This is a genomic window from Flavobacterium sp. FG19 (genome assembly GCF_057809475.1).
In genome coordinates this window covers 1-57671 of the sequence record NZ_JBMDKA010000019.1, presented here as the reverse complement: position 1 = coordinate 57671, position 57671 = coordinate 1, and the positions used below count along the sequence as shown (strand labels likewise).

Genomic DNA, 57671 nt, shown 5'->3' with positions numbered 1-57671 from the left:
AAAACAATGGGGACACTGGCTTACAATACTGTAACGGTATCGAGAACACAGGAAGGTCTTCCAATAGGTTCATTTGTGGGGTATGAAGCGACAGGTATTTACAGAACGGATGAAGATTTATTGACTTATGGGCATGAAACTGCGTCTGGGACACGTGTAATTCTGAAAAACGGAACGAACTCATTACTGCCAAACTTCCAGAAAGGAGATGTGATTTATAAAGATCAGAATAACGACGGTATTATTGATACTAAAGATTTAGTGCCAATTGGAAATCCAAACCCTAAGTTTACTTACGGATTTACCAATAATTTCAGATATAAAAATGTTGATTTATCTATTTTCCTTCAGGGAACTGCCGGAAATAAACTGATGAACTTAACCCGTATGTCAGGTACATTAAACAGTAATTTAGGAACCAATTATTTAACAGATGCTGCCGATTTTTATTCAGCAGATAATTTAGATGCATCATTACCAAGACCTTCTGCTTATAATGATATTAACAATGCGGTTTCGTCACGTATAATAGAGGACGGTTCCTACTTAAGAATTCAGAACGTAACTTTAGGATACTCTCTGCCTTCTGATATCATTTCAAAAATGAGATTGTCAAGATTAAGAATTTATGCTTCCGGACAAAACTTATACACTTTTACAAAGTATAAAGGATATGATCCTGAGGTGGGAGCTTATAATCAGGATGCATTATTGTCAGGGGTTGATAACGGACGTTATCCGGTACCAAGACAAATAACTTTTGGGTTTAATGTTGAATTTTAATACGAAATTAATATGAAAAATATAATAAAGAGAAGTGGTGCTGTTGCTTTAACACTGCTGATGTTAATGTCTTCTTCCTGCTCTCAGGAATTTTTAGATGTGCCTGCAGAGGGAGTTCCAACGATTGGTAACTATTACGATTCAGATGTGAAACTGGATAATGCCAGTAACGGACTTTATGGAATCGTATGGTTTAATATGAACAAAGAAGGTTTTTATGGTATTACCGATGTTATTTCTGGTAATATGTACGCAGGGCCTTATAATGAGTTCGGAAAATTCACAGACTTAAGTTTTACGAATTCGCAGTCTTTTATCGGAGATTCATGGAGATCCTGCTTTGGGGCAGTTGCCAATTGTAATTCTTATATCAATTTACTGCCGCAGAGTGTTGGGCCTGAAGTAAGTAAAGAAGCCTTGAATAATGCTTTGGGAGAAATGCATTTTATCAGAGCGTTCTCTTATTTCTTTCTGGTAAGATTATGGGGAAATGTGCCAATTATCGAAAACAATGCCGATTACTCTAAAAACTTTGTGATTCCAAGTAATCCGGTTTCAGATGTATACACTTTTATAGAGAATGACTTGAAATTTGCGATTGGCAATTTAAGATCTAAAAACAGAGGTTCTGATTATGCTGCTAATGCACACGTGTCAAGCGGTTCTGCGAAAGCACTTTTGGCAAAAGTATACTTGTATCAGAAAAAATATGATCTGGCCAGAGCAATGGCTCAGGAAGTAATTAACAGTGGTGAGTTTAAATTACTGGGAGGAGAAGAATTACCAACGAAATCTTTTGCCGATTTATGGCTTCAGAAAAATAATAATAATGAAGAATCTATCTTTTCATGGCAATGGACAGGTGCCGGAACTTATTTTGAAGGAAACTTTTCCAATACTTTATTTGCTCCTGAAAACAGACTGGTAGAAACGTCTTATTCCGGACAGATTGCTCCGTCTCAGGATTTAATTCATAATGTGTATGAGCCTGGAGATAAAAGAAGATCCGAAACTTTCATGCTTCCGGGAGATTATTATCCAAACCTGACCTATGCACAAACACTGGCGGTAGATTCTCCAAAACTTTTGGGATATACATTTGAAGAAGAAAATGAAGCTCAAAATTCAGGTGCTGGCCTGAAAAAATATGTAATTGGAAAAGAAAATCTTCCTATTACAGGACCTTTTAATGCGCCATTTAACGGAGAAAGCAGTATGAACAGTTATATGATGCGTTATGCCGAATTGCTTTTAATTCATGCCGAAGCTATATTAGGATCGCAAACCGGAAGTACTTCTGATCCGGCTGCTTTAAAATCATTTAATGCTGTTCGCAAAAGAGCTGGGCTGCCAATAAAAGCCTCTATTTCGTTTGATGATATCTTTAAAGAAAGACGTGCTGAATTAGCCTGCGAAGGAGATTATTATTTTGATTTAGGCCGTCTGCCGTTTGATAAAGCCAAAGCTATTTTAGAAGCTCAGAACAGAGGAGATAAAAATACGCCAAAGTACATTACGATTTCGGCTTCGAACCTTTTACTGCCTTATCCTGCAGATGATTTAATCAAAAATCCAAAATTAACAGAAGTAGCACCGTATACTTTTAAATAATTTTTAAAAATAAAAAGATGAAAAATATAAAAATTGTTTCGTTAGCAGCATGCATGGCATGGATGTTAGCTCTGACGCTTTTTACTTCTTGTTCAAGTGATGACAATGGAGGAGATGTTTATACCGGTGCTCCTGTAATAGAATCTGTTATGCCGTCAGGATATAATGAAGACGGAAGTCTTAAGCCTTTAACCCCGGTTACGCTGGTAGATCCGAAAAATTATTATGTAATTCACGGAAAAGGACTGCTTACTACGAAAAAAGTTTATTTTAATGATTTTGAAACGTATTTCAGACCAACATTTGTAACTGATACAGATATTATTATACTGGTTGATGAGGATACGCCTTATGCCAATGCTTCTAATCAGTTAAAAGTGGTTACAGAGAGAGGAACCGTTGTTTACGATATAACAGTTGCGCCTCCGGTACCTACCTTCAGCGGTTTCAATTTTATAAATTGTTCCGAAGGAGATCAGGTAACTATTAAAGGTAAATATTTCCTGGATCCTGTCGTTACGCTCGCCGAAACATCAACACAGCCTGCAGTTCCTGTTACGGTATTGTCTTCTACTTTAGAGCAGATAGTAGTGAAAATACCGGCAAATGCTAATCATAGATACCTTTCTGTAGCTAATATATCGGGATCTGCCGTATCAAAAGAAGCAATCGGAACAGCATTGTATGATGATGTATTGTATGGTGTGCAGTGGGGAGGTCCATGGGCCGGAAAAGGAGTAGATTTTGATTATACCGTAGATAAATATCAGGGTGAAAAAGCTTGGAAATGGGAATTTGGACAATGGGATGGAGGAAACTGGGGTTTCAATGTTGATTTAACTCCGTACAAAGCATTACGTATTGCTATTAAAGGTTCCAAAACCGGACGTGTTAATTTCAGTGTAAACGGTGGTGTAAACTATGTGTTGCCGGTTACGACATCCTGGGTGTACCTGGAAATTCCTTTTAGTGAATTAGGAAATCCAACGAGTTTAACAATGCTTACTTTCCAGGAATCAAATAATGATGGCGGTAATACGGTATTATTTGATGATATTGGATTTGTATTAAAATAAAAGAATTGCTTTTTTGAGTTAGTTTGAGATATTCCCTGATTGAAAAATTAGGGAATATCTTTTTTATAGTATGTTTTTAATTAGAATAAAATGAAGAAAATAGTTTTAGGAATACTGCTGAGTGTTTCAGTTTTAGGCTTTGGTCAGGGGAACACGCATACACAAACAGCCGGAAAATTTGAAGGACTTGCCATGACACCGCCTATGGGATGGAATTCATGGAATACCTTTGCAACTAATATTGATGAAAAGCTCGTAAAAGAAACTGCCGATATTATGGTTTCGTCCGGAATGGCCGCTGCAGGTTATACCTATATAGTATTAGACGACGGCTGGATGACAAAAGAACGGGATGTTAATGGTGATCTGGTTCCGGATCCGGTTAAATTTCCTAATGGAATGAAAACGGTTATCGATTATGTACACAGTAAGGGATTGAAGTTTGGTTTGTACAATTGTGCCGGAACGCAGACTTGTGCCGGTTATCCGGGAACAAGAGGATATGAATACCAGGATGCCCGCTTTTATGCCAGATTAGGAATTGATTTTTTAAAATATGACTGGTGTAATACAAAAGGCATTACCGCACCCGAAGCCTATACTACAATGAGTAACGCACTTAAAACAGCCGGAAGGCCAATCGTTTTCAGTCTTTGCGAATGGGGAGACAACCAGCCCTGGGAGTGGGGGAAACCGGTTGGAAATCTTTGGAGGATTTCCGGAGATATTTATCCTTGCTTTGACTGTGAATTCAAACATCCCGAAAACTGGTCTTCCTGGGGTTTTATGAAAATTGCCGAAATGCGCAAAGACATTCGTAAATATTCAGGCCCCGATCACTGGAATGATTTTGATATGATGGAAGTAGGGAACGAAATGAATGATACTGAAGATAAATCGCATTTTGCGATGTGGTGTATGTTGTCGTCTCCGCTTATTGCCGGAAATGATTTCAGAAAAATGTCTAAAGAGACTTTAGCGATTTTAACCAATAAAGAGTTGATTGCTGTAAATCAGGATAAACTGGGGGTTCAGGGATTTAAGCATTCTGCAGAAGAAGGTCTGGAAGTTTGGGTGAAACCCCTGTCTGACGGGAATTGGGCGGTTACTTTCCTAAATAGAAGTGATGTTGTTAAAAAAATCAATTTTGACTGGAAAAAGAATCCAATAAAAGACGTAGATTTCGGCTATGAAGCTGATTTTGATAAAACTACGTTCAAAATTAAAAACCTTTGGACCAATAAGGAGGCCGGAACTACTAAAAAGAATTTCACGGCTCAATTGGCTTCTCATGATTGCATAACATTGAAATTGTCTCTTTAAAATTAAATAGTATGATGAAGTTTAAAAGGTTAATTACAATTGTATTGATACTAATGTGCAGTTTTCTGAAAGCACAGTTTGTTAAAAAACACGGTCAGCTGGGGCTTTTGGGAACGCAGCTGGTCGATCAGAACAATGAACCCATAGTTTTGCGGGGATTAAGTTTTGGATGGCACAGCATGTGGCCGAGGTTTTATAACGAAAAAGCAGTCAGCTGGCTTAAAAAGGATTTTAACTGCAATGTAGTGCGGGCTGCGATGGGAATAGAACTGGGGGACTACTCCTATAATAATGATCCGCAATTTTCAAAAGAAAAGATTGAAGCTGTTATAAATGGAGCAATTAAGTCAGATATATATGTAATTATCGATTGGCACAGTCATAATGTGAATTTAAAAGAAGCCAAAGCTTTTTTTGCAGAGATGTCAAAAAAGTATGGAAAATACCCTAATATCATTTATGAAATATTTAATGAGCCGGATTACGAAACCTGGTGGGAGGTAAAAAACTATGCCGAAGAAGTGATTGCTGCTATCAGGGAAAATGATCCGAATAATATTATTTTAGTGGGAAGTCCGCATTGGGACCAGGATGTGGACCTTGCGGCTGAGGATCCTGTTTCGGGATACCGTAATATAATGTATACCATGCATTTTTATGCAGCAACACATGGTAAAGAATTACGTGACAGAACTGATAACGCCATAAAGAAAGGACTGCCCGTATTTATATCAGAATCTGCCGGAATGGAAGCTTCCGGTGATGGTCCTTTAAATATAAAAGCATGGCAGGAATATATTGACTGGATGGAAGCTAAAAAACTAAGCTGGATCACCTGGTCTGTCTCAGATAAAGACGAAACCTGCTCCATTTTAAAGAAATCAGCAAAATCAGAAGGGAAATGGAAAGACGAAGATTTAAAAGAGTCAGGGATTAAGGTTCGTGAGTTTTTAAGAAAATATAATAATCAGGAATAAAAAAGTCCTCCTGAAAGCAAAAGCCTGTTCCTGTTCCGGACAGGCTTTTTTTGTTTAAACAGTTTCAATAAGCAGATAGGTCAGGGATTTACTAAGTAATTTCAGCTGTCTTGTTTTTGTAGGAATTTTTATTGAGTATGGTTTGGTTTTTCTTTCTTTATTTTGAAGCAGTATTTTTTTATTTAAATTTTTATTTTTGGAAACACCCCTGTTTTTTATAGGGGTGTTTGTTTTTTAATGATTCTTTTTGAAAGTTTTTGTCTTTATTTTGTATGTTAAAATTGTTTTAGCCCTTTGTTTTGGAGAAAAACTCTTAAAATTTTGTTGTTAAATTTTCAAAAACAAAACGCTATAAATATCAAATAACGATTATTGAGAGTTTAATTTTTGTAATCCGTAATTCTTCGTTCAAAACGTCAAAAAAGTACTTTCTGATTATTCTACTCATACAAAAGTTAATAAATTCGCTAATGAAAATGAAGGGGTTTTAGCAGGAGATTCAGGGTTTTAAAAATGACTTATACTATTAAACTAGATATATAAACGATTAACTAACCAAAATCAATTAATAACTAAAAACCAATTAACACATGAAAAAAGTTTTTTACGTTTTAGCTGCCACGTTAACGAGTTCTTTTGCTTTTGCGCAGGAGGATGAAACAGCAACTCCGCCAGCAACCACATGGGGAGGGTCTGCAGATGCCTATTACAAATATGATTTTTCTAAACAAATGAACGGATTAACGAGCTTTACCAACTCGCAGGATTCATTTGAATTAGGGATGGCTTCGATTGAAGCAGCTCATACTTTTGGAAAAGGTTCTGTTTTTGTAGACTTAGGTTTCGGGAAAAGAGCAGGAGAGTTTTCATATAATGAGACAACAGATAAAGATATAAACGCTAAATTTTTAATTAAACAATTATTTTTCACCTACCAGATTACAGACGAATTTAAAGTTGTTGCGGGTAGTTTTGGTACACACATCGGATATGAGGTGCTGGATGCAGTCGATAACAAAAACTACAGTATGTCTTATGCTTTTTCTTACGGTCCGTTCTTTAATACCGGGGTTAAAGCGCAGTATACTTCAGGAAAATTCACTGCTATGCTGGGTATAACAAATCCAACTGATTTTAAATCGGCGATGGATGCAGGTTCTACTCAAAAAACCTATATCGGACAAGTGGGCTATATTGGAGAAACAGGAAGTGCTTATCTTAATTTTACTTCCGGAAGCAGCAACCCTGCATCTGAAGATAATAAAACACAGTTTGACCTGACTGCTTCTAAAACTATTACAGATAGTTTCGGACTTGGATTAAATGCAACTTATGCTAAAACTAAAAATGATTTTGATAGTACTTTAGACGGAGAATGGTTCTCGGTAGTAGGGTATGCTAACTATTCATTCAATCCGTCATTGCTTTTAGCTTACAGAATGGAGTACTTCGATGCTAAAGATGCTGCTCCGCTAAGTTTAGGATCATTAACAGGATCTAGTGTATTTGCCAATACTATTTCTTTAAACTATAAAGTAGGGAAACTGACTATAATTCCCGAGTTAAGATATGACGCTGCTTCTGAAGATATCTTTTTGGACAAAGATGCTGCTCCGACAGGAGGATCTTTCTTCGGATTAATTGCTACAACATACTCATTCTAGAGATAAAGATTGATATTTTTTTTTTTTTTTTGGAGCTGTCGAAACATACTAATGTTTTGGCAGCTTTTTTAATTTAAAAGAATTTGAGGGTTTGAGGTTTTTGTACAGGAGTTCTTTTTATAAGAGAATAAAAGTAAAAAGGAAGTATTGATCATGAAGGGTATAGTTTTAAAAAAAGGACAACTTCTTACATGACATAAAGATGAAAACAGATCTATAGCAGAGTCATGAATAGCTAAAGATTTTTATGTATTGATCTAAAATAACACTACAGGTATGTTATTTACAATGAATGAAAATGTTGAAGGCAGGTCAGTCTTAAAAAGTGAAATTCGAGAGAAATTTGAAGAATAAAAAAACGCATTTCAGGAATTAAGAAATGCGTTTGATGTTATGGTTTTCAGACTTTTGTTTATTGTGTCTGTTTTTTATAAATCGAATAAATAGTATCGATTGTTTTTCGATCTAAAGTTGAGGTTGCATCAGTCTGAATATAATGTAATTTAAAAGCCTGAATCGCTGCTGAAAGGTTTTTGGTGTTATAGCCAATAATTCGTAAAGCCGGTTCGATTTTGAAATCAAAAGGAGCTTCTTCGAGAACAGCATCCGGCCAGATTCCAAAACCTTTTTCAGCTAAGGTTTTCCAAGGAAACAAAGCGCTTGGGTCCTGTTTTCTTCCCGGTGCTATATCGGCATGGCCTAAAAAGTTTTGGGTCGGGATATTGTAATCTTTTTTCAGTTTGGTCAACAAGGCCACTAAACTGCTGATTTGTGCTTCTGTAAAAGGTTTGAAACCATTGTTGTCCAGTTCAATTCCTATTGAAGAAGAATTCAGGTCTGTGTTTTTTCCCCAGGTTGAATTTCCAGCATGCCAGGCGCGTAAGTAATCATTTAACATCTGAACCACTTTCCCATTCTCCGAAATAATATAGTGAGAGCTAACCTGTGTTCTGGTTTTGGTAAAAGTATTTATAGTCTGCTGCAGCGAGTCCTGGGCGGTATGGTGGATAATGACAAAGCTTGGCTTTCTTAAGTTAAAATTGACAGTTCCAATCCATTCCGTACTGATTCCGTTTAATAAAGAAGTAGACCCCGTTTTTGATAAAGTATCTTTTACGATACCCAGTTGCGAGGCGTAAGTAGTATCAATAATTACAGGGCTTATTGCCGGAATCGCCTGCGCTTCTTTACTTGTGATTTGATTTTCTAAAGTCTTTAGCTGCTGGTCGTATGCCTTTTCAGTAGTTTTATAAGGATTTGTAGAGCAAGAAGTAATAATAATTGCTAAAACCAAATAACAAAAATGTTTTTTTACCATGATGAGTTGTATTTTACAATAAAATCAGGAATACTTATTCCTGAATATTTTCAACTGGTTTTTCTTCCTCTTTATTGTCCTTGTCCTTATCTTTTTTCTTTTTTGACTTCGTTTTTTTGATTTCTTTAAAATTATCCATGAAACTGGTGTATTTTTCAACCTGATTCGGATTCAGAAAGGCTGTCACTTTTTTATTGGTACTCTCTCTTAAAGCTTTGATCTGCTCGATTTTTTGATCCTGACTGCTGCTTTCGTTTTTTAGAAGTATTCCCTGCTCTCTTAAGCTGTCAGCAAAAACATTAGTTATGGCAATGGTTTGAAGTTCATCAAGACCAACCACCGGTTTCATCTGTTCTACGATTTTAGCAGCTGTTTCTTCTACAGGTATTTCTTTAGGTTTGCTTGGAGTACTTTGAGGTCCCTGCATCATGCTTCTGTCCATACCCATTCCGCTGCCTCGGCCGTATCCGTTTCCATAACCATTGTTGTAGTATCCGTTTCCGTATTGTGCTGAAACCGTGTTGAAACAGAACAGTATAAAAACCAGAATAATTAAGTTTTGAGTTGGTTTCATAAAAGTATTTTTGTCTTAGTTAACAATTGATTACGGTAAATTTAAGCAGGTTCTCCGTATAAATCAAATTCTGTTGCTTCAATTATCTTGATATTAACAAATTCACCGGTTTTTACATAATGTTTAGAAGCGTCAATTAATACTTCGTTGTCAACATCCGGGCTGTCAAACTCCGTTCTGCCTACAAAATGTGCACCTTCTTTTCGGTCAATAATACATTTAAATACTTTCCCAACTTTTTCCTGATTCAGATCCCAGGAGATTTGAGATTGTAATTCCATGATTTCATTAGCTCTGGCTTGTTTTACATCATCCGGTACATCGTCTTCCAGTAAATAAGCATGAGTGTTTTCTTCGTGCGAATAAGCAAAACATCCCATTCGGTCGAATTTCATTTCCTGAACAAAATCTTTTAAAATTTCAAAATCTTCCTGAGTTTCTCCCGGATATCCAACAATTAAAGTGGTTCTGATAGCCATTCCCGGAACTGCTGCACGGAAATCTTTCAAAAGCTGTGTTGTTTTAGCCTGAGTTGTACCGCGGCGCATCGATTTTAAGATCGAATCTGAAATGTGCTGTAACGGAATGTCGATATAATTACAGATTTTAGGTTCGCGTTTCATGATTTCCAGTACGTCCATCGGGAAACCTGTAGGGAATGCATAATGCAGGCGGATCCATTCAATACCTTCTACTTTTACTAAAGCTTCCAGCAATTCTCCAAGATTCCTTTTTTTGTACAGGTCTAATCCGTAATAGGTTAAGTCCTGAGCGATCAGGATTAGTTCTTTAACACCGTTTTTGGCAAGACCTTCTGCTTCTTTAACCAATTTTTCAATTGGCTGTGAAACGTGAGAACCTCTCATTAACGGAATGGCGCAAAAACTGCACGGTCTGTCGCAGCCCTCTGCAATTTTTAAATAAGCGTAATTTTTAGGAGTTGTCGTTAATCTTTCTCCTAATAATTCGTGTTTATAATCGGCTCCTAAAGCTTTTAAGAGTTGTGGTAATTCAGTGGTTCCAAAATACTGGTCTACATTCGGAATTTCTTTTTCTAAATCCGGTCTGTAACGTTCAGACAAACATCCGGTAACAAAAACTTTATCAACTAAACCTTTATCTTTTTTATCAGCATATTCCAATATCATGTTTACTGATTCTGCTTTGGCATTATCAATAAAGCCACAAGTGTTTATTACAATAATGTTTCCTTCGTCTTTTGCTTTGGCTTCATGGGTAACTTCTTTACCGTTTGCACGAAGCTGTCCCATAAGCACTTCACTGTCATATACATTTTTTGAACACCCAAGAGTGATTACATTAATTTTGTTCTTTTTTAAAGACTTGGTTCTCATACTTTTATAAATTGGAGTGCAAAATTACACTTTTTTATTCAAACACCATTAGTTTCGGGTTCTTTTAGATGTTTTTTATGAAGCTGATCCTGCTGTGCGCTTGTATCTTTTTCCCGCTAAAGAAGCGGGAAAAAGGATACCGCTTCCATCAGGGCTAAAAAAAATCCGCCAGATAACACCTGACGGAAATTTTCATTCATCTATTTAGATTTAATTACAATTCGAATAATACGGTCAATGAAACATTATTTAGACTTGAATTTATATTGGCTCCGTCTGTAAAACCTCTGTTGAAGAAAGGCTGATTTGATTTTCTTTCCAGATAAGAATAAGCTAAGTCTAATTTAGTAGAGCCAAAACTGTACCCAAGACCTCCTGAATAACTGGTTAAGTCTCCAATTGTAGTTCCGTTTTTATAAGGGCTGCCTTCAAATCGGTAACCGCCTCTTAAGCTCAGTCTTTTTATTTTGTATTCTGCTCCAACCCGTAATTCACCATTACTGGTCAACTGATTGCTTATGGTGCTGTTGGTTTCTCTGAAATCAGGGTCGCTGGTTGGTTTAAATTTTGTATTCCCGTAATCTTTTATAGCATAATCGATACTTAGTAAACCCGATTTTCCAAAAACATAAGCGGCACTAAAGGTGAATTTTCCCGGAGTTTGTAAGGTATAACGATCATATGCATTGATGATGTTAGGATTGTTGTCGTAATGATTAAGTACTCCTCCTGTGGCTTCTGTTGTGGTGTATAAACTTTGTGAAAGTTCGTCGTAAAGTTCGTACCATGTATTGGATTCGTAAGCTAATCCAAGTCTGAAAGCTTCGGTTACTTTGGCAATTGCTCCTAATTGAAAAGAGAAGCCGTTCCCATAGGTATACAATTCGTTGTTGAATCTTATATCAGAAATAGTTTCTTCTCCGGTAAGTGGAGCATTGTTGAATTCGTAAAAACTGCTTGATCTTCGGTAGTCTGTAACATGCACATTTAAGTTAGCTCCCAGATAAATACGATCTTTGTATGAGGTAGCTATATTGAAGCTTATTTTGCTGTTGTATCCTCTGGCGTAAACTTCGTTTTCCTGATAATAACCTGCTCCTGAAGGGACATTTGTAATGTATTGCGTGTTTTCGCTGTCATTAGGATTTACAGGTAATATAACTTTTCCGAAATAACCAAAAGCTGCCTGCTGCTCATAATAGAACTGATCGCGATACGGAATCTGTGCGATGTCGCCCAGCGGAACTCCGTCTGCATAAGCCAGAAAATAATTGCCTATAGAGTTGTTTGGATTTCTTCCTGTAGAAAAAGTATTGCTGTTAAAGTTATTAGTGTTTTCGTAACTTGCTCCAATAGCAATTTTGTTCCATCCGTTATTAGGATTGCGGTCTTTAAAAACAAAAATACCTCCTGCCTGGTTCAGAATAAAAGAGTTGTCGTTTTTGCTGGTGCTGCCGCCGTTTAAATATTGTGACTGATTAGAGATATCCTGATTGCTCAACGTAATGCCGACCTGATTGTTGTTGAAGACGGCAGATCCGGCGGGATTGACTGTGATGGCTGATAAATCTCCTCCTACTGCTCCAAAAGCACCACCCATCGCTCTGAAACGGGCTGTTCCGGTAATGTTGTCCTGTGCATAACGTACAGCGTCAGAAATATCCTGAGAATAAGACATGCTGATAGTTAGTCCTGTGATAAATAGGAAATATATTTTTTTCATTTGGTAAGTATTTAATGTAATATTAGATTAACAAAAGAAGGAAAATGTTACCTTCTTCCGCCACCGCCGCCGTAAGATCTTCCACCACCTCCGCCGCCGCCAGAGGATCTCATGCTTCCTCCGCCGCTGTTCATAGAACGAGAAGGGCTTGGAGAGTAGGTTCTCGACGGAGCACTATTGCTGCTGTTGTTGTAGCTTCTGTTTGTGGTGGTACCAGATGATGATCTTCTGGAGTAGTCATAAGTACTGTTTTGACCCTGTGAATAACTTCTTCTGTTGGTGAAAGTAGGACTTGTACTATTGTAAGTTCTGCCATTTATTGAAGAACTTCTTCTGTAGTCAGAATAGCCATTTGATCTGTTGGTGTAATTTCTGTTTGTCGTGTAGCTGTTTCTGTTGGAAGAATAGCTTCGGTTTGACATGTAGTTTCTGTTATTGTAGGAGTAATTTCTGTTGTAAGCATAATTTCTTCCTCCGTAATAAGCAGCAGAACCTCTTCTGCCGTAGCTGTAAGAATAGTTTCCGTAATAACCGGATCCCCAGTATCCCGGATATCCCCATCCAGGTCCCCAGTATCCCGGATAACCCCAGGCGTAACCAGGATATCCCCATCCGGCTCCCCAATAACCTCCCCAGTATCCGCCATATCCCCATCCGTATCCGTAGTAAGGATATCCCCATCCAAAGCCTAATGACCATGTTGGGTTTGTATAAACGTTTACTGAGACGTCAGAATTGCTGCTTCCCCACGCAGGATAGGCAGCTGAAGCAGTCTGTGTGCTGTCGCTTTCAGAATAATTACCATAATTATCTACATCGGTGAAAATTTCAGTTGGCTGATCTTCATCTTGTAATGATCTGAAATAGTCTTTATATTGATTATTTGCGCTGGTGGTGTTTGTTTGAGCATATCTGTTGGTAGAATTACCGTAAACACCATCACTGTCGTAATAAGAGGTGTTTTGGTAAGAACCACATGATGCTAGCAGAAAACTCAGTAATCCAATTAAGTAAAAACGACTTGAGTTTTGGCGGAGAGTAGTATAAGTTTTCATATCTGTGGTGTTTTTTATTGTTGCACATTACAAAAATAGTTAGTTTTGTCAAACTATTTAGTTAAAATTATTTAAAACAAAATTTGTGCCAAACTATATAATATGAGTAAGAACCTTACTACACGATCAGAAGACTATTCCAAGTGGTATAATGAGCTGGTTGTTAAAGCAGATTTAGCTGAAAATTCAGGAGTTAGAGGGTGTATGGTGATCAAACCATACGGCTATGCTATTTGGGAAAAAATGCAGGCAGAATTAGACAGAATGTTTAAGGAAACCGGGCATCAAAATGCCTATTTCCCTTTGTTTGTTCCTAAGAGCATGTTTGAGGCTGAAGAGAAAAATGCAGAAGGATTTGCAAAAGAATGCGCTGTTGTAACACATTACAGATTAAAAAACGATGAGGAAAGACCGGGAAAACTAATGGTGGATCCTAATGCGAAATTAGAAGAAGAACTTATCGTGCGTCCAACAAGTGAGGCAATTATCTGGTCTACCTATAAAGGATGGGTTCAGTCTTACAGGGATTTACCTTTGTTGATTAATCAATGGGCCAATGTGGTTCGCTGGGAAATGCGTACGCGCTTGTTTTTGAGAACTGCTGAGTTTTTATGGCAGGAAGGACATACGGCTCACGCTACAAAAGCAGAAGCTTTGGAAGAGTCTGAAAAAATGATGAATGTCTATGCTGATTTTGCTGAAAATTTCATGGCGATTCCGGTTGTAAAAGGTTTTAAAACAGAAAGCGAGCGTTTTGCGGGTGCGGATGAAACGTATTGTATTGAAGCGTTAATGCAGGATGGAAAAGCGTTACAGGCCGGAACATCTCACTTTTTAGGTCAGAACTTTGCTAAAGCATTTGATGTGAAGTTTGCTAATGCAGAAGGAAAACAGGAGCATGTTTGGGGGACTTCATGGGGCGTGTCTACACGTTTGATGGGTGCTTTAATTATGACGCATTCTGATGATCAGGGGCTGGTGCTGCCTCCAAATTTAGCGCCAATTCAGGTGGTTGTCGTTCCTATTCATAAAACAGAAGAACAATTAGCTGAGATTACGGCTGCGGTTAATGAACTGACTGCGAAACTGCGAAAACTGAAAATTTCGGTGAAGTATGACGACAGGACTACTCAGAAACCAGGATTTAAATTTGCAGAATGGGAATTAAAAGGAGTTCCTGTTCGAATTGCAGTTGGTCCAAAGGATTTAGAAAACGGAACTTTTGAGGTGGCCAGACGTGATAATTTGACAAAAGAAGTTGTTGCAAGCGAAAATATTGTTAATCATATCAATGATCTTTTGGAGCAGATTCAAAAGGATTTATTTGACAGAGCTTTGACTTATCGTAATACGCATATTACAGAAGTGAATAACTTTGAGGAGTTTAAGGAAGTTTTAGAAGGTAAAGGAGGATTTATTTCTGCTCATTGGGACGGAACTGCTGAAACCGAAGAAAAGATAAAAGATTTGACAAAAGCAACGATTCGCTGCATACCTTTAGATGCTGTTGAAGAGGCGGGAACCTGTGTGTTTACTGGGAATCCATCTTCTAAAAGAGTGCTTTTTGCTAAGGCTTATTAAAAAAAGATAAAAAAAATAGCATCTGCTATTGTGCAGCTAAAAAATAGATGTATCTTTGCATCCGCATTAGAGAAGCACGGTCCGTTCGTCTATCGGTTAGGACGCCAGGTTTTCATCCTGGTAAGGGGGGTTCGATTCCCCCACGGACTACAAGTTATATTACATATTGAAAGTTTCCAACTTAGGAGAATCAGGTCCGTTCGTCTAGGGGTTAGGACGCCAGGTTTTCATCCTGGTAACAGGGGTTCGATTCCCCTACGGACTACAAAATTAGTTGTAAATAAGTTTTGTAAAATAAAAATTGGTGTCTCGGTTTTTATTTTATTAGTTAAAACCAAAGTGATTGTTTTGCAATTGTGGGAGGTTTTTCTTTTTTAACTAGTATTTATAATAATTATTACATCTAAAATTAAAAGAAAATGGCAAATCATAAGTCAGCATTAAAAAGAATCAGAAGTAACGAAAAGAGAAGAGTTCTTAACAGATATCAGCATAAAACTACTCGTAATGCTATCAAAGCATTAAGATTAGCTACTGATAAATCTGATGCTGCTGCTAAATTATCTACTGTAATCTCTATGATTGATAAATTAGCTAAAAAGAACATCATTCATGATAATAAAGCTTCTAACCTGAAGTCTAAATTAACTAAACATGTTGCTAAATTGTAGTAAGTACAATTTGTAGATATATAAAAGTCCTCTTTAAGAGGATTTTTTTTTGTTTATACTCATAGGTTAAAATTCCAAATCCCAAATTCCAAATCCCAAATTCCAAATCCCAAATTCCAAATCCCAAATTCCAAACTCCAAATCCCAAACTCCATTCAAACTCCAAATTTTAAAAAATAGTAAATACAGGTGATTAAGCACCTGCAGCTGTGTGTCAGTGGAATTTAAAATTTGGAATTTAATTTTTTCTAAATTATTCCTATTTTCTTTTTAAGATATTCCAGCATTGCCTGTGTGATTGGTTTGGACAGGAAATCAATTATTATAGGATATTTTTTGGCTTTAGCTAAATCTTCAGGATCAATTGTTGAAGACAATACAATGACTTTGGCAGTGTTAAATTCGGCGTAATCTTCAGATGTAAAATGATCTAAAAATTCCCATCCGCCCATAATCGGCATGTTCAGGTCAAGAAAAATAAGTTCCGGCTTTTTGTTGTCCTTGTTTTTGCTGTTGGTGTATTTTAAAGTATTGAAATGCTGTAATGCCTCTTCGCCGTTTTGAGCGGTAATGATTTCATGGGCAAATGAAGATTTTGAAATTACTTTCTTGCATAACATTAAGGTAATAGGATCGTCGTCAATGCATAAAATCTGCTCAAGCATATAGGTTAATTTTTAAATGTTATGGTAAATGTGGTGCCTTTGTTAACTTCACTTTCAATACTGATAGTTCCTCCCATGGTCTCTACCTGAGATTTTACAAGATACAAACCTAGTCCTTTGCTGTCCGGGTAATTGTGAAATCGTTGATAGAGTCCGAAAACTTTATCTTTATTCCTTTCCAGATCAATTCCAATACCGTTGTCTTTAAACGTAAGCACTGCCAGATTGTCTACTTGTTCAGCTGTAATTGATATTTTTAATTTTCTGTCTTCTGATTTGTATTTAATAGAATTAGTCAGTAAATTAAGTAAAATACTTTCAATATAAGCTTTGTTTGTGTTTAAAAGCGGAACTTTATCAAATTTTAGTTTGATTATAGGTTTGTGCAGTTCTATTTGAAAAGACAGCTGGCTGAAAACATTTTCAAAAACTTCTTTCAGTGAAACCTCTTCTTTCTGCATCGAAGGGTTGTCCTTAATAATGATAACCTTTACAAGGTCATTGATCGTTTCGTTTAGTAAATGGGTAGATTTAGTAAAACCGGTCAGAATTTCTTCGAGTTCTTCGTTTTCAATTGGAATATCCTCAATAAGATTTAAAAGTCCGATTAAATTGGATAACGGAGCACGAAGATTGTGTGAGGTTATATAGGAGAATTGTTTTAAATCTTTATTGTTCTGCGTCAGTTCCCTGATTAAATGTTCTTTTTCGGTTTCCAGTTTCTTTTCGTCAGTAATGTCTCTTTGAATCGAAATCCAGTGGGTAATGACACCTTCGTTATTAAAAATGGGAATCATGGCAAAGCGAACCCAGTATTCCTCTTTTGTTTTGGTATACGTAATGGTTTCAATGACACATTCTTCTTCATTTTTGATAGCCCGTAACAGTTTTTTCAACTCTTCAGAATCGGAGTTAGGACCTTTAAAGATATTGGTAGACTTTCCGATTATTTCATTCGACTGATATCCTGACATTTGGGAAAATGCCGGGTTTACATATACAATTCGGGGTATTTTACGGTCTTCAGAATTGGCTTCGGTAATTAAAATAGAATCTTTAGACTGTGTAATCACGGTTTCCAGAAGTTTTAATCGCTGTTCTTCTTCTTTTTGTTTAGTGATGTCCTGAATGGCTCCAATCATTCTGATGGCTCTTCCTTTTTCATCTTTTAATAAAAATCCGCGGTCAAGAACATATTTGTAGGTTCCATCAGCACATCTAAAACGGTATTGATCCTGCCATTTTTCTGTTTTTTGCTCTATAAAAGAGTAGAGTTTAATAGACATTCTTATACTGTCTTCAGGATGGATTTTGTCAAACCACCATTTTGAAGTTTTGCCCACTTCCTGTGGGTCATAACCAAAAACACCCTCAATTCCCTTATTCCAGTTTATTTTATCTTCCTGGATTTTCCAGTCCCAGATAGTGTCGCTGGTTGCTTTTGCAACGATATCATACTTTTCATTTGACTCTTTTATTTCTTCGTTTGTCTTTTTTAATTTTTTAAAAACAGAAGAATTTTTGCTTTCATTTGTTGTTAAGATATATCTGAAAATAACGGCACTTATGATGATGAATAATACGTCTTTGAGGAAGAATAAATACGAGTACTGAGGTTGAAAAAAGCGGCTGGTGAGTAAATTATAGCATACTATAGCCATAATTAGCGATATGATAACGTAAACGAGAGTAATTTTGAGAGTTTTACTTTTCATCAATCAAATATAGTTAAATTAACTATAACTAAACAATAAGAAAAGTCCAATTTGGAGGCTAAATTAACGCTGGAATAATGAACTAATTGATTGTATATACGCAAACTATGGAAGAAACATTTTTTTTTACAAAATAAAGTGTACTTTTGCACCCATTAAAAATCACAAATGGAATCTATTAGAAATATTGCAATTATTGCCCACGTCGATCACGGTAAGACCACTTTGGTTGATAAAATTATGTATCACTGTCAATTATTTCGTGAAAACGAAAACACAGGTGATTTAATTCTTGATAATAACGATTTAGAGCGTGAGAGAGGTATTACTATTACTTCAAAAAACGTTTCAGTTCAGTACAAAGGAACTAAAATCAATATTATCGACACTCCTGGCCACGCCGATTTTGGAGGTGAAGTAGAACGTGTATTGAACATGGCCGATGGTGTATGTTTACTAGTGGATGCTTTTGAAGGACCAATGCCGCAAACGCGTTTCGTATTACAAAAAGCGATTGACTTAGGTCTTAAGCCTTGTGTAGTTATTAATAAGGTGGATAAAGAAAACTGTACTCCTGAAGAAGTTCACGAAAAAGTTTTTGACTTAATGTTTGAATTAGGTGCTACTGAAGAGCAGTTAGATTTCCCGGCTGTTTATGGTTCTGCTAAAAACAACTGGATGTCTGATGACTGGAAAAACCAAACAGAAAACATCGAGCCTTTATTAGACATGGTTATTGCTAACGTTCCGGCTCCTAAAGTTTCTGAAGGAACTCCTCAAATGTTGATTACATCTTTGGATTTCTCTTCTTTTACAGGCCGTATCGCTATCGGACGTCTTGAAAGAGGTACTTTGAAAGAAGGGATGCCAATTTCTTTAGTAAAAAGAGATGGTAAAATCATTAAATCCAGAATTAAAGAATTACACACTTTTGAAGGTTTAGGCCGTAGAAAAGTGGAAGAAGTTGTTGCAGGAGATATTTGTGCTGTTGTAGGTATTGAAGGTTTCGAAATTGGTGATACTATTGCTGACTTCGAAAATCCGGAAGCTTTACAAACTATTGCGATTGATGAGCCAACAATGTCTATGTTGTTTACCATTAACGATTCTCCTTTCTTTGGTAAAGAAGGTAAATTCGTTACTTCTCGTCATATCCGTGAAAGATTAACAAAAGAGCTGGAGAAAAACTTGGCGATGAAAGTGGGAGAAACAGATTCTGCTGATAAATTCATGGTTTTTGGTCGTGGTGTATTGCACTTATCTGTTCTTATCGAAACCATGAGAAGAGAAGGGTACGAGCTTCAAATTGGTCAGCCGCAAGTTATCATCAAAGAAGTTGATGGTGTTAAATGTGAGCCAATTGAAGAATTAACGATTGATTTACCAGAAAATCTTTCAGGTAGAGCGGTTGAATTCGTAACGATCCGTAAAGGAGAAATGCTTTCTATGGAAGGTAAAGGGGAGCGTATGATCATTAAATTCAACATTCCATCCCGTGGAATTATCGGATTAAGAAATCAATTGCTTACAGCTACTGCTGGTGAGGCTATCATGGCACACCGTTTTATTGGATACGAACCATACAAAGGAGAAATTCCTGGACGTAACAATGGTTCGTTAATTTCTATGGAAAACGGAAAAGCTATTCCTTACTCTATCGATAAATTACAGGATCGTGGTAAATTCTTCGTTGATCCTAACGAGGATATCTACGAAGGACAAGTTATTGGAGAAAATACTCGCAGCGACGATATGACGGTTAACGTTACTAAAACGAAAAAACTTTCTAACGTACGTTCTTCAGGAGCTGATGATAAAGCCAGAATTATTCCGGCTATCAAATTCTCATTAGAAGAAGCTTTAGAGTACATTCAAAAAGATGAATACGTTGAAGTTACTCCAAAATCTTTACGTTTAAGAAAAATCTACTTAAGCGAAACAGATAGAAAAAGATTTAAAATCTAATACATTTTAAATTTCAATATAAAAAATCCCAAATTCCCCCGAAGTCTCGGGACTGGAGTTTGGGATTCTTTTTTTTGATTAAGACTGGTTTTGCTGTATTTGTTTTGAAAGCATTATTATTCTGAATACAGCTTAATAAGTTGTTTATACTTTTACTCTTAATGAGAATCGTTCATTTTGATACTTATTTTAGAATCAGGAGAAGTAATAGAGAATTTGGCATCTTCATATTTAGGAGGTCCCATAAATCCTTTTGCGTTATTAGAGCAGGCTACCGCTTCTTTAGGCATTCCTATGAAATACTTGTCCAGTTTACCATTACTGTTTTTATCATGATATACTAAAACCGTGTATTCTCCTGTTGGAAGTCCTGTAAAAGTAACCGAAGCAGTGTTTGATTTTATAACAGATGAACCCGTTTTGTAAGCTTTTTTTAGATAGTTTTCTTTAGAATTGTATATTTCGGCTATTAATACTCCCGTGTTGTCTTTTAAATGTGAAACGTTTATAGTGAGATTCGAGTTTTGCGTAAAGCCTAAACTGCTGAAAGACAGTAAGGCTGCAATGAAAAATTTTACCATGATTATTAAGTTTGATTGTTTTAATGAGTAGGTTAAATGTAAAAAAAGAAATTCGGATGAGACACAAACAGATCAAAAGATATAGTAGCTGAGGATATACTTTATATCTTTTTTTTATCTTTTTAAACTAAAGTGTCCTTTTACATTTTTACCGTCTGCAAAAATCAACGTAAACCAGTAATCATCAGAAGGCAGCTGCTGGCCGTTAAAAATTCCGTTCCAGCCCGGGCTGTTTTGAGTCATTTGTTTTAAGAGTTTTCCATAGCGGTCAAAAATACTCACGGTATAATTAGGGAGCTGGCCGCTCGTGTCCTGAATGGTCCATAAATCAGTATGGCCGTCTCCGTTTGGAGTGAAAAATCTGGGGTAATCTAATACATATACCAAAAACGTATTCGAAAAACCGCACTCATTTTTATCCTTGGCTATTGCATTATACATTCCGGTGGCGACTCTGGTAAATAAAGGCTCGTCCTGAAATGTCCGGCCGTCTAATGAAAATTCATAATTGCCGGAACCGGTATACTGCAGTAAAACAGAATTGTCATTTCCGGAAAAGTCTTTAATAAGAGCATTTGTTATTACAGCAGGTTCGGATAAAAGGACTTTAAAGTTTTTTGTTTTGTCACATCCGTTTGCATCTTTTACTGTTACCGAATAATCGCCCGGAGTTGTAATTAATGTAGTGTTAGTCGTATCTCCGTTGCTCCATTGATAATCACTGAAACCGGCAGCAACAGTTAAAGTAATTTCATCATTGAGGCATAAATACGTGGTTTCGTCTTCAAAATTAGGAGGGTCAAAAGTATGTACAACCAGTTCAACAGGAACAATGTCATAACAATCAGGACCATTTACGATTCTTCCGTAAATAGTTTGGCTGTACGCTGTTGTATTATTGAAAAGATTAGGGAGCTGATTAGTTTCGGTTACAGCATCAGTGGCAGTATTGTAATAAGTAACAATCAGTCCGGCAGGAAGTCCTGAAAGTAACTGTAGCGTTACCTCTTCAAGGTTGAACTGGGAAAAACCATCCTGATTTTCATCTTCATCACAAGTATTTACAGGAGCCGGATTTGTAATGGAGGTGTTTGCGATCTGCAATGTTACTTCGGCAATTTTATAACAGCCAAATCCATTTTCCAGACGGCTGTATACAATCTGATCTGCTGATTTATTGGTATAATGTTCAGGATCTGCAATCTTATTGGTTTTATTTTGGGCATTGGCTCTTGTTTCATAATAGCCTTCATTCACAATAAAAGTGTTATTGTTTTTTACGATGTTATTGGCTTTGTTTAAGTTAAAAATAGTGAACCCGTCCGTATTGTCATCACATTGTACCAAAGTGCTGTTAGTAGAAAGGATCTCCGGAGCATATTCGATTTTTATTTCGCCCGATAATATACAGGTTGTGCCTGTAAGAGTGGCTTCAACCCTGTAATTTCCGGAATTTAGAACCTGATAAATAGAATTTGTACCCAGAATAACCGAAGGATCTTCTTTTTTAAACCATTTAAAAGTATAAGCGGCAGGATCAAGATTTGTGTCAAGGTCAATTTTTTCCCCAAAACAGGCAGGATTGTCTGTGGCCGCCGTACGGTCTTCACCCAAAAGGATTTTGGAAGCAAAACTTCCGGCATCCAAAAATATAGCCGATTCCAGGTGTGTGTTCTGATCGTCTGCGATTACCAGTTTTACATGATAGGTTTTTCCTGCGGTTACATCTGTGCGGGCAGTCATTACTACCGTTTGTCCGGCATAGTTTACGGCACTTGTATTGGAATTTATTCCGTTAAAATATACCGTGTTGGAAGCGTCGCATCCTGGATAAGTAATACCGCCGGGTCTGGTTCCCGGGTCAATTTTAGGACGAATGTTAATAGAAGAGACCGGTGCCGTGGTATTGGGTAAAACCGCCAGATTTTTATAGGGATCAGCGGTTCCGGCTTCTTTGATTAAAAAAGCAAACCCGTCTGAATAATGACAGGGATAGTCATACTGGTATTCATTGGAAGCAAAAATATAATCAAAACTCAGTGCATTGGCCGAAGCTGTAAAATCAAATTCAAGTACTGTTGCATTGACAGAACGAATGCCTAAGATCTGGTCCAGATCGCTGTCGCCCCGCCAGTTTTGACTGTCACTGCTGGTAAGCTGACTAACAAAAGGCCCAATGGCGCTCTGAGCCGTTGAAGAAGCGAGAACAATACCTTCTTCAAAAGGAAAATTACTTCCGTTTCGGTTAAAATAGGCAAAGCTTTGCCTGCCTGGTCTAAAAGTGTCTCCCGTTCCGGTTGAATTGGAAGCAGCAGCGCATGAACTATTAACTAAAATATCTTCTATGAGCTGCTGTGGTGTTTTCTGATCGTCGATACTAATAACCTGAGCCTCCATTTTAAAAAATGAAAAGCCTGAAAGGAGGAGGATTAAAAAAACTTTTGTCTGATTCATAGTATAACAAATATACTATAAATCCCGATTTTTTAATAGTTTGTAAGAAAAGTATATGAATAAAAATGTCCAGACCAAAACAATGAAAATAGACAAATAGTGTACATCGTAATCTTTAGTATTCTGAACCCCTATCTGATTTCCGATATTTCGTATAACTGATAAACGGGTAAAAGGCTCAATAATTAGATTAGACATGGCTTCTAATGGAAAAAATTGTATAATGGTATCACCAGTTTTGCTGTCAGGAAAAACTTTGAATACCAAAAAAGCTTTTGCGATACCTTCCAGGATACTCCAGACCAGTAAAAAACCCAAGGCAAAAGCAGAACGTTTAACTAAAATTCCAAGGAACAAACAGAACGAAAAGAATCCCATAAGTTTTACAAAAAAGGCCAGCAAATAATCCAGATCCATAACAATTACATCCAGTTCTGTATAAGATGAAAAACTTAAACCCAGAAGAAGACTCATTACAAAAATGAAAAGAGTAGAACATAAAGCAAAAAGCACAACCGTTAAAAATTTAGATAAAACGAATTCTTTTTTACTTAAACCATCAATCAGATTTTGTTTTAAAGTCCCGTAACTGTATTCATTGGCCATCATGGAAACAATGACAATTGCCAGAAAAAATTTAAGCAGTGCCGCAATATAAGTATTGAAATGCCAGATAAACGGAAAATTAAAAATTCCTATTTCGGCCAGATGGAATTTAAAAACACCCAGATCAAATTTAATAGACGCTATAAGGGCAATAAAGGAAAGCAATACAAAATAGGTAATGGTCAGAATTCGGCTGGCTTTATTTTTCCAGATTTTCTGCAATTCTATAGAGATAAGTCGGTTCATGATTTCGTTAGATTTTTGGATTGGCGTTTCGGGTTAATTCTAAAAACTGGGCTTCCAGACTGGTTTTACGTTTTAATAAATGGTTTAGAACAATGTTTCTGGAAAATAAAAAGCGGTTTAGTTCTGCGGCGGCTAAATCTGTTTTCAGATATACCAGAACTTTTCCTTCTTCGTCTTTACATTCGCGAACAGCCGGATGTTCACTTAATACTGATTTTAGCAGGGTATTATCATCAGAAGAAATTTCGAAGTATCCTTCATTAGACGACATACCGTCTACAGAACCCGAATATAAAACTTCTCCTTTTCGTAAAACGACGACATGGCTGCAAACTTTTTCAACTTCATCGAGTAAATGAGAAGCCAGAAGAATGGTGGTTCCGTGTGAGGCAATTTCTTTGATAATATCCCTGATCTGGTGAATTCCCTGCGGATCCAGTCCGTTTGTGGGTTCATCGAGAATTAATATTTCAGGATCGTTTAAAAGTGCTGATGCTATGGCTAGACGCTGTTTCATTCCCAATGAAAAGGTACTGAATTTGGAATTTTTCCTTTCTAATAATCCCACAAGCTCCAGTTTTTCCTGGATTTTAGAATAATCGATGCTTTTAATTTTACAGACTAATTTCAGGTTTTCTTCGGCCGTCATATACGGGTAAAAGTTCGGGCGTTCGATAATGGCACCTACTTTTTTTAGAGCCTCATGGGTTTGTACGTTACCGTCAAACCATTTGTAATCGCCGGATGTTTTATTGACTACATTGAGAACAATTCCCAGTGTGGTTGATTTTCCGCTTCCGTTTGGGCCCAGTATTCCGTAAACATGGCCTTTTTGTATGCTGAAAGATACATTTTTGAGTGCCTGAATACGGCCGTATCTTTTGCTTAGGTTTTCAATAGTAAGTATGGTTTCCAAATTTATTTAGGTTTTAGTTTTTTAGTAAGACGATGCAGTCTGTATATTGTTACGTCAAATTTATTTTTATCCTTATATTCCTGTAAATTTGTAATAAAGATATTCAAAATGAGCGAACCTTTAATGGTTTTAAAAAAACCGTCGTATCCTTTAACACAGCCGCTTCTAAGTTACCTGGACCGATTTGAACGTATTTCGAAAGTTTCGATATTTTACGATGATTTACTGCGTTTTTCGGGTTCGGTCAATGTGTATGATAAAAATGATACGGATACTTTATGGATCAGGGTATATTACAGTGAGTTCGAAAGAAGTGAAATCGACCTGAACCTCAAAAAAATATATTCACTGCTGCATTCTGACGGAAACAGTGAAATTATCCAGTATCTTAATGTGGATGCTATCGATTACTGTACTTTTGGTAATTCAAAACCTTTCCGGATTAAAGTAAGAAATATTCTAAATGACAATTATGTTCATTTTTATATTAAAAAAGCAGATGCTTCCCGAATTTACGGCCTTGAATTAGAAGATATACTGTCACCGGACAAAATTAATTTTCTGGTGTATAATGATACTCTGATTGAAGAACACATTATCGGGATTCCGGGCGATGTTTTTATGGATACTTTACTGGATAAATGTACCGAAATGGAAAAAGCCCAGATTGCCAAAGAGTTTGTCAAATTTAACGAACGCTGCATGATTAGGCTTTTGGGGGATATGAGGGCTTATAATTATGTCATTGTGCCTATTCATGATTTCGATCAGGTGGTTTATAAAATACGCCCGATCGATTTTGATCAGCAGTGTTATGAAGGGAATTTTAAGGTATACCGCCCGCAGTTTTTCAAAGAAAATTTTCCTATGATTCAGCTCATTAAAGAAAAACTCGAAGAACGTTCGATTATTCAGTATAAAGATGAAGAACGGGCGATTCTGGCCAAACGGATACATTCAGCCGAAACCCGAATCAGAAAACTGCTGAACATTATGTGTCATGATACTATTTCAACAGAAGAACATCTCAATCAGTTAAAAATGGAATTGTACCGGTATACCAATGATATGAAGTTTAAAAATGCCCGTTCGATGGGACATATCATGCATGCCGCATTTGAATTTATTACCCGTAATTTTAAAAACACTAACTTAGTTTAAAAGTTAAACCATATAAGTAATATAAGTTTATAAAGCTAAAGCATGAGTTTTCTGGTGTTTCTTGTTTTTGATAAATACAGAATTAGTTTAAAAGTTAAACCATATAAGTAATATAAGTTCATAAAGCAGAACTTAAATTTCTTTATATGGTAAAAAAAAATAATCTTATGAAAAAACCTTTTCTAATAGCCGTTTCTATTGTTTTATTGGCCTGCCAGCAGCAGTCCGGCACGCAGTTAAAAACATTGTATTCACTTCCCAAAAAATTGAAGGAAGTTTCGGGAATTACGTATTTTCCGGAAACGAAAACACTTTATACGCTTGAAGACAGCGGAAATAAAAATGCCATTTATGCCCTTAATTCCAAAGGAAAACTAGAAAAGACTATTACTATTTCGAATGCATCAAATATAGACTGGGAAGATATTACCAAAGATAAAGCAGGAAATATCTATATTGGGGATTTTGGTAATAACGATAACGAACGCAGGGATTTGTGTATTTACAAAGTAGCCAAAAATCAGTTAAACAGGGAGTCAGCTTCTGCAGAATATAAAATTTCTTTTTCCTATCCGGAACAGACTGAGTTTCCACCAAAGAAAAAGGAAATGTTTTATGATGTAGAAGGTTTTTTTGAACACGGAGGTTACTTTTATCTATTTACCAAAAACCGAAGTAAAGGTTTTGACGGAACGGCCTTTATTTATAAAATTAAAAATGCTGCAGGAAAACAGAAAGCGGTAAGAATAGGGGAGTTTAAAACCTGCGATAATTATAATCATTGTGTTTTAACCAGTGCTGCTATCAGTCCTGACGGAAAAAAAGTAGTACTGCTGAGCCATGATAAACTTGTTTTGTTTAAAGATTTTAAAGGAGATGCTTTCCATAAAGGAACACAAACCGAAATAAACCTGAATCACTTCTCTCAAAAAGAAGCCGTAGTTTTTAAAGACAACAATACGGTACTGATAGCCGATGAAAAAGCCAATAAAACCGGAGGAAATGTATATGAATTTAAGCTGCTAAGCCACTAAGATTCCAAGACACAAGGAAAAAGAAGTCGTAAACTCACTAATTATTTAGTGAGTTTACGACTTCTTTTTGTCAAAATTGGAAAAAACCTTAGAACCTTAGCCTTTTAAAAGCTGTAGGCAGCTCCAAAAATTACCCTTCCTATTTCGTCAGGCGATTTAAAATACGATATTCTGGCTGTTAACACGTTAATAGCATTTAACCAGAGTCCGCCGCCGTAATCCTGATGCCATTTTTTAGAATTTTCACCGTCAAGCCAAACCCTTCCGTAATCAAAACCGCCCAGGATTCCGTACGTAAATGGAGCAATGGTTTTTCTGATACGGCCCAGGCTTAAACGTAAATCTGAACTTTGAGAGAAATACGAATTTCCTAAAAAGCGTTCGTTTCTAAATCCGCGTAGATCCGTATCACCTCCCAAAGAAGCTCCCTGATAAAATTCATAATTATTGTTCAAAATCGCTTTTCCTTTCAGATAAGTCGCTAAAACCAGTTTTCCGTCTTTGTCAATTCGGTGTGTAAAACCTAAAATACTTTCCAGAGTTGGGAAATTTTTCTTCGTTTCATCCAGATTGGCGGTCCAGGTTCCGGCAATCATAAAATACATTCCTAATGTAGGTTTAGCAGCAAAATCAGAGTTTTTGAAAAGGTATTTTACTTTCAGGCTTCCATAATTCTGACTGTTAAATACTTCCGGATTTACAATATTTGGAAGGTCAATAAAACGATTGTCTGTTTCTTCAACCGTCATTCTCTGGAAGATAGGTGAAATACTGAATTCACTTCCGTAACGTCCCACATGTCTGATGGCTCCGGAGGCATTAAATTTTCGGATTCGGACACGGTTGTAATCCATTCCCAGATCATCATCATACTGAGCCTCATTTCCGTAACCAAAATAGTTCATGGCAAAATTTGGCGTAGTGTATAACGATTCAACATCAATAACCCATTTTCCTAATAAACCCGGGAAATGTGCCGCATAGTTAAATTCGAGACCGCCTGTGGCAAAGTAATAGAAAGCATTTACTACATGTCTTTGGGTATACGGATTTTGTTTAAAATTATTTACAGTATAATTAAGGTTAACGCCCACTTTTACACCATCATCAGGGTTGAATCCAATATTAGGCAGACCCGAAACCACATTGTACTTTGGTTTTTCATAATTGTACAGGTTAACATCATAATCGTCTGTTAACTGTTTCTGGGTTTTCGAATCTAAATTATAAGTGTTCTCTTTTGATTTGAAATCGTAAACAATAACCTTTCGTCCGTTTTCGATGTTATACGTATCATTGTTCTGACCGCCTATCAGACGAATTTTAATTTTAGATTTAGAAGTTCCTTTTACTTCAAAAATATCATTATCATCTAAACCGTAAATCCATAAATTTTTGGTGCGGGCATCGCTGACTGTTTTGGTATATTGTAATTCATCGCCTTCTTTTTTAACTCTATAAACCTGAATTTCGATGGTTTTATCAGCATTATGATTCAGAACAAATTTGTCTTTTTTATCCGTTCCGGCCATCATAACCGTTCTGCTTAAAACATCGGAATAACGTACGGCCGCTTTTTGAAGCTCTTTTTTTCTGTTTTTCAGCTTGCGGATAATTTCATCAACGGTTTCGTCCTGAACTTCTTTCGGCATATTTTTAAAAGCATTTTCAATGTCCTGGTCCGATAAATTGTCCTGAATATATTTGGCCTGTTCTACCCAGTCTTTTTGGTCAGCCGTTTTCAGGAAAGCCAGATCCATAGGATAAGGTTCACGGCTCAGCCATTTTACGTTACCAATTTTGTCCTTAAAAGTTCTCATGTGGCGTAAGGCCGGGATATTCATTAAAATAGAAAGTAAAGCTCCGTCATATTTTACAAAGGCCTGATCACGGTCCCGCGGAATAGGTTTGTAAATCACTTTTCCGTCCTTTTTAAATTCAGCCCAGCGCCACTGGTCACTGTGGCGGTCCCAGTCACCAATTAAAATATCAAACAAACGGGCTTTTATGTATTCTTTTTCATCTACGGCATATTTTTCATCTTTATGCAGATTCATCATCAGATCATCGGTGCCGATTATATTGTCCGGATTTCCAAAGTTTTTGCCGTCTAAATGATTGTCCGCCGGTCTTTCTTCAACCATGTATAACTGATCTCCAAACCCGGCATTAAATTCTCCTAAACCATTTTGTCTCGGAATATAATACAGGATCGGATTGGTATGAAGCAGTCCAATTTTATCTGACATACCGCCAATGGCATAGGGCGCATAGGGATGCGAAGTGGTATAAAAATCAAATAAAAAACTTTCGGTATACGTATCTTCAAAATCATTAACAACATACTGGTCTTTAAAAGCGACGGACTGTAAAAATACAGTAGCGCTTTTTTTCATACCGCGCATTACATATTCACGACCTTTTGGATCAGACATTCTTAAGGAAACAGACTGATGTCCGCCGCCTTCACGAATTGGTTTCAGACCGCCTTTTAAAGTATCTACTGCTGCTACTTTTGCTTCAATAGGCATACTGTAATATTTACGATAATGCTGTCCGAATAAAAATTGATGGAACCAGCTTTTATCCGTCATTTTTGGTGAATAAATAGAAGTGGTGATTTTGGAAGGAAAGTTATTCGGAATATCAGCAGCCCAGTTAATTTCTTTGGCTTTTATGATTTCACGCTCAAAAAGCAGTTTCTCTTTGTTGTTTTCATTTCCGTAAAAAGAAACCTTGGCATCGCCGCTTTTAAATAAAGTTAGTGTGGCATACCCGTTCCCGCCATAAGAAAAATCATTTTCGTTTATTGCCCTTGCCGCTTCAGATTTTGAACCGGCACCGCTGATAATCTGCTGAATGTTTTCTTTGCTTATGTACTGCAGGTTATGATCATGACCCGAAACGACAATTACATTTTTTTGTTTTTGAAGCAGTGTTTTAATTCGTTTGGCGTAAATTGTATATTGTTTGTTTTGAAGGTCCTGCGGACTTACTCCTGAGGTTTTACGCAATAAATTAATAAAAGAGCCAATTACCGGAAGCGGGATTTTTTTCTCTAACGGGAATAATTGTTTCTCTAATGAAAATTGTCCGCCATGAGTTCCGTTGCTCAGCAGCGGATGATGAATAGCCAGAACCACTGTTTTCTCCTGGTTTTTATTTAAAATACTTTCCAGTTCATCAAAAAAGGCTTCTCTTGTTTTAATATCGCAGTTATCATTAATAGTCGGGTGATCGTCCCAGTCTTCCAGGAACCATTCGCTGTCTATAGTTACTAACGTTGTGATACTATCAATTTTAACATCTTCGATGGGACAGGTTTTCCTCGGCAGAAATGCTTTTTTGTCGTCTAAATGTTTGGTTACAAAATCAGCCTGGCGTTCCAGTCCTTTAATTCCGCTGTACCAGTCATGATTGCCGGGAATAAAAATGGTTTTTCCCTTATAACCTTTAGCAAGTTTCAACTGATTTTTGAGTTTGGTTTCTGCGAGCGATCTGTCTTCCGCATTTTTATCAGCCGGAAAACCTTTCGGGTAGATGTTATCTCCCAGAAAAAGAAGGGTCGACTTTTTATTTGCTTTTTTCAGCCTCTGGTGCAGTAATTCGAGTGTCTGCTGTGCCTGCTCTTCATCAGCATTTCCGGCATCTCCGACAAGATAAAAAGTGTGGGCAATTTTTATAGTATCTGTTGCGTTTTCTGTTTCGTTGGCACTCACATTTTTTCCGTACTGCGCCTGATGTGTGGCACAGGAATACATGATAAGCAGTGTTATGATTGCTATTGAAAAGTTTTTAATCTTAGCAATAAAATGATTATCCAAAAACAATTTCATAATTTAGTGGTATAAAAATTTTCTTTATGAATTTAATAGAACAATCCGAGGATTTCGTCAGTAATTTACTCAAAGATAAACTTTCTAATTTATATTCTTACCATAATTTTAACCATACTTTCACAGTGGTTACAGCGGTAAAAGAGCTTTGTAAAAAAGAAGATGTCGAAGATGATGATAAAGAGGCACTTCTGGTTGCAGCCTGGTTTCATGATACAGGATATATTCACGGTTACGAAGACCACGAAGGTAAGAGTGTAAAAATTGCAGCTGATTTTTTGAAAGAAAAAGGGAAGTCAGAAAAATTCATCGGACTTGTTTCCAGTCTGATTTTGGCTACAGCCAAAGAATATCAGCCTAAAACGCTTCTGGAAAAGATTATTAAAGATGCCGACTATGCGCATTTGATGGGAACAGAATATGTGACAACCTGCGAATTACTGCGTTTAGAGCTTAAGAATACCGGAATTGTTAGTTTTACTAATGCGGAATGGACCAAAGAAAATCTGAATTTTTTATTAAACAAACATCGTTTTTATACGGATTATGCTTTAAGAAAATGGCAGCCCCTTAAAGAGAAAAACCTGCTGTTGATTCAGAAAAAAATTAACAAACAGGAACTGAAAGCAGCGGAAACTCTGGAGAAAGAAAGTAAGAAGAATGAGAAAATCGAAAAACCGGACCGGGGAGTTGATACTTTATTTCGTGTGACTCTGGGAAATCATACCCGTTTAAGCGGTATTGCCGATAGTAAAGCGAATATTCTGCTGTCTGTAAATGCTATTATTATTTCGATTGCTCTTTCGACTATTATTCCAAAATTAGACAGTCCGAAAAATGCGCACCTGGTTGTGCCTACTTTTATTATGCTGATGTCGAGTGTAATTACGATCATTTTTGCCATTCTCTCGACAAGACCTAAAGTAACTTCGGGAGTTTTTACAAGGGAAGATATCGAAAACAAAAAAATCAATTTGCTGTTTTTTGGAAATTTCTATAAAATGCCTTTGGAAGAATACGACTGGGCGATGAATGAAATGATGAAAGACCGTGATTATTTGTATTCGAACATGATCAAAGACTTGTATTATCTGGGACTGGTTCTGCAGCGAAAGTATAATTTGCTTAGAATTGCGTATAACCTTTTTATGTTTGGGATTATTATAACCGTAATTGCCTTTGTGATCGCTTTTAAATCTATTTAGAAAATATCTTAAACTCAACACGAATTTTACGGATTCGCTTTGCGAAGATGCAGATTTGAACGGATTTTATATATAAAGTTTTTATTGAAACACATAGAAACATAGGATTTTTAGTTTGCTGAATAAGATTGTCTAAAGAAACTAGTTTCTAACACATAGCAGTCTATGTTTGTTTAAATAAGTAAAACGCCTTTTTTTAAGTTTCTGTATCTATGTTTCTATGTGTTTAGAAAAAAGCGTCATTGTTTAGGTGAAAAGTTTGGGATCATTATTACGACAATTGCTTTTAAAATTATTTAGAAAATACCTTAAATTGTACGCGGATTGAAACTGATTTTACATTTATAAAGTTTTTTATTGAAACACATAGAAACATAGGCTTCTAGTTTACTGAATAAGAATATATAAAAAAACTAGTTTCTAACACATAGCAGTCTATGTTTGTTTAAATAAGTAAAACGCTTTTTTTAAGTTTCTGTATCTATGTTTCTATGTGTTTAGAAAAAAAACTTCACTGTTTAGTTGAAACTTTCGGCATTATTATGCTAATCGACTTTGTGATTGCTTTTAAATCAATTAAGATAAAAAAAGCTCAACGTTTAGTTGAGCTCATCTAATAAATCCTGGTAGGTGATTTTTTTTGCTTTTGAAGTGTTGGTATTGTTGATTACCTTGACACGAATCGCTTTTAAACCGGAAACACCCTGAAGGTCTTCTACTTCAAATTGTTCAATTGAAGGTTCCAGTATTTTTTTATGCTGTAAATATTTAATGTATTTTAAGTATTCCGCTTCTTCACTGTTTTGAGAATATACGATTGTAATTTTCTCTTTTTCGGTAATACGTTCGTTTGTACCTTTAATGTGCGATTTATCAATTCGTTTTTTCACGACTTCATATCTTGCATTATAAGTTCCGTCAACATCAAAACGTTTTTCATCCATTCTGAAACGGATAGAAAGAGGCGAACTGAAAACCAGAATCAGTGAAGTAACATCCAGTTCATACGGAAGTGACTCTTTAAGCTGGTGGTGTTCCAGTTCCATTTCGCACAAAGTCTGCAGCTGCCATAAACGCAGGTTGTGCAGGTACATAATGTCGAAAGGTTTGGCTGGCGAAATTGAGGCACCAATGTATAAATTATGCTCTACACCATCTGTTTTAAAACGTTCGTAATAGTGTGGATAAATCTGCTGTGCTTCAATTTGTTTTTTATCCAGAACCGATGCCAGTTTTTTGTTGATAATCGACATGGCATTGTCAAATTTCTTTCTTTCCTGATAAAACATTCCGGTTTTTTCGTCCAGGCTCTCAAAATACAATTCTTCTAACTTTTCGTTTTTAGCATTGCTTTTGGTATTTTTCAGGATTGGATGAATTTCTTCTTCAATATAGCGCTGAATATGCTGTTCCATATCGGCTTTTAATGGCTGATCCAGTTCACTTCTAAGGGATTCCAATTCGAATTTTCGCTGTTCTAAAAGTACGAGGTTAGAATTAGGATCCTGATTGTCGAAAATTTCCAAAAGGGCGGTAAGCTGGTTTTTTAAATCAATTTTTACCGTTTCATTTCGGTGCTCCGATGAACTTTTGATATCAATTTGTCCATATAGCGGAAATACATTTTTAAACACAATTTCCTTAAAAATATAATCTTTGGTATGATTTATATTTTGAAAGTAGTTTTGCGATTCTTTTCGGAACTTCCAGTAAACACTCGGATGTATTGTGGTATATTCACGCTGGATAATCGCCTCAATCTGATGCTGCATATCCGTGTTATAACGGTCAATGGTGTCTGTTAAATAAGGTAAAACCAGTTCCAGTTTTGTAGCATTGACGCTGTTCAGGTCTCTTGGGTTTTCAGATACCAGTTCTACAATTCCCAATAAATGGTCGTCTTTGATCACCGGAGCGAAAACACAGCTTTCAATACCCTGTTTCAACAAATGTTCTCCAAGCTTTTTATTCGAAGATTCCTCGATGAATTTTTTAACGTTCGAAATAACAAACGGTTCTTTATTGTCCAGAAGATTTTCAAACGAACAGCCAAAGAAAGCATTTTTACAATCTACTTCCTGATCTGATTTCAAAAGGTAACTTTCCATGTGACTATCAAACTTTATAGGTCTGATAAACTTTTCTTCTTCCGGATTGTAGATGATAAAGCCTACTTTTAAAGTTGGGATTTTAAAAATAGATCTAAAGATATTTTCAACAATATCCGTTGAGGTTACCTGTTTATTATCCGGTTTTAAGAGATTGCTTTTTAAAGTCGAAATGGCACTTTCTGTAGTGGCATCAAATAAGGAAACAATTCCAAAGCCTTTTAAAATCCAGCTTCCCGGAGGGAATGTAGATTTCCATAAAGCGATATCATTATAATTATCAATCAGCTGGTCAATATCGTCCTGAGAAAGTTCTACTGATTTTTCAGTTGGAATAATTTCCATAAAATCAGCATTGTACATAATGCGATAATGTCTTTCTACACCTTCTTCGTCAGGAATATCGTAAAAGAAAGGTTTACTGAAATCAATATTCTGATGGTAATGGTAAGCCAGAATTAAACAACAGTTGTTTACGTAAAACTGATGATCGTCGAAATCACGGATTTCCATATAAAATTCATCTCCGGCATTACGCAGAATTTTTTTAAAACGTTCTGTGTAATTAAAAGAGATGTTCTGAAAAGGAATAGTGATGGCTTTTATTTCATTGTGGGTCAGAGCTGTCGGGAATAAGTCGGCAGCAATGTTTTTAATAAGTGCTTCGTTTTGTCTAATGGTGCTCAGGTTGCGTATTCCGGTTCTGAATTCCGGAAAAGCTTCTACTTCTTTTAAAATAGCCTTGGCATAATTAGATCGGTAATCAACATCGGATAAAGCAATTTCTTCAAAAGATTCAATTAATTTATGAAATGAGATTATAGTTTCGAAAGGACTTTCTTTTGGTATATGTCGATCCATTTTGGTAATTTTTTTAAGATACAAAATTAAGCATAAATTAAGAATCCCCGACATTTTATCATTTCTTTCCTCTATGGACAGATAGAGGAAAACCCTTGTAAACCGAGATGTTTTGGCAGTAATTAATTGTTTTTAACAAAAAATTAACTATTTAAATAACGGAACGATCGTTCCGTTATTGTATCTTTGTACCATAATAATTGAATAATCAATAACTTAAATAGTAAATAAAATGAAAAATTTAGAAAACAAAATCGCTATAGTAACCGGAGGGAACAGCGGAATAGGGTATGCAGCAGCAGCTGAATTAGTATCAAAAGGTGCAAAAGTAATTGTAACCGGAAGAAACAAAGAAGCTTTAGTGAAAGCGGAAACAGAATTAGGAGTTACGGGAATTGCGGCAGACCAGTCAGATTTAAAATCAATTGATCATTTAGTGGAAGAAGTAAAAGAAAAATTCGGAAAAATTGATATTGTATTCCTAAACGCCGGAATTGCGGCTTTTGCTCCGGTAGATTCAGCTTCAGAAGAGCATTATGACAGTATCATGAATGTGAACGTAAAAGGAGTATATTTTACGGTTCAGAAAGTATTACCAATTTTAAATGAAGGCGGTTCTATTATTTTTAATACTTCAGTAAATGCTCAGTTAGGTATGCCGGGTTCCAGTGTCTACGGAGCAAGTAAAGCAGCCGTTTTATCTTTAAACAGAATTTTTGCCGCTGAATTAGCAGGAAGAAAAATCAGAGTCAATGCCGTTTCTCCTGGCCCAATTGAAACCCCTTTATATGGTAAAGTAGGTTTAGAAAAAGAAGAAGTAGAAGGTTTGGGCGCTGCTTTAGGCGAAAAGATTTTACTGAAACGTTTTGGACAGGCTGCTGAGGTTGCTAAAGCAATTGCTTTTCTGGCTTCAGATGATTCTTCATTCATTACAGGAACGGAGATTGTGATCGATGGCGGACTTACTGTGAATACAGTATTGTAATTTTTTTTGATCAATTCAGGAACGATTGTTCCGTTAAATTGGTATCTTTGTAAGCGAAACTTTAATTGGATGTCATGGCTAGAACTAAGGAATTTAATGAAGATCAGGCTTTGGATAAAGCTATTGAAATTTTTTGGCACAAAGGATATAACGGAACGTCTGCCCAGGATCTGGTAACGCATTTGGGCTTAAGCCGATCGAGTTTATATGATACTTTTGGCGATAAGCAAAAACTGTTTGCCAAAGCCTTGAAAAAGTATCACGAGGAGAATTATATCAAAATAAAAGAGATTCTGGAAACAGCTGCCGATATAAAAGAAACGCTGACAATAATCTTTAAGCTGGCCGTTATAGAAAGTCTGGAAGACCGGATTACCAAAGGTTGTTTTATGGTAAATTCTGCTGTTGAACTGGCAATGCATGATCCTGAAATTGCGCAGATAGTAAGCGACAACCGCAGGATTATGGAAGAAGTATTTTATACAGCGGTTAAAAAAGGGCAGGAGTCTGGTCAGATTGCTGTAAAACTGGATGCCCGTACACTGGCCCGTTTTGTTTTTAACAATTATTCGGGGATCAGGGTTCTGGCCCGGGCGGGAGAAAAAGACAAAAAAGTGTATGATGATATTCTCAAAGCAATGTTTGCTTTGTTTTAGAAAGATTCAGGTTAATAAAAAATGGCAGTTACAAATCGTAACTGCCATTTTTTGTTTAGTAAGTAAGTAATAGAAAATGAACGACTCTTAGCTTTTTTCTTCTTTATTGAAATACACTAAGTAGTAATACATTTGCTTTTCTTCATCCCAGCCTTTTTCAACAAATTTTTCGGCACTTTCAGGGTTAATGAAATCCATTTTAATCTGAATGTGAGTATCCAGATTGATTACGTTTTTAATCGATTTTCTGGCATCAGAAACGGCTGCGTTGGCAATTGGGAATGAGGTTACATCTTCGATGCTGTATTTTTCTCCTTTATCTACTTTGTAGTTTTTGAATTCAGGAATTAAGTCCGGATTGTCTATTACTTCATTCAGGAAGTTTTGTTCTTCAAACTGATCATTTTTAGCGAAATAGTTCACAGAACGGTTCATGAACATGACTTCCTCTTTCTTATCTTCAGCCGGCAGAACTACATCTTTGGCAAAGTTCTGGCAGAATTTTAAATATTTTTTAGTGATGAAATTTTCATCTTCAAAAGCGTCTACAGATAAAAAGTGCTCTAACCAGTAACGGGCATCATAACGGTTGCTGTCTACTGTCAGGATTTTGTAGCCTTCTTCTTTTTTAAAGTTAAAAATTAAACATCCTTTATCCAGTTTGTTCAGGTTGATTCCCTGCTGCAGGATCATTTCAAGGTTACTGCCTTTTTCTTCAAACTGTAAAAAGTCAGCCTGTAACTCGCTTTTAAAAATTCCAATGGCATCTACCACATTGTTATCGATGCTCAGGTTGGTTAAATACGTTACATAAACCTCTCCGTTTTTAATGTGCGGATGATTAGACTGTTCAAATAAATGTTTGGTGATGTTTTTAGAAACCTCATGAACATTAGCCGGATTAGCAAAAATCTCAGTGGCATATTTAAACATATCGTTATAGTCCAGATCCACTTCGTGTGCAAACTGATAGTAGTTTTCTTCTTTTTCTCTAAAAGGCTTAAAAAAGAATTCTTTTATCAAAGGCACAATCTCATCGTTAAGATTAAAAGGCTGTTCTGATAAAAAAATCGCTTCGTTACGGCTTTTGTTTCCTACGCGGTGTATCGAAAGCGTTTCGATGTGGGTGTTGAAAAGGTTTATCATGGGTGTAAAGGTGCTGAGGTTCTAAGATGCTAAGGTACTAAGGTTTAGTTTCTTTCTTTAATTTTTTTTATAAAAGAAACCAACATTCTTTCTACTTCGCGACTGTCCTCATATAAGTTGTTAAAATCGTCTTCTTTTAAATAAGATATGTTTTTTGCAATTTCCAGCTGAGTCTGCATTTCAAATAATGATCCAACAGAAATATTCAAAAAGCGTAAAAGTTCTTTATCGCTTTCTCTGCCAAATCCTTCTGCAATATTACTTGGGATCGAAATTGAACTGCGTCTAATTTGTGAAGTTAATCCAAAGATTTCTTCCTTAGGAAAATTATTTGTTGAAAAATAAATTTTGGTTGTAAGGGCCATTGATTTTTGCCAGATAAGCAAGCTTCTAAAATTACTCATGTTCACTATTTTTAATTCGAAGAATTAAAAATAAGAAAAAACTTTCAAAATAAAAACCTTAGAACCTTAGCATCTCAGCACCTTAGCAACTTAGACTAATTCCAATTCTCCTCAAATCCGTAATCTTCAAAGCTGTCGTCGCCTTCGAACATGTCAAGATCGTCTTCGTCAAGATCATCTTCGAATTCTCCGTAGATATCGTCGTGCATATCATCGGCTTCGAAGTTTTTTTCGATTGCGTCTGCCGGCATTTCTCCATGAGAAAATAAAGTTTCAGGATAAGTGGCACCTACAGCTTCATCTTCGATGGCAGCCAGTTCTACTAAGAAAGTCCACATACTGATAAAATCGTAAACGTAGATAATCTTTGTATTTTCTTTGTCTAAGATACTGGATAACGGATAATCGTTCATGGTTCTAATCTCGCCCGGAACATCACCTGTATCAAAAAGAGGAATTTCGTCTTCCTGATTCCAGGTATCATCACAAGTATAGAATGAAGCCACTTCTGATCCGTCAAAACCAAAAGCATTAAAGATCGCATTGTGTAAGTCTTCAAGCGTATCCTCTTCAAGAATGGCGATGTCTCTGAAAATATCTTCTTCGGCGTCCAGAATTACTCTAAATTTATAAACCATAATCTTTGTTTTTATTGAGAGGTCAAAGGTAAAATATAAAAAACGAAATACGAATTGTGAATTACGATTTGTTGAAAAGATTTTAAAAAGCTGTTTTTCTGTTCTTTAAATCAAGAAGCTCTTATTTCCCTGTAAGCCTTTTTCTGATTTTATGGTAATGCTTATGATAGGTGCTGTGGCTTGGGTAACTTCTGCTGGAAGTCATATTGTTAAAAAGCAAAGCGGTTAACAGTAAAATCAAAACTCCGGTCAGTACTGGCGAAAGTACATACATATAACCTAAAGCTTTTACTTTTTCGGTTCCGATGACAGCGATCAGGGCCGTTGCACCTCCCGGCGGATGAAGTGTTTTGGTAATCTGCATTAAAATGATGGCAACAGAAACAGCCAGCGGAGCCGCTATATACATAACGTCAGGAACCAGTTTGTTAACGGTTACGCCTACAAGAGCAGAAAGTACATGTCCGCCCACTAAATTTCTCGGCTGCGAAAACGGACTCTGGATAATTCCGTAAACCAGCACACTCGAAGCTCCGAAAGAACCAATTAAATAAACAGCATCACTTCCTGAAAAATGCATGGACTGTACATAGGCCAAAATTCCAATTCCGACAAAAGACCCGAGAAACGACCAAAAATGTTCTTTATAATCTATTAAGGTTTCTTTATAAAGAATGTAACGTGTTTTGCGGTAGCTTCTTCTGATTTTTTGAACAGGCATAGTGTGTGGTATTATTTTGCGCGTTATGTTTTTAAATATATGCTGCTATAGATTATTGTTTTGTGTAATGATTATTGTTTAAGCTTATTTAATCAAACTTGGGGAATAACTGTATACGGTGTAAGGATAAATTGTTTTGGCCGTGTATTTTGAAATCAGACAAACGGCCAGGATTGGTAGAAATAAAGTGTAATCATTCGTTAATCCGCAGACTAAAAATATAGCGGTAAACGGAGCGTGAATACTGGCACTTAAAACGGCAGCCATTCCAATAATCATAAAATTAACCGGAATCACATTGACATGGAAAAAGGTATTTAAAACTGAAGCCAGTAATAATCCTAAAAAAGCTCCGATAAAAAGGCTTGGAGCAAAAACACCACCGTCGCCACCCGAAGCAAGAGTAATAGAGGTTACAATTGGTTTTAAAATTAAGATTCCAATAAAAGTCAGGGCCAGCGTTATGGTTAACGGAAGCTGACCTGAATTGCTGAAAATCCCTTTTATAGCATGATACCCTTCTCCGTACAATTGAGGGAAAAAGAAAAGTGAGATACTTAAAACCGCTGATCCAATAATGATTTTATAGTAGTGTCTGCTGATTTTTCCGAATTGCGATTTAATGAATAAAACGCATCTGGTAAGATAAACCGAATTCATTCCGGCTAAAATGCCCAGAAGAATAAAGTAGGGTATAGCTTTTAAATGCCAGGTGGTAACAGAAACGGCAAATAAAGGTTCTTCTTTTAAAATAGTAAGTAAACCAAATGCTATGGAAACCGCAATTAAATTGGAGATCACAAACGCACGCGTTACTTTTCTCGAAATAACTTCGAAGGCAAATAAAATACCTGCGACCGGACTGCTGAAAAGTGCTGTAATTCCGGCAGCAACTCCTGCACAGATTAACTCTGTTTTGTACTGACGAAAGACATTTTCTTTTTCGTGAGCAACAGAGCCAATTGTAGCTGTGGCTACTACGGTAGAAACTTCAATTCCGGTTGAACCTCCAAAAATAACAGTCAGTAATCCGTTTATAAAGTGAGATGGAATCTTATAAGAAGGCAGATTTTTTGAGGTCTGAGTACTTTCAAAAACTTCTTTGATGCCTTTGTTTTCTTTTTTCTTAAAAAGATACTGTCTTAAAAAATAAATAACTGATAGTCCGAAAACCGGAAAAACCATATAAAATAACGGATGAACTGAAACTTCGTGAAAGAAGATTTCTTCATAATATTCCGTTATTTTTTTGAGGGAAATTCCGAGGAAGGCCGAAAGAAAGCCAATTAAAACAGAAACGATAACTAATTTTCGGAATTTAATAAATTGATGATTTTTTTTGATTTGCGCCGTTTTATTCATCAGAAGTAAATTTGTAAATCGCTTTTTTTATGCGGATCACAAAATTAAGCATCAAATTCGGTTTTTTATAGAAAATCTTGAATTTAGTGTGTTAAAATCAGTATAAACAAGAAAATTCGTTCAGGAAGAGGTTCTGCTATAAAGACACGAAGGCACAAAGTTTTTTCTCATTTTTTTCTCATTTTTTCCCATTTGCCGCAATGATAAATGTTGGTTTTAATCATCAGTTAGAAAAAAATCGTAGCGTCTTAGTGCCTTCGCGGCAGAAAAAAAATTAACGTTCGTAAAACTCAATGGGCAGTAAATCAGGATCAGCAATAAAAGTGAAACGTTTTTCGGTGGTTTCATCAATCCGGATCGGTTCTGATTCTATGTTTTTTGAGGTTAAAAAAGCCACGGTTTCGTTTAGGTTAATTACTTCAAATGCCAGATGACGCAGGCCGACTGCTTCCGGTCTTGAAGGTCTTTTGGGCGGATCGGGGAATGAGAATAATTCGACCACATAAGAACCATTTAAGGCCAGATCTAATTTATAGGACTGGCGCTCTTCGCGATATATTTCCCGGATAATGGTCAGACCTAAAATCTGGGTGTAGAAATATTTAGATTTTTCGTAATCGGAGCATAAAATGGCGATATGATGCACTTTATTTAGAGTAAGCATTATTTTTGAGATTCGGGTTCCTGATTCAGTTTTCGGATTACTTTTGCGGGATTTCCAACGGCTAACGAATTGTCCGGAATATCTTTGGTCACAACAGATCCGGCACCAATAACACAGCCTTTTCCTATTGTTACTCCGGGGCAGATAACCGAATTACCGCCAATCCAGCAGTCGTCGCCAATGGTAACGGGATAAGCATTTTCCAGCGATTTTCTCAATTCGGCATCAAGTGGATGCGAGGCAGTATAAATCTGAACATTCGGAGCAATAAATACATTAGAGCCAATCGTTACGGGAGCACAGTCCAGAACCACACAGTTAACATTAAAATACACATTGTCACCACAAATTATATTATAACCATAATCACAGTGAAAAGGCGGTTCTATATAAAAACCTTCTCCGGTATTCGGAATCAGTTCTTTTAAAATTTCTTTTGCTTTTTTGGTGACTCTGTATTCTTTTATATTCAGGCTGTGCAAAAGATTTTTGGCTGTTCGGCGGCCTTTTACTAACTCCGGGTCAAAAGCGTTGTAGTATTCACCGCTGATCATTTTTTCTTTTTCTGTTTTCATTATTTAATATTATTCGTTTTTAGAATTTGATCTAAAGAATCACTTCCCCAATCTATATTCATATTTTTATTTTCTTTTCTTGTTTCCAGAATTCTACTGTTGATAGATTTATCTTTAAAAGAAATTAAAGTTTCTACAATTTGTAGATAAACGTGAGGGTTGTCTTCTGTTTGTAACCTTTTGAATAGAGGATCAACAAAAAATGTTTCATTTAGTTCTAATACTTTTTTGCAGTATATTTCAAAATCAAGAACTTTCGCTTCTAAAATCTTATTGACAATTATAGTAGATGCTAATTGTTTGTCGTTTAATAAAATGAAATTTAAAATAGTTTCTTGTAAACTTTCAGTAAATATAGTTTCTCTGTAAACAGGAATTAAAGTTTTATCATTTGCTTTGTAATTTGGCAATAAGTACTTTGTGCTGAATTGATAGGTTTTTAGTGGATTTAATCTTAAGAGGTATTTAAAACCTTCGGGTGTAATTATACTTTCTTCTTCCCATATCTTCCATAACAGATCATTATACAATTCGCATTTGTCTGCTAAAATCGCTTTGTAAACAAAATGAATATGATATTTTCTAATATCTTGATTTTGAACGTTTGTAAAAGGAACTTTTAAAAGTTCTAATGATTTTTGATTTTTGTAAACAGCAATTGCACCGTACAATTCCAACCATTCATTAGAGAAATAATTATTATCTAAAGTTTCGAAAAGTCTTTTTTCTAAAAATGGTAAAAATAGGGAATCAGGAAAATTTTGGATTGCTCTGTAGGAGAAAAAATAACCACTTTCATTATCGCCCTCGTCTTTAATTCGATTATTGAGGATTATTTCTATATCATTAGGATTTTTATATTTAGATAAAGTTACTAAGGCACTTTGATTATTGAAGTTTACTGCTAACTCTCTAACTTTGGGATATAGTAATTCAGTTGGTTCAGCTTCTTCAATGGCACGAAACCTCGAATCAAGATTGTTTTCTTTATAAACTAAAAGACTGTCTAATGTTTTTAGTTCTTTTTCATTCAGTTTTTTAACTTCATCGTCAACATAATTTGGAGTAACAAGATTTATAAAAAAGTCACCCACTTTTTCACCAGATGCAGTACATCCAAATTGAGTTTCAATTACAGAATCATCATTTATATGATCTTTTACAATTGAAAATAAATCGATTTCTTTATAATCTAATAAAGCCCAGAAAGAATAGCACCTCACAACTCCGTTAGTATGATTTGTGAGGATTTTTAATTCTTCGATTGAAGCAGTTTTTTTTAATTGTTCAAAGTTATCGTATTGTTTAGGTCTGATTCCGGAAGCATATACTGCGGAGCCCATCAAAACGTTGACTTTTTCTATTTTTTGTACAATTTGACTTGTCTTTTTTCTAATTCCGGATTTATCAGGATCGATTTTCGCATAGCAGTTTGTATCTAAAATAAATATGATTAGATATACCGCTAAAATCGAAATTCTTATAATTGATTTATTCATAAAAATTAGATAGAGTGAAGTCGTTTACATTTTCGTCTTGGCAATTTTGTCGTGTATTTTAGCAACTTCCTGTAAAGCTGCAGAACAATACCAGGGAGTCAGCTCGGCTTCAAGTAAATTGGCTTTTATGGCGGGATCGGTTTCTACCAGTGCTTTTGCTTCGTCTATGGTTGCTACATTAAAAATGTAAATGCCGCGATAGTTTCGGTCGTTTTTCATAAAAGGTCCGGCTACGGCCAGTTTTCCTTCTTTGGCCAGTTTGTTGATATTCGCCATATGACCTTCAAACAATTTTTTACTTTCTTCTTTTGAAGCCGTAGTATTGGTTCCTGATTTTAACAGACAGAAAACATATTTTTTCATGCCGTATTCATCAGCATTCAGTGATTTTGCCAGTTTTTCATCATATTTAGTTTCAGTTTCCTGAGAAAATCCAACGGCAGTCAGGATTAAAAAAAAGAGCAGAAATAAAGACTTTTTCATAAGAAATACTTTTAAGGTTGTAATAGTATAGTAAGCTATTGATTACGGTTTGTAATCAACATCTTTTTCCTCATATTCTAAGTTTATAAAATTTGGAATTTTTTCATAATTTTTACCTTCCCAGCTTTTAAAGGTAAAGGCTTCAATTTCGTTAATTAGGTCAGGATCCAATTCTGTATTGGTTTGTTTACAAAAAGCTAAGATAGTGGTATAGCCTACAATAGTCGGGTTGGTATCTGTTATAACTAATCCTTCCACTTTTTTTATTGTAACGGTCCATTTGGTCTCTGTTTTAGAAAAAACAAATTCCAGTCCCTTTAGAACCGCTTTTCTCCAGTCTGCAAAACTTCCTTTTCCGGGTTCGTCTTCTGCCGGAATACTTGCAAAACAGCCCATTCCAACCCAGCCTCTGCCATTGTATTCGGTTATAATTTCATTTTGATTATCGTTTTTACTGATTTCAAGATTTACAACGGCAAGAAAAGGTTTTCCATTTTTAACTTTCTGCCATCGGTAGTCCATTGTTTCGTCAATCATTATTAATTTTTAAAGCAGTTTTTTCAAAATAACAATCTGCCCTAAATGGTATACATCGTGCTGAATAATACCATGAATATGTTCATAGTAAGTATGCCCGTTGTTAATGTATATTTTAGCCAGATCGGCATCGTCAAAACCTTCAAAAAAGGCATTCCAGGCATCCTGTGATTTTGCTAAAGTCTGAAGCGACTGCTCCCAGGCAGCTTCAGAAGGATCTAAAACCGGCACAAAATAATTATGATCCGGAGTTATAATGGTTTCGCCCTGCATACGGCTTAAAATATTGCGTCTCCACTGGATCAGATGATTGACAATTTCCCAGATCGTGTTGAGGTTTGGATTTATTTTTCGATAAGCCTGTTCGGCTGTTACATTTTCTAAAGTGTGCGCCAGAGTTACTTCCAGCCATGGATTTCCATTATAAATTGATTGATATAAATTGGAGATTCTTTTGTTTTCTGACATTCTGATCTTGTTTTAATTGTTTGATTCTTAAAGGTATAAAAAAGGAATAGAGTTATAGGTGCTGTTGGGTAACTTTTTCTGTTTCCGTATCAAAAACAAGAATCCCTTCCTGTAAATGGTTAAGCCGGGCCGTTAAAAGACCTTCTTTGTTCCAGACGGAACTGTATCCGACGCTCCTAAAATTGTCGCATTCGCCAATAGAGTTTACCATTAATACCGGCATTTGGTGTTTTTTAGCTACTTCGGGATAATGCAGATCGGCTTTATGGATTCCGTTTTGTGATTTCGCAACACTGGCCAGATAAATCCGGGCTCCGAGCTGAGCTGCTGTGTCGGCATGGTTCATTTGTAAACTTTCGTAGCAGATGGCCGGAGCTGTTTTTTGGTTAATTAAAATCTGCTCTGATCCATTTTCAAAATACGGGAATTCATCTTCGTGAAGCTGCTGCTTAGCATATAGTTTCCGGGGCTGGCCGGGTTCAAAAATCATCATGCTAATCCTGATTCCGGTCTGACTCAGTGCAGGAACGCCAATACCAATAATAAGCGTTTTTTGATCACTGATTTCCTGAAATACGTCAAAACGGGAATCGTTTAATGCAACGGCGAGTTTTTCGGCGAGTTCAGGTTCATAGCCTGTTATGGAGAGCTCCGGAAAGTAAACAGCATCTGCATTTAGTGTATGCGCCAGTTCAATAAACTGAAGATGTTTCTGGATGTTGGCCGGAATATTTCCTTTAACGGGCTGTATTTGTGCTAGGGCAATAGGCATTGGTTATGTATTAAAAGGAAACGAAAGCTAAGATACGAATTAGATATTTACAACTCATCCCCAAAATTCTACAATTGGGTTATTATATATTTTTTAACAGGAATTGTTAAAATACATTTGCTTCATCAAAAACCAATATCATGAAAACCAGAATTACTTTTATTTTATTATTACTAAGCACTTTGACTTTTGCCCAGAATACTATTTCAGGAAAAGTGGTGGACCAGAAAGGGAAACCAGTTGCCGGGGCCAATATTTATTTAGAAGGAACTTACGACGGAGCTACAAGTTCTGAAACAGGGGATTTTTCATTTGAAACTTCTGCATCAGGAAACCAGTTTTTGGTAGTGAGTTTTCTGCTTTTTGAAACGTTTAAAAAAGAAATTGACGTTACGAATGCAAAAGATCAGATTGTAAAACTGAAAGAGAATGTAAATGCTCTTGATGCGGTAGTTATTACTGCCGGAACTTTAGAATCAGGAGATAAAGCAAGGGTTTCAGTTTTAAAACCTTTGGATATTGTAACAACAGCCGGTTCAGCCGGAAATATAATCGCAGCGTTACAGACTTTACCGGGTACACAGTCGGTAGGCGAAGACGGACGTTTGTTTGTACGTGGAGGAGAAGCCAGCGAAACACAGACTTTTGTTGACGGAATTCGCGTTGCCCAGCCTTATGGTGCTACAACTAATAATTTACCAACAAGAAGTCGTTTTTCTCCATTTCTGTTTAGCGGAATTGCATTTTCAACAGGAGGTTATTCTGCCGAATACGGTGAAGCATTATCAAGTGTACTGCTTTTGAATACACAGGACGAGGCCGATCATGAAAAAACCGACATCGGATTAATGACGGTAGGTTTGAGTTTAGGAAATACACAAAAATGGAAAAAAAGTTCTTTAAGTGTCAATATGATGTATGTTAATCTGGCTCCTTATCAGGCGGTTATTCCTCAAAATGTAGACTGGAACAATCCGTATCAGTCGCTTGGAGGTGAAACAGTGTACCGCTATAATTTTACAAACGGAATCTTTAAGCTGTATGCTTCTTTTGATTCTGAAAAATTCGATCTGAACCAGAAAAATGTCAATTTTGAAAATCCGATAAGAACTGATTTAAACAATAATAATTTTTATTTAAACTCTTCTTATAAAGGAACTTTTGGAACAGGGTGGCAGTTAACTTCCGGTCTGAGCTACGGTTACAGCAAGAACAAAATAAAATACGATATAAACGATGTAGACAGTAATGAAAATGCCGCTCAGCTAAAATTAAAACTGCAGAAAAAAATATCAAACCATTTTAAATTTTCATTTGGTACTGATTATTTCATTACCAGATTCAATGAGAACTTCAATGACAATATCTCGATTAATGCGGCTAACGGATATGATTCTAATATTTTTGCCGCTTATGCCGAAACGGATATTTTGTTCTCTAAAAAACTGGCGATGAAAGTAGGTTTACGATATTCTAATAACAGTTTGTTAGATGAAAATAATATAGCACCAAGAGCGTCATTAGCGTATAAAGTTTCAAAAAGCAGCCAGTTTTCATTTGCTTACGGAGATTTTTCGCAGACACCGGTGGTAGATTATATCAAATATTCGAAATACCACCAGTTTGAAAGTGAAAAAGCAAGACATTATATTTTTAACTATCAGTTTACACAGCCGGGACAAACTTTCAGAGCCGAGGCTTACTATAAAGATTACAGCAATCTCGTGCAGTATGATACAAGAGATATTCAGTACAATTCAGTCTTCAATAATAACGGTTCAGGTTATGCAAAAGGTTTAGATTTATTCTGGAGAGACAGTAATTTGTATAAAAACTTAGAATACTGGATTTCGTATTCCTATATCGATTCTGAAAGACAATACAAAAATTTCCCAACGATGACGACCCCAAGTTTTGTTGCCAATCATAATTTGTCTGTAGTAACTAAATATTTTATTACCGACTGGAAATCACAAATTGGTTTTACAAACAGTTTTAGTTCAGGACGTCCGTATAACGATCCTAACCAGACCCAATTTATGGCCGGAAAAACAAAATCATACAATAGTCTGAGTTTTAACTGGGCGTATTTGCTGACCACACAAAAAATATTGTATTTCTCTGTTTCAAACGTATTGGGAACAAAAAATGTTTTTGGATATGATTATGCAAAATTACCGGATCCAAACGGGGTGTATAACAGACAGGCAGTTGTTCCTACCGCAGACCGATTTTTCTTCGTAGGTTTCTTCTGGACGATTAGTGATAATAAAAGCGAGAATCAGTTGAAAAATTTATAGTTGCTGAGATGCTAAGGTTCTAAGATGCTAAGATTTTGAAAACTAAAAAAAACTTAGTCCCGAAGCCTCGGGATAGTATCTCAGAGTCTTAGCAGCTAAAAAAAAACAATTCATCATCAAAAATCAACAACTCAGCAGCATTTAATTTTAAAAGAGTAAAAAGCAGGCTACTTTTGAAGTATAAATTTAAAAGTACAAAAGAAACGAAGAGTAAAGTTTTGAAATTCAGTTATTAAAAAAAAAACAAATGAGTCAGAATCTTCAGTTTCTTGGTAACTAAAAAAAGAGTTTTAATCATCAATAGAAAACTAAAAATCAAAATCTTAATTAACTTAAAAAAAGAAATTATGACCAAAATTATTACCATCATCGCCTTGTTTATCTGCAGTCTGATGTCTGCTCAAAATGTAAATATTACCGTTTCGGTTTCAGGATTAAAAAATGATACGGGAATTGTAAAAGTAGGTTTGTACAATTCAGAAGATACTTTTTTGAAAAGTCCATATAAAAGTGTGGTTTCTGAAATAAAAAACAATACGGCAACAGTAACTTTTGAAGGTGTTCCGGCCGGAGAATATGCCATTTCAACTTTCCATGATGAGAACAGCAACGGAATCCTGGACAAAAATAAAATGGGAATGCCGACCGAAAAATTTGCCTGCTCTAATGATGCAAAAGGGTTTATGGGGCCGCCATCATACAAAGATGCTAAGTTTGCTGCTGCTAAAGATCTAAAAACAGAGATTAATTTTTAACGACATATTAAACCAATCCACAACCATTAAAACCATACAACATGAAAAATACTATTACTGTAATCGCATTATTTATCTGCAGCCTTTTAACAGCTCAGACACAATTTGAACAGGGAATGACAAAAGCTTTCGGACTTTGGAAAGAAGGCAAAAATGCAGAAGCTTCGGCTTTGTTTGAAAGAATTGCTTCGGCAGAAAAATCAAGCTGGCTTCCTAACTATTATGTAGCGATGGTAAATGCTACGGCTGTTTTTACAGAAAAAGACAAAACGAAAATTGATCTTTTATTGACTAAAGCTCAGGATGCCCTGGATATCGAACTTATCAAAGATCAGAGTAATGCCGAATTATATGTGCTGCAGGCTTTAATTTACACAGGATATGTAGTGGCGGATCCAATGACCAACGGGATGAAATATTCCGGAAAAGTGATGGAAGCTTACGCAAAAGCAAAAGCACTTGATCCGAATAATCCAAGAGCAGTTTTTGGTGAGGCAGATTACCAGTTGGGAGGCGCAAAATGGACAGGGGTTGACACGAAGCCGCTTTGTGCACAAGTTGATAAAGCTATCGAACTTTTTGCTACTTTTAAACCAGAAACTCCTTTTTCGCCAAAATGGGGATTAGACAGAGCTTTAGAAGTTCAGAAAAACTGTAAATAATTTAACTTAAAAGAATAATGACTTTAAAACCAAATCTACTTAAGGCGCTGTTAGTGGGCGGAATCGTTTTTCTGTTCTCCTTCCTGATTCGTTTTGCTTCATTTGGAGTTGCCATTTTCAATAAAAGCCTGTATGTGTTTTTCTTGTACTGCATGCTGTACAGTGTGGTGCTGTATATTGTAAATGCTTCGCTATTTACTTATTTAGATAAGGTTTTTAAAGACAGCAGATTTTCTAATAAAAGGATTTTTATAGGTTTTGTAAGTTCTTTTTTTGTTTCGATTTTCTTTGTTTTTGTCCTTCGGGTTTTTACAAATGTAGTAATTGAAAGGCGCCCGATATTAAGTTTTCTGGCAAATGAAGAAGCCTCTACTTATATAGAAAATGCAGTTATAGCTTTTATTATTCTGTTAATATTTCACGCTTTACATTTCTATAAAACATATCAGGAAAATAAAGTTATACAGCAGAAGATCATTGCAGGAACGGCCAATGCCAAGTTTGAAAGCTTAAAAAATCAGATCGATCCGCATTTTCTTTTTAACAGCCTGAACGTTCTTAGTTCTTTAATTGAAGAAAATCCGGATAATGCGCAGCGTTTCACTACTTCTTTGTCTAAAATTTACCGGTATGTTTTAGAACAGAAAGACAAGGAACTGGTTTCGGTAGAAGATGAATTATCATTTGCGAAAACCTATATGAACCTGCTGAAAATGCGTTTCGAGAACAGTTTGTTTTACGAACTGCCTGCCGCTAATATAAACCCGGATGCCAAAGTGGTGCCGCTTTCCCTGCAGCTTTTACTGGAAAACACCGTAAAACATAATGTAGTGAGTGAGCAGAGACCCTTGCATATCAGAATTTTTATTGACAAGGATTATTTGGTCATACAAAATGATCTTCAGAAAAAAGAGGTTCTGCAGGACCGACAAGGTGTTGGATTGCAGAATATTGTAAACCGTTACGGAATTATAACCGACAGAAAGGTGCAGATTGAACAGGATGAGAAAAATTTCTCGGTTAAGATTCCAATTTTAACAAAACAAATTGCTGTTATGGACATAAGTGCAGATTATAATGATGAAGCAAAGGCTTACTACAGAGCCAAAAAAAGAGTAGAAGAACTAAAAGGATTTTATGGAAATGTGATTTCGTACTGCTGTGTGATTCCGTTTTTAGTTTTTATAAATTTAAGGTTTTCTCCTGATTTTCAATGGTTTTGGTTTTCGGCTTTAGGATGGGGATTTGGAGTGGCCATGCATGCTTTTAAAGTATTTGGATACAGTTCTGACTGGGAAGAAAGAAAGATCCGCGAGATTCTGGAAAAAGAAAACAATCAAAAAACCTGGAAGTAATTATGGAAAAAAATCATTCAGAAGGAGAACGTTATTACAGAGCTCACAAAAAAGTAGAAGAAATGAAAAAATTCTACGAACATTTGACGATTTATGCTTTGATAAATCCGGTTTTAGTGGTAGTAAACCTTATGACTTCACCAGGATATTTATGGTTTATCTGGTCGATTCTGGGCTGGGGAATTGCCATCGTACTGCATGCCATGAAAGCTTTTGATTATTCCCCAATTTTTAATAAAGAGTGGGAGGAAAGAAAAATCAGGGAAATTTTAGAAAAGGAAAAAGAAAAATTCGAAAATAAAGATGGAAACTAGTTTTAATACTGATCAGGAACAGAAGGAACTTCAGGAGCTGGCCGGTAAAAAAGCCCGGAAACTGAAATCCTTTTATGAACATACATTTGTTTATGTAATTGGTTTAATTCTTTTTATCTTAAAAGAATATACAGAACTGCCTTTACACTTTTTACCGATTCAGTTTTTGAACTGTTTTATAATGATTATGTGGTCCGCAGTTTATATTGGTTCCGCCATTGATGTCTTTGTTTCTTTCCGGATTTTTGGACGGGAATGGGAAGAACGTAAATTAAGAAGTCTTTTAGAAAAGAGAAATAAAACACAAAAATGGGAGTAATTATGGAAATGAAGTTCAATGAAGATGATAAATACTTTCAGGCCAAAAAGAAAGTCGAAAGTATTAAAGGGTTTTATGGCAATCTGGTGGCTTATGTACTGGTAAATGCCATTCTGATTTTTATTAATTTGTACACATCGCCTAAATATTTATGGTTTTTCTGGCCGTTGATGTGGTGGGGAATAGGAGTTGTAATTCATGGCTTAAAAGTTTTTGAAGTATTTCCGGTTCTGGGAAAAGACTGGGAGGAAAGAAAAATCAAAGAATTCATGGAAAAAGAAAAAGAGAACAAAAACAAGTGGAAATAATTTAGATAAAATAAAAGATTATGGGACGTTTTAGAAGACGTATGTACGACGAATATGCACACCAGTTCAGTACTGATGAAAATTATAATAATGCTTACAGAAAAGTAAAAAGATTAAAAGGGTTTTACTCGCATTTAAGAGTATATCTAATTGTAAATATCATCATTATCATTGCTAATTTGAACAAAGAGATTTTTACAGAAGGCATTCATGCCAGCGGTCTGGCGGATTGGCAGACGTATTCGACAGCCTTCTTCTGGGGAATAGGTCTTGCCGCCCATGCTATGTCGGTTTTTGGACGTGATATTTTCTTCAGCGCTGACTGGGAGCAGAAAAAAATCCAAAAATATATGGAAAAAGAAGCCGCAAATACCAATAAATGGGAGTAACTTTGAATTAGTATTTTTCCAATTTTTGCATTATAGTAAATGATCACATTAATTATAGAAGACGAAAAACCAGCTGCAAGATTATTGCAGAGAAAACTTGAAAAGTTAGATGTTACAGTAGAAACGATGCTGCATTCAGTTGAAGAATCAATAGAATGGTTCAGTAATAATGCCCATCCGGATTTGATTTTTCTGGATATTCAGCTGTCAGATGGTTTATCGTTTGAGATTTTTGAAAAAATAGAGATAAAAAGTGCTATTATTTTTACCACAGCATATGATGAATATGCTTTAAAAGCATTTAAACTTAACAGTATAGATTATCTTCTAAAACCAATTGATGAAGATGATCTCGAAACAGCTGTTTCTAAGTTTAAATCCAGGCTCCCAAAAACAGCAGCAGAAACTTCAAACCTGCAGTTAGATTTTGAGCAGATTCGTCAAATGTTATCCAATCCGTTTGAAAAGACCTATAAAAAGAGATTTACGGTTAAGATCGGACAGCATTTAAAAGTGATCACCACAGAAGAAATTGAATGTTTTTTTAGTGAAAATAAAGGAACTTATATTCATACTTACGAAAACAGGGATTATCTGATCGATTCGACTCTGGAGATCCTGGAACAGGAACTGGACAAAAAAGATTTCTTTCGTGTTAGCCGGAAATTTATTGTGCCTTTAAAAGCCATTAAAGAAATTCAGGTATATACCAATTCACGTTTAAAAGTGATTTTACCAAGTTACAAAGAGGATGAGGTAGTTGTGAGCCGTGAAAAGGTACAGGATTTCAAATCCTGGCTGGGGTAGTTTTTAGCGGATTGTAAGATGTGCCGTTCCTAAGGAACTTTATGCAGGGCGGATTTATTATTCTAACGGATTAAAATCCGTTGTTACAATATGTTTTCATTCCTACGGAATTTTCTGTTTTTTTTAAGTTGTATCTGATTATTTTCAAAAGAGGCGCAGGTTCTATAAATTTAGTTGAGACTTTATGCAGGGCAGATTTATTATTCCAAGGGATTAAAATTCGTTGTTATAATATATTTTCATTTCTACGGAATTTTCTGTTTTTTAAATTAAATCTGTTTGTTTTTAAAAGAGCCATAGGCTCGACACATTCTGTAGGACCGGATTTTAATCCGGTTAAAAATAGCGCGTTCCTAATTTAGAGAGCCATAGGTTCGATACATTTTGCGGGGTCTCCTCCCGATAGCTATCGGGATCAATCTGGTTAAAAATAATGCGTTCCCGATATTGAGAGCCGTAGGTTCGGACCATATTATCAATATAATATTCGCAAAAAAAAAGAGCTGAAAAATTCAGCTCTTTTGGGTATCGTTTAAAATATTATTTGCTTAATCGATGTAATGTGAATGTCATCGCACTTAGAAGGAAAAACGCCATAATCTGGTGAATTAATCCTAAAGCCAAAGGAACACTGTACAATAAAGTAAATACACCTAAAAGGAATTGTATAAATACAAAAACAACTAAAATATTAATTCCGTTGGCCTGTGTATTGGTAAGTGTATATTTTTTGCTTTTAAAGAAAAGAAAAAGAATAACGACAACTACTGCATAAGCAAAAGTTCTGTGCACAAACTGAACACCGCTTTTTCCTTCGATTAAATTTTTTACCAAAGAGGACTGCTCAATAAATACCGACTCATGAATAAATTCTCCGTCGCTCATTAATGGCCAGTGATTGTGGATTAGTCCGGCATTTAATCCAGCCACAAATCCACCATAAATGATCTGGATTAATAAGGCAGCTAAAGCATAACGTGCAATGGTGCGAAGCGGTAAAATTTTATTGATATTTCTTTCAGGATAAATCAAATCCAGAGCTACCCAAAGCGTATAAGCAAAAGTGATAAAAGCAAAAGTCAGGTGTAATGAAAGTCTAAAATGACTTACATCCGGATTATCGATTAAGCCGCTGCGAACCATAAACCAGCCTAAAAATCCCTGAAAACCCCCCATTGCTAAAAGAACAATACATTTTTTGATGGTTGGGGTATCTAATTTTTTTCTGATTAAGAAATAAACAAAAGGAACAAAGAAAACCAATCCAATAATACGTCCGATGAAACGGTGAAACCATTCCCAGAAATAAATGAATTTATAATCGGCTAATTGAAAATCGTTGTGAATATTGATTTTTTGATATTCCGGAAACTTTTTATACTCATCAAAAGCGGCCTGCCACTTGGCTTCTGTTAAAGGAGGAAAGGTATCGGTTACCAAATGCCAGTCGGTCATTGATAAACCTGAATTGGTCAAACGGGTGATACCACCTACAACGACCATTAAAAATAATAAAACACAGCCTGATAGTAACCAAATGATTACTGATTTATTCTCTTTTTTCATTCTTTTCCGATTAATTCGATTTCGCTCGATTTGCTAATTTTTTTTATGTAGATTTTTATAATAAATATATTTAGTATGCTATTCAATAAGATAACTGCCAGTAATGTAATTATTATTCCCCCATTTGTACTTTCATCAATATCTAAGAATTTTTTTAGAATAGTATTTTGAAACTTTATATATAAAAAGGCGATTGTTACTATTGCTAAAACATTGATGAGAAAAAAAATCAATTTATGCTTTATTGTATTTTTATTTATAACCTTAAGCTTTTTGATAAAAAGAAGATTAGGAACTGTCATCATTATAAAAAGCATGATTAGAATAATAAAACCAAGCATATTTATTACTTTTTAGGAGTTAAATTTAACTTCGCTGCCTTTTTAATTACAAAATCATAAGCGGCCTGGTATTCATTAGGAATATCGCCTTCTAAAATAGCTTCTTTAACCGCTTCTTTTAGAACCCCGATTTCACGTGAAGGCTGCAGATTAAAAATTTCCATAATTTCTTCGCCTGTAATGGGCGGCTGGAAATTACGAACACGGTCACGTTCTTCTACTTCTACAATTTTTTGACGTACAACCTCAAAATTTTTATGATATTTCCTGAATTTCGCGGGGTTTTTGGTGGTGATATCGGCTCCGCATAAAGTCATTAAACTCTCCACATCTTCTCCCGCATCAAAAACCAGACGGCGCACAGCACTGTCCGTTACAAGATCTTCAGCCAGTACTATCGGACGTGAACTCATAATCACCATTTTCTGTACAAATTTCATTTTGTGGTTTAACGGCATATGAAGACGTTCAAATATCTTTTTAGTCATTTTACCACCCAGAAATTCATGTCCGTGAAAAGTCCAGCCCTGTTTTTTGTTGAAACGTTTTGTGGGTGCTTTTCCAATATCATGCAGTAAAGCGGCCCAGCGTAACCAGACATCGTCTGTGTTTGGACATATATTATCCACCACTTCCAGTGTATGATAAAAATTGTTTTTATGAGTATGGCCTTCAATTTCTTCTACCTGATTCAATGCTGTTAATTCAGGTAAGATTAAATCTAAGAGTCCGGTTTTATATAAAAGCAGAAATCCTGTGGATGGTTTTGGCGTAGAAAGGATTTTATTTAGTTCGTCTACAATCCTTTCACCAGAAATAATTTTGATACGATCAGCATTTTTTGTGATGGCATTCAGCGAATTTTCTTCTATTTCGAAATTGAGCTGAGTAGCAAAACGTATGGCACGCAACATTCTCAAAGGATCATCAGAATAAGTAATGTCCGGATCCAATGGCGTTTTTATGGTTTTATTCTCCAGATCAGTTAATCCGTCAAACGGATCTAAAAGATCTCCAAAATTAGTTGAGTTTAAAGAAAGCGCCAAAGCATTGATTGTAAAATCACGACGATTTTGATCATCTTGTAAAGTTCCGTTTTCCACAATCGGATTTCGGCTGTCACGGGTATAGGATTCTTTTCGGGCACCTACAAATTCAATATCCGTATCTTCAAAACGAAGCATGGCGGTTCCGTAGGTTTTAAAAATCTGAACTTTGGGTTTGTTCGGAAGTAAATCGGATACTTTAAGAGCCAGTTCGATCCCGCTTCCAACAGCCACTACATCAATGTCTTTTTTGGAACCGCGATTTAAAAGCAAATCACGAACAAATCCTCCTATCACATAAGAGTCAACATTTAATTCTTGAGAAGCTTTCGAAATGATATCGAAGATTTTGTTTTGTAAAGCAGTTTTATAGTTTGTTTGTATTGCCACGAATTCACTAATTTTTTATAAAATAATACGTTTGTGTTCAAGTGAAGTAGAATTGAAGTTTGCCAAAATCGCTAGATTGTTTTTGGAAACTTTTAAATAATTAAGACATTGTGAAATATATTTTGGATGTAGAAAATCACTTGATTTTATTTCAAGTATAATTTTATCAAACAAAACAAAATCAGCATAAAACTTATGATCTAAAATAATGTCTTTATAATTTACTAAGTATTCTTTTTCTCTTTCAAATGGAATATTAGCTTTTTTAAATTCGTATTCTAAAGCATCTTTATACACAATTTCAGAAAAGCCTCCACCTAAATTTCTATGAACATCAAATAAAATTCCTATTATCTGATAACTTTCCTGTTGATACAATATCTTCGTCATAATCTAAATTTTTATCCGCCACGAATTTGCTTCGCCTGTTCGCTATCGCTCGAGTCACGAATTTTTCTAATTAATTTTTAAAAAGTTAATTCGTGAATTCGCGGCTATTATTTAGAATACAACTTTCAATTTTTGTATTGAAAATGTTTTTGGAATTTTATGGTTGCAAATTTACAACATAGAAAATGCCTTTTATAATCTAGAGCCTATTTTTTTGAGTAAATTCACAATTTTTCAATTGAATTTTATGAAAATAAAAAATAGCAAAGTTGAATTAAGCGAATTTATCCGAAATCATATTCAAAGAATGAACAATAATTCGTGGTTTTGACATAATCTAGATTTTCCGCCACGAATTCACGAATTAATCTAAATCATTTCGAATAAATTAGAGTAATGAATTACACGAATTCATTCAAAATTATACTCAAAGATTGTAAAAAATAAATTCGTGAATTCGTGGCTATTACTTAGAATATAACTTTCAATTTTTGTATTGAAATGTTTTTGGAATTTTATGGTTGCAAATTTGTAACATAGAAAATGCCTTTTATATTGTAAATTTTCCGTCACGAATTCACGAATTAATCTAAATCATTTTGAATAAATTAGAGTAATGAATTACACAAATTCATTCGAAATTATGCTCAAAGATTATAAAAAAGTTAATTCGTGAATTCGTGGCTATTATTTAGAAAACAACTTTCAATTTTTGTATTGAAATGTTTTTGGAATTTTATGGTTGCAAATTTGTA

Annotated in this window: 52 protein-coding genes and 2 tRNA genes (1 of these 54 running past the window's edge); 25 read left to right on the top strand and 29 right to left on the bottom strand. The window is 35.7% G+C overall.

Annotation, left to right across the window (positions count from 1 at the left end):
• From ACODST_RS18165 to ACODST_RS18140, 6 genes are all read left to right on the top strand, one after another.
• Nucleotides 1–783, top strand: the end of a protein-coding gene (locus ACODST_RS18165; RefSeq protein ID WP_488933516.1) for a SusC/RagA family TonB-linked outer membrane protein. Its footprint begins 2412 nt before the window's first position; 783 of the gene's 3195 nt are visible here — the last part of the coding sequence; its start codon lies beyond the left edge, outside the window; it ends in the stop codon at nt 781–783.
• Between the two features lie 12 nt (nt 784–795).
• Entirely contained in the window at nt 796–2394 is a 1599-nt protein-coding gene (locus tag ACODST_RS18160) for a RagB/SusD family nutrient uptake outer membrane protein (RefSeq protein ID WP_488933515.1), read from the top strand.
• Nucleotides 2395–2411: 17 nt separating this feature from the next.
• Nucleotides 2412–3470: an IPT/TIG domain-containing protein gene (locus tag ACODST_RS18155; RefSeq protein ID WP_488933514.1), complete on the top strand. Its 1059-nt coding sequence runs from the start codon at nt 2412–2414 to the stop codon at nt 3468–3470.
• A 90-nt stretch (nt 3471–3560) separates the two neighbouring features.
• Nucleotides 3561–4793: a glycoside hydrolase family 27 protein gene (locus ACODST_RS18150; RefSeq protein ID WP_488933513.1), complete on the top strand. Its 1233-nt coding sequence runs from the start codon at nt 3561–3563 to the stop codon at nt 4791–4793.
• 11 nt (nt 4794–4804) lie between these two features.
• On the top strand, nt 4805–5770 hold the full coding sequence (locus tag ACODST_RS18145; protein ID WP_488933512.1) for a glycoside hydrolase family 5 protein: 966 nt from the start codon (nt 4805–4807) through the stop codon (nt 5768–5770).
• A gap of 590 nt (nt 5771–6360) precedes the next feature.
• Nucleotides 6361–7434: an outer membrane beta-barrel protein gene (locus ACODST_RS18140; RefSeq protein WP_488933511.1), complete on the top strand. Its 1074-nt coding sequence runs from the start codon at nt 6361–6363 to the stop codon at nt 7432–7434.
• Nucleotides 7435–7846: 412 nt separating this feature from the next.
• Here ACODST_RS18140 and ACODST_RS18135 read toward each other — a convergent pair whose 3' ends face one another.
• From ACODST_RS18135 to ACODST_RS18115, 5 genes are all read right to left on the bottom strand, one after another.
• The gene (locus tag ACODST_RS18135; RefSeq protein ID WP_488933510.1) at nt 7847–8752 is read right to left on the bottom strand and encodes an N-acetylmuramoyl-L-alanine amidase; all 906 of its coding nucleotides are present in this window, start codon (nt 8750–8752) and stop codon (nt 7847–7849) included.
• Between the two features lie 34 nt (nt 8753–8786).
• A complete protein-coding gene (locus ACODST_RS18130) occupies nt 8787–9326 on the bottom strand; it encodes a hypothetical protein (RefSeq protein WP_488933509.1) in 540 nt (179 codons plus the stop codon).
• A gap of 41 nt (nt 9327–9367) precedes the next feature.
• Nucleotides 9368–10681 carry a 30S ribosomal protein S12 methylthiotransferase RimO gene (gene rimO, locus ACODST_RS18125; RefSeq protein WP_488933508.1) on the bottom strand — a complete coding sequence of 438 codons (1314 nt, stop codon included), beginning with the start codon at nt 10679–10681 and terminating at the stop codon, nt 9368–9370.
• A 214-nt stretch (nt 10682–10895) separates the two neighbouring features.
• Nucleotides 10896–12404 carry an OmpP1/FadL family transporter gene (locus ACODST_RS18120; protein WP_488933507.1) on the bottom strand — a complete coding sequence of 503 codons (1509 nt, stop codon included), beginning with the start codon at nt 12402–12404 and terminating at the stop codon, nt 10896–10898.
• 47 nt (nt 12405–12451) lie between these two features.
• A complete protein-coding gene (locus ACODST_RS18115) occupies nt 12452–13459 on the bottom strand; it encodes a hypothetical protein (RefSeq protein WP_488933506.1) in 1008 nt (335 codons plus the stop codon).
• 102 nt (nt 13460–13561) lie between these two features.
• On the opposite strand from ACODST_RS18115, the gene proS reads away from it, so the two are divergent.
• The 4 genes from proS to rpsT all read left to right on the top strand — a co-directional run bounded on the left by proS (nt 13562) and on the right by rpsT (nt 15711).
• Complete coding sequence (proS, locus tag ACODST_RS18110; protein ID WP_488933505.1) at nt 13562–15040, top strand: proline--tRNA ligase; 1479 nt, start codon at nt 13562–13564, stop codon at nt 15038–15040.
• A gap of 78 nt (nt 15041–15118) precedes the next feature.
• Nucleotides 15119–15190, top strand: a tRNA-Glu gene (locus ACODST_RS18105).
• Between the two features lie 43 nt (nt 15191–15233).
• Nucleotides 15234–15305 (top strand) — tRNA-Glu (locus tag ACODST_RS18100).
• A gap of 154 nt (nt 15306–15459) precedes the next feature.
• Nucleotides 15460–15711, top strand: coding sequence for a 30S ribosomal protein S20 (gene rpsT / locus ACODST_RS18095; protein ID WP_012026903.1), 252 nt, complete (start codon nt 15460–15462; stop codon nt 15709–15711).
• A gap of 248 nt (nt 15712–15959) precedes the next feature.
• On the opposite strand, the gene ACODST_RS18090 is transcribed toward rpsT, so the two are convergent.
• Together ACODST_RS18090 and ACODST_RS18085 are read right to left on the bottom strand one after the other, a co-directional pair.
• A complete protein-coding gene (locus tag ACODST_RS18090) occupies nt 15960–16376 on the bottom strand; it encodes a response regulator (RefSeq protein ID WP_488933504.1) in 417 nt (138 codons plus the stop codon).
• 5 nt (nt 16377–16381) lie between these two features.
• Nucleotides 16382–18037, bottom strand: coding sequence for a PAS domain-containing sensor histidine kinase (locus ACODST_RS18085; protein WP_488933503.1), 1656 nt, complete (start codon nt 18035–18037; stop codon nt 16382–16384).
• Nucleotides 18038–18259: 222 nt separating this feature from the next.
• Between ACODST_RS18085 and typA the strand changes: the two genes are divergently transcribed.
• Nucleotides 18260–20056 carry a translational GTPase TypA gene (gene typA / locus ACODST_RS18080; RefSeq protein ID WP_488933502.1) on the top strand — a complete coding sequence of 599 codons (1797 nt, stop codon included), beginning with the start codon at nt 18260–18262 and terminating at the stop codon, nt 20054–20056.
• A gap of 158 nt (nt 20057–20214) precedes the next feature.
• Here typA and ACODST_RS18075 read toward each other — a convergent pair whose 3' ends face one another.
• The 4 genes from ACODST_RS18075 to ACODST_RS18060 form a co-directional block, all read right to left on the bottom strand.
• Nucleotides 20215–20637, bottom strand: a complete 423-nt coding sequence (locus ACODST_RS18075) for a DUF2141 domain-containing protein (RefSeq protein ID WP_488933501.1) — start codon at nt 20635–20637, stop codon at nt 20215–20217.
• Between the two features lie 114 nt (nt 20638–20751).
• Nucleotides 20752–23034, bottom strand: a complete 2283-nt coding sequence (locus ACODST_RS18070) for a T9SS type B sorting domain-containing protein (RefSeq protein ID WP_488933500.1) — start codon at nt 23032–23034, stop codon at nt 20752–20754.
• Nucleotides 23035–23106: 72 nt separating this feature from the next.
• Nucleotides 23107–23943 (bottom strand): ABC transporter permease, encoded by an 837-nt coding sequence (locus tag ACODST_RS18065; protein WP_488933499.1) that lies wholly within the window; start codon nt 23941–23943, stop codon nt 23107–23109.
• A gap of 7 nt (nt 23944–23950) precedes the next feature.
• The gene (locus ACODST_RS18060; RefSeq protein WP_488933498.1) at nt 23951–24859 is read right to left on the bottom strand and encodes an ABC transporter ATP-binding protein; all 909 of its coding nucleotides are present in this window, start codon (nt 24857–24859) and stop codon (nt 23951–23953) included.
• A gap of 108 nt (nt 24860–24967) precedes the next feature.
• Between ACODST_RS18060 and ACODST_RS18055 the strand changes: the two genes are divergently transcribed.
• A complete protein-coding gene (locus ACODST_RS18055; protein WP_488933497.1) occupies nt 24968–26020 on the top strand; it encodes a hypothetical protein in 1053 nt (350 codons plus the stop codon).
• Between the two features lie 167 nt (nt 26021–26187).
• Nucleotides 26188–27054: an SdiA-regulated domain-containing protein gene (locus ACODST_RS18050; RefSeq protein ID WP_488933496.1), complete on the top strand. Its 867-nt coding sequence runs from the start codon at nt 26188–26190 to the stop codon at nt 27052–27054.
• 104 nt (nt 27055–27158) lie between these two features.
• On the opposite strand, the gene ACODST_RS18045 is transcribed toward ACODST_RS18050, so the two are convergent.
• Complete coding sequence (locus tag ACODST_RS18045; RefSeq protein ID WP_488933495.1) at nt 27159–30890, bottom strand: metallophosphoesterase; 3732 nt, start codon at nt 30888–30890, stop codon at nt 27159–27161.
• 26 nt (nt 30891–30916) lie between these two features.
• On the opposite strand from ACODST_RS18045, the gene ACODST_RS18040 reads away from it, so the two are divergent.
• Nucleotides 30917–32095, top strand: coding sequence for a Pycsar system effector family protein (locus ACODST_RS18040; RefSeq protein ID WP_488933494.1), 1179 nt, complete (start codon nt 30917–30919; stop codon nt 32093–32095).
• 599 nt (nt 32096–32694) lie between these two features.
• Here ACODST_RS18040 and ACODST_RS18035 read toward each other — a convergent pair.
• Complete coding sequence (locus ACODST_RS18035; RefSeq protein ID WP_488933493.1) at nt 32695–35064, bottom strand: GAF domain-containing protein; 2370 nt, start codon at nt 35062–35064, stop codon at nt 32695–32697.
• 232 nt (nt 35065–35296) lie between these two features.
• Between ACODST_RS18035 and ACODST_RS18030 the strand changes: the two genes are divergently transcribed.
• Together ACODST_RS18030 and ACODST_RS18025 are read left to right on the top strand one after the other, a co-directional pair.
• Nucleotides 35297–36049, top strand: a complete 753-nt coding sequence (locus ACODST_RS18030) for an SDR family oxidoreductase (protein WP_488933492.1) — start codon at nt 35297–35299, stop codon at nt 36047–36049.
• 74 nt (nt 36050–36123) lie between these two features.
• Nucleotides 36124–36705, top strand: coding sequence for a TetR/AcrR family transcriptional regulator (locus ACODST_RS18025; protein ID WP_488933491.1), 582 nt, complete (start codon nt 36124–36126; stop codon nt 36703–36705).
• Between the two features lie 87 nt (nt 36706–36792).
• On the opposite strand, the gene ACODST_RS18020 is transcribed toward ACODST_RS18025, so the two are convergent.
• The 12 genes from ACODST_RS18020 to ACODST_RS17965 all read right to left on the bottom strand — a co-directional run bounded on the left by ACODST_RS18020 (nt 36793) and on the right by ACODST_RS17965 (nt 45974).
• Complete coding sequence (locus ACODST_RS18020) at nt 36793–37851, bottom strand: nucleoid-associated protein (RefSeq protein ID WP_488933490.1); 1059 nt, start codon at nt 37849–37851, stop codon at nt 36793–36795.
• Between the two features lie 44 nt (nt 37852–37895).
• Nucleotides 37896–38255, bottom strand: coding sequence for a four helix bundle protein (locus tag ACODST_RS18015; RefSeq protein WP_488933489.1), 360 nt, complete (start codon nt 38253–38255; stop codon nt 37896–37898).
• A gap of 95 nt (nt 38256–38350) precedes the next feature.
• Complete coding sequence (locus ACODST_RS18010; RefSeq protein WP_488933488.1) at nt 38351–38893, bottom strand: IS1096 element passenger TnpR family protein; 543 nt, start codon at nt 38891–38893, stop codon at nt 38351–38353.
• 121 nt (nt 38894–39014) lie between these two features.
• Nucleotides 39015–39614: an HPP family protein gene (locus ACODST_RS18005; RefSeq protein WP_488933487.1), complete on the bottom strand. Its 600-nt coding sequence runs from the start codon at nt 39612–39614 to the stop codon at nt 39015–39017.
• An 84-nt stretch (nt 39615–39698) separates the two neighbouring features.
• Nucleotides 39699–40976: a chloride channel protein gene (locus ACODST_RS18000; protein WP_488933486.1), complete on the bottom strand. Its 1278-nt coding sequence runs from the start codon at nt 40974–40976 to the stop codon at nt 39699–39701.
• 274 nt (nt 40977–41250) lie between these two features.
• Complete coding sequence (gene gloA2 / locus ACODST_RS17995; protein WP_488933485.1) at nt 41251–41640, bottom strand: SMU1112c/YaeR family gloxylase I-like metalloprotein; 390 nt, start codon at nt 41638–41640, stop codon at nt 41251–41253.
• A complete protein-coding gene (locus tag ACODST_RS17990) occupies nt 41640–42215 on the bottom strand; it encodes a sugar O-acetyltransferase (protein WP_488933484.1) in 576 nt (191 codons plus the stop codon). The genes gloA2 and ACODST_RS17990 overlap by 1 nt, the downstream gene beginning before the upstream one ends.
• Entirely contained in the window at nt 42215–43714 is a 1500-nt protein-coding gene (locus ACODST_RS17985) for a hypothetical protein (protein ID WP_488933483.1), read from the bottom strand. The genes ACODST_RS17990 and ACODST_RS17985 overlap by 1 nt, the downstream gene beginning before the upstream one ends.
• 24 nt (nt 43715–43738) lie before the next feature.
• Nucleotides 43739–44197, bottom strand: coding sequence for a YciI family protein (locus ACODST_RS17980; protein WP_488933482.1), 459 nt, complete (start codon nt 44195–44197; stop codon nt 43739–43741).
• Between the two features lie 42 nt (nt 44198–44239).
• Nucleotides 44240–44734: a hypothetical protein gene (locus tag ACODST_RS17975; protein ID WP_488933481.1), complete on the bottom strand. Its 495-nt coding sequence runs from the start codon at nt 44732–44734 to the stop codon at nt 44240–44242.
• Nucleotides 44735–44743: 9 nt separating this feature from the next.
• Nucleotides 44744–45202, bottom strand: coding sequence for a DinB family protein (locus ACODST_RS17970; protein WP_488933480.1), 459 nt, complete (start codon nt 45200–45202; stop codon nt 44744–44746).
• A 52-nt stretch (nt 45203–45254) separates the two neighbouring features.
• Nucleotides 45255–45974, bottom strand: coding sequence for a carbon-nitrogen hydrolase family protein (locus ACODST_RS17965; protein WP_488933479.1), 720 nt, complete (start codon nt 45972–45974; stop codon nt 45255–45257).
• Between the two features lie 140 nt (nt 45975–46114).
• On the opposite strand from ACODST_RS17965, the gene ACODST_RS17960 reads away from it, so the two are divergent.
• The 9 genes from ACODST_RS17960 (at nt 46115) to ACODST_RS17920 (ending at nt 53183) form a co-directional block, all read left to right on the top strand.
• Nucleotides 46115–48274, top strand: a complete 2160-nt coding sequence (locus tag ACODST_RS17960) for a TonB-dependent receptor (protein WP_488933478.1) — start codon at nt 46115–46117, stop codon at nt 48272–48274.
• A gap of 347 nt (nt 48275–48621) precedes the next feature.
• A complete protein-coding gene (locus ACODST_RS17955; RefSeq protein ID WP_488933477.1) occupies nt 48622–49029 on the top strand; it encodes a DUF2141 domain-containing protein in 408 nt (135 codons plus the stop codon).
• Between the two features lie 41 nt (nt 49030–49070).
• On the top strand, nt 49071–49691 hold the full coding sequence (locus ACODST_RS17950; RefSeq protein ID WP_488933476.1) for a hypothetical protein: 621 nt from the start codon (nt 49071–49073) through the stop codon (nt 49689–49691).
• A gap of 17 nt (nt 49692–49708) precedes the next feature.
• Nucleotides 49709–51046, top strand: a complete 1338-nt coding sequence (locus ACODST_RS17945; RefSeq protein ID WP_488933475.1) for a 2TM domain-containing protein — start codon at nt 49709–49711, stop codon at nt 51044–51046.
• Nucleotides 51047–51048: 2 nt separating this feature from the next.
• Nucleotides 51049–51360 carry a 2TM domain-containing protein gene (locus ACODST_RS17940; RefSeq protein ID WP_488933474.1) on the top strand — a complete coding sequence of 104 codons (312 nt, stop codon included), beginning with the start codon at nt 51049–51051 and terminating at the stop codon, nt 51358–51360.
• On the top strand, nt 51350–51679 hold the full coding sequence (locus ACODST_RS17935; protein ID WP_488933473.1) for a 2TM domain-containing protein: 330 nt from the start codon (nt 51350–51352) through the stop codon (nt 51677–51679). The genes ACODST_RS17940 and ACODST_RS17935 overlap by 11 nt, the downstream gene beginning before the upstream one ends.
• A 2-nt stretch (nt 51680–51681) precedes the next feature.
• Nucleotides 51682–51987, top strand: a complete 306-nt coding sequence (locus tag ACODST_RS17930; protein ID WP_488933472.1) for a 2TM domain-containing protein — start codon at nt 51682–51684, stop codon at nt 51985–51987.
• Between the two features lie 20 nt (nt 51988–52007).
• On the top strand, nt 52008–52376 hold the full coding sequence (locus tag ACODST_RS17925) for a 2TM domain-containing protein (protein ID WP_488933471.1): 369 nt from the start codon (nt 52008–52010) through the stop codon (nt 52374–52376).
• 39 nt (nt 52377–52415) lie between these two features.
• Nucleotides 52416–53183, top strand: a complete 768-nt coding sequence (locus tag ACODST_RS17920; protein ID WP_488933470.1) for a LytR/AlgR family response regulator transcription factor — start codon at nt 52416–52418, stop codon at nt 53181–53183.
• Between the two features lie 540 nt (nt 53184–53723).
• Here ACODST_RS17920 and ACODST_RS17915 read toward each other — a convergent pair.
• From ACODST_RS17915 to ACODST_RS17900, 4 genes are read right to left on the bottom strand one after another with little or no spacing between them, the layout of a single operon-like run.
• On the bottom strand, nt 53724–54749 hold the full coding sequence (locus tag ACODST_RS17915) for a COX15/CtaA family protein (protein ID WP_488933469.1): 1026 nt from the start codon (nt 54747–54749) through the stop codon (nt 53724–53726).
• Entirely contained in the window at nt 54746–55090 is a 345-nt protein-coding gene (locus ACODST_RS17910) for a hypothetical protein (RefSeq protein ID WP_488933468.1), read from the bottom strand. Before ACODST_RS17910 ends, ACODST_RS17915 begins: the two co-directional genes overlap by 4 nt.
• A 5-nt stretch (nt 55091–55095) precedes the next feature.
• Entirely contained in the window at nt 55096–56526 is a 1431-nt protein-coding gene (locus ACODST_RS17905) for a CCA tRNA nucleotidyltransferase (protein WP_488933467.1), read from the bottom strand.
• 15 nt (nt 56527–56541) lie between these two features.
• Entirely contained in the window at nt 56542–56916 is a 375-nt protein-coding gene (locus ACODST_RS17900) for a GxxExxY protein (RefSeq protein WP_488933466.1), read from the bottom strand.
• Nucleotides 56917–57671 lie beyond the last annotated feature (755 nt).

Coding starts and splice junctions, on each gene's coding strand:
- ACODST_RS18160 (WP_488933515.1), top strand. CDS start 796: ATGAAAAATATAATAAAGAGAAGTGGTGCTGTTGCTTTAACACTGCTG.
- ACODST_RS18155 (WP_488933514.1), top strand. CDS start 2,412: ATGAAAAATATAAAAATTGTTTCGTTAGCAGCATGCATGGCATGGATG.
- ACODST_RS18150 (WP_488933513.1), top strand. CDS start 3,561: ATGAAGAAAATAGTTTTAGGAATACTGCTGAGTGTTTCAGTTTTAGGC.
- ACODST_RS18145 (WP_488933512.1), top strand. CDS start 4,805: ATGATGAAGTTTAAAAGGTTAATTACAATTGTATTGATACTAATGTGC.
- ACODST_RS18140 (WP_488933511.1), top strand. CDS start 6,361: ATGAAAAAAGTTTTTTACGTTTTAGCTGCCACGTTAACGAGTTCTTTT.
- ACODST_RS18135 (WP_488933510.1), bottom strand. CDS start 8,752: ATGGTAAAAAAACATTTTTGTTATTTGGTTTTAGCAATTATTATTACT.
- ACODST_RS18130 (WP_488933509.1), bottom strand. CDS start 9,326: ATGAAACCAACTCAAAACTTAATTATTCTGGTTTTTATACTGTTCTGT.
- rimO (WP_488933508.1), bottom strand. CDS start 10,681: ATGAGAACCAAGTCTTTAAAAAAGAACAAAATTAATGTAATCACTCTT.
- ACODST_RS18120 (WP_488933507.1), bottom strand. CDS start 12,404: ATGAAAAAAATATATTTCCTATTTATCACAGGACTAACTATCAGCATG.
- ACODST_RS18115 (WP_488933506.1), bottom strand. CDS start 13,459: ATGAAAACTTATACTACTCTCCGCCAAAACTCAAGTCGTTTTTACTTA.
- proS (WP_488933505.1), top strand. CDS start 13,562: ATGAGTAAGAACCTTACTACACGATCAGAAGACTATTCCAAGTGGTAT.
- rpsT (WP_012026903.1), top strand. CDS start 15,460: ATGGCAAATCATAAGTCAGCATTAAAAAGAATCAGAAGTAACGAAAAG.
- ACODST_RS18090 (WP_488933504.1), bottom strand. CDS start 16,376: ATGCTTGAGCAGATTTTATGCATTGACGACGATCCTATTACCTTAATG.
- ACODST_RS18085 (WP_488933503.1), bottom strand. CDS start 18,037: ATGGCTATAGTATGCTATAATTTACTCACCAGCCGCTTTTTTCAACCT.
- typA (WP_488933502.1), top strand. CDS start 18,260: ATGGAATCTATTAGAAATATTGCAATTATTGCCCACGTCGATCACGGT.
- ACODST_RS18075 (WP_488933501.1), bottom strand. CDS start 20,637: ATGGTAAAATTTTTCATTGCAGCCTTACTGTCTTTCAGCAGTTTAGGC.
- ACODST_RS18070 (WP_488933500.1), bottom strand. CDS start 23,034: ATGGAGGCTCAGGTTATTAGTATCGACGATCAGAAAACACCACAGCAG.
- ACODST_RS18065 (WP_488933499.1), bottom strand. CDS start 23,943: ATGAACCGACTTATCTCTATAGAATTGCAGAAAATCTGGAAAAATAAA.
- ACODST_RS18055 (WP_488933497.1), top strand. CDS start 24,968: ATGAGCGAACCTTTAATGGTTTTAAAAAAACCGTCGTATCCTTTAACA.
- ACODST_RS18050 (WP_488933496.1), top strand. CDS start 26,188: ATGAAAAAACCTTTTCTAATAGCCGTTTCTATTGTTTTATTGGCCTGC.
- ACODST_RS18045 (WP_488933495.1), bottom strand. CDS start 30,890: ATGAAATTGTTTTTGGATAATCATTTTATTGCTAAGATTAAAAACTTT.
- ACODST_RS18040 (WP_488933494.1), top strand. CDS start 30,917: ATGAATTTAATAGAACAATCCGAGGATTTCGTCAGTAATTTACTCAAA.
- ACODST_RS18035 (WP_488933493.1), bottom strand. CDS start 35,064: ATGGATCGACATATACCAAAAGAAAGTCCTTTCGAAACTATAATCTCA.
- ACODST_RS18030 (WP_488933492.1), top strand. CDS start 35,297: ATGAAAAATTTAGAAAACAAAATCGCTATAGTAACCGGAGGGAACAGC.
- ACODST_RS18025 (WP_488933491.1), top strand. CDS start 36,124: ATGGCTAGAACTAAGGAATTTAATGAAGATCAGGCTTTGGATAAAGCT.
- ACODST_RS18020 (WP_488933490.1), bottom strand. CDS start 37,851: ATGATAAACCTTTTCAACACCCACATCGAAACGCTTTCGATACACCGC.
- ACODST_RS18015 (WP_488933489.1), bottom strand. CDS start 38,255: ATGAGTAATTTTAGAAGCTTGCTTATCTGGCAAAAATCAATGGCCCTT.
- ACODST_RS18010 (WP_488933488.1), bottom strand. CDS start 38,893: ATGGTTTATAAATTTAGAGTAATTCTGGACGCCGAAGAAGATATTTTC.
- ACODST_RS18005 (WP_488933487.1), bottom strand. CDS start 39,614: ATGCCTGTTCAAAAAATCAGAAGAAGCTACCGCAAAACACGTTACATT.
- ACODST_RS18000 (WP_488933486.1), bottom strand. CDS start 40,976: ATGAATAAAACGGCGCAAATCAAAAAAAATCATCAATTTATTAAATTC.
- gloA2 (WP_488933485.1), bottom strand. CDS start 41,640: ATGCTTACTCTAAATAAAGTGCATCATATCGCCATTTTATGCTCCGAT.
- ACODST_RS17990 (WP_488933484.1), bottom strand. CDS start 42,215: ATGAAAACAGAAAAAGAAAAAATGATCAGCGGTGAATACTACAACGCT.
- ACODST_RS17985 (WP_488933483.1), bottom strand. CDS start 43,714: ATGAATAAATCAATTATAAGAATTTCGATTTTAGCGGTATATCTAATC.
- ACODST_RS17980 (WP_488933482.1), bottom strand. CDS start 44,197: ATGAAAAAGTCTTTATTTCTGCTCTTTTTTTTAATCCTGACTGCCGTT.
- ACODST_RS17975 (WP_488933481.1), bottom strand. CDS start 44,734: ATGATTGACGAAACAATGGACTACCGATGGCAGAAAGTTAAAAATGGA.
- ACODST_RS17970 (WP_488933480.1), bottom strand. CDS start 45,202: ATGTCAGAAAACAAAAGAATCTCCAATTTATATCAATCAATTTATAAT.
- ACODST_RS17965 (WP_488933479.1), bottom strand. CDS start 45,974: ATGCCTATTGCCCTAGCACAAATACAGCCCGTTAAAGGAAATATTCCG.
- ACODST_RS17960 (WP_488933478.1), top strand. CDS start 46,115: ATGAAAACCAGAATTACTTTTATTTTATTATTACTAAGCACTTTGACT.
- ACODST_RS17955 (WP_488933477.1), top strand. CDS start 48,622: ATGACCAAAATTATTACCATCATCGCCTTGTTTATCTGCAGTCTGATG.
- ACODST_RS17950 (WP_488933476.1), top strand. CDS start 49,071: ATGAAAAATACTATTACTGTAATCGCATTATTTATCTGCAGCCTTTTA.
- ACODST_RS17945 (WP_488933475.1), top strand. CDS start 49,709: ATGACTTTAAAACCAAATCTACTTAAGGCGCTGTTAGTGGGCGGAATC.
- ACODST_RS17940 (WP_488933474.1), top strand. CDS start 51,049: ATGGAAAAAAATCATTCAGAAGGAGAACGTTATTACAGAGCTCACAAA.
- ACODST_RS17935 (WP_488933473.1), top strand. CDS start 51,350: ATGGAAACTAGTTTTAATACTGATCAGGAACAGAAGGAACTTCAGGAG.
- ACODST_RS17930 (WP_488933472.1), top strand. CDS start 51,682: ATGGAAATGAAGTTCAATGAAGATGATAAATACTTTCAGGCCAAAAAG.
- ACODST_RS17925 (WP_488933471.1), top strand. CDS start 52,008: ATGGGACGTTTTAGAAGACGTATGTACGACGAATATGCACACCAGTTC.
- ACODST_RS17920 (WP_488933470.1), top strand. CDS start 52,416: ATGATCACATTAATTATAGAAGACGAAAAACCAGCTGCAAGATTATTG.
- ACODST_RS17915 (WP_488933469.1), bottom strand. CDS start 54,749: ATGAAAAAAGAGAATAAATCAGTAATCATTTGGTTACTATCAGGCTGT.
- ACODST_RS17910 (WP_488933468.1), bottom strand. CDS start 55,090: ATGCTTGGTTTTATTATTCTAATCATGCTTTTTATAATGATGACAGTT.
- ACODST_RS17900 (WP_488933466.1), bottom strand. CDS start 56,916: ATGACGAAGATATTGTATCAACAGGAAAGTTATCAGATAATAGGAATT.